44 protein-coding genes are annotated in these 44,783 nt (G+C 71.8%); 15 read left to right on the top strand and 29 right to left on the bottom strand.

Features of this window, described 5'->3' with window-relative positions:
• From dnaE to CUC05_RS23245, 3 genes are all read right to left on the bottom strand, one after another.
• Positions 1 to 2,973, bottom strand: a 2,973-nt coding sequence (dnaE, locus tag CUC05_RS23255; protein WP_108668536.1) for a DNA polymerase III subunit alpha, incomplete at its 3' end; no start/stop codon positions are given.
• A gap of 149 nt (positions 2,974 to 3,122) precedes the next feature.
• Positions 3,123 to 5,174: a putative bifunctional diguanylate cyclase/phosphodiesterase gene (locus CUC05_RS23250; RefSeq protein ID WP_157965930.1), complete on the bottom strand. Its 2,052-nt coding sequence runs from the start codon at positions 5,172 to 5,174 to the stop codon at positions 3,123 to 3,125.
• An 81-nt stretch (positions 5,175 to 5,255) separates the two neighbouring features.
• Complete coding sequence (locus tag CUC05_RS23245; RefSeq protein WP_108668534.1) at positions 5,256 to 5,531, bottom strand: hypothetical protein; 276 nt, start codon at positions 5,529 to 5,531, stop codon at positions 5,256 to 5,258.
• A gap of 130 nt (positions 5,532 to 5,661) precedes the next feature.
• On the opposite strand from CUC05_RS23245, the gene CUC05_RS23240 reads away from it, so the two are divergent.
• Genes CUC05_RS23240 through CUC05_RS23225 form a run of 4 tightly spaced genes read left to right on the top strand, consistent with a single transcriptional unit; the run spans position 5,662 to position 9,609 of the window.
• On the top strand, positions 5,662 to 6,213 hold the full coding sequence (locus CUC05_RS23240) for a mismatch-specific DNA-glycosylase (protein WP_205712510.1): 552 nt from the start codon (positions 5,662 to 5,664) through the stop codon (positions 6,211 to 6,213).
• 11 nt (positions 6,214 to 6,224) lie between these two features.
• Positions 6,225 to 7,130: a 5'-3' exonuclease gene (locus CUC05_RS23235; protein ID WP_108668533.1), complete on the top strand. Its 906-nt coding sequence runs from the start codon at positions 6,225 to 6,227 to the stop codon at positions 7,128 to 7,130.
• Positions 7,131 to 7,162: 32 nt separating this feature from the next.
• Entirely contained in the window at positions 7,163 to 8,197 is a 1,035-nt protein-coding gene (locus tag CUC05_RS23230; RefSeq protein WP_205712509.1) for a proline racemase family protein, read from the top strand.
• Positions 8,198 to 8,238: 41 nt separating this feature from the next.
• Positions 8,239 to 9,609: an NAD-dependent succinate-semialdehyde dehydrogenase gene (locus CUC05_RS23225; RefSeq protein WP_108668532.1), complete on the top strand. Its 1,371-nt coding sequence runs from the start codon at positions 8,239 to 8,241 to the stop codon at positions 9,607 to 9,609.
• A 2-nt stretch (positions 9,610 to 9,611) separates the two neighbouring features.
• Here CUC05_RS23225 and CUC05_RS23220 read toward each other — a convergent pair whose 3' ends face one another.
• Positions 9,612 to 10,112: a DUF6328 family protein gene (locus tag CUC05_RS23220; protein ID WP_157965929.1), complete on the bottom strand. Its 501-nt coding sequence runs from the start codon at positions 10,110 to 10,112 to the stop codon at positions 9,612 to 9,614.
• A gap of 114 nt (positions 10,113 to 10,226) precedes the next feature.
• Here CUC05_RS23220 and CUC05_RS23215 point away from each other — a divergent pair, with 114 nt between their 5' ends.
• Positions 10,227 to 11,003, top strand: a complete 777-nt coding sequence (locus CUC05_RS23215; protein ID WP_108668530.1) for a DoxX family protein — start codon at positions 10,227 to 10,229, stop codon at positions 11,001 to 11,003.
• Between the two features lie 248 nt (positions 11,004 to 11,251).
• On the opposite strand, the gene CUC05_RS23210 is transcribed toward CUC05_RS23215, so the two are convergent.
• From CUC05_RS23210 to CUC05_RS23200, 3 genes are all read right to left on the bottom strand, one after another.
• A complete protein-coding gene (locus tag CUC05_RS23210) occupies positions 11,252 to 12,256 on the bottom strand; it encodes a DNA topoisomerase IB (protein ID WP_108668529.1) in 1,005 nt (334 codons plus the stop codon).
• Positions 12,257 to 12,385: 129 nt separating this feature from the next.
• The gene (aceE, locus tag CUC05_RS23205) at positions 12,386 to 15,130 is read right to left on the bottom strand and encodes a pyruvate dehydrogenase (acetyl-transferring), homodimeric type (RefSeq protein WP_420810911.1); all 2,745 of its coding nucleotides are present in this window, start codon (positions 15,128 to 15,130) and stop codon (positions 12,386 to 12,388) included.
• Positions 15,131 to 15,241: 111 nt separating this feature from the next.
• Positions 15,242 to 16,072 carry an enoyl-CoA hydratase/isomerase family protein gene (locus CUC05_RS23200; RefSeq protein ID WP_108668527.1) on the bottom strand — a complete coding sequence of 277 codons (831 nt, stop codon included), beginning with the start codon at positions 16,070 to 16,072 and terminating at the stop codon, positions 15,242 to 15,244.
• Between the two features lie 218 nt (positions 16,073 to 16,290).
• On the opposite strand from CUC05_RS23200, the gene CUC05_RS23195 reads away from it, so the two are divergent.
• Positions 16,291 to 16,755 carry a septum formation family protein gene (locus CUC05_RS23195; protein ID WP_108668526.1) on the top strand — a complete coding sequence of 155 codons (465 nt, stop codon included), beginning with the start codon at positions 16,291 to 16,293 and terminating at the stop codon, positions 16,753 to 16,755.
• A gap of 17 nt (positions 16,756 to 16,772) precedes the next feature.
• On the opposite strand, the gene CUC05_RS23190 is transcribed toward CUC05_RS23195, so the two are convergent.
• The 8 genes from CUC05_RS23190 to CUC05_RS25015 all read right to left on the bottom strand — a co-directional run bounded on the left by CUC05_RS23190 (position 16,773) and on the right by CUC05_RS25015 (position 23,039).
• Positions 16,773 to 17,078, bottom strand: coding sequence for a DUF3039 domain-containing protein (locus CUC05_RS23190; RefSeq protein WP_240606317.1), 306 nt, complete (start codon positions 17,076 to 17,078; stop codon positions 16,773 to 16,775).
• Positions 17,079 to 17,153: 75 nt separating this feature from the next.
• A complete protein-coding gene (locus tag CUC05_RS23185) occupies positions 17,154 to 17,444 on the bottom strand; it encodes a DUF6504 family protein (RefSeq protein WP_157965928.1) in 291 nt (96 codons plus the stop codon).
• A 297-nt stretch (positions 17,445 to 17,741) separates the two neighbouring features.
• Positions 17,742 to 18,152, bottom strand: coding sequence for a hypothetical protein (locus CUC05_RS23180; protein WP_108668524.1), 411 nt, complete (start codon positions 18,150 to 18,152; stop codon positions 17,742 to 17,744).
• Positions 18,153 to 18,259: 107 nt separating this feature from the next.
• Entirely contained in the window at positions 18,260 to 19,018 is a 759-nt protein-coding gene (locus CUC05_RS23175) for a PIG-L deacetylase family protein (protein WP_157965927.1), read from the bottom strand.
• A 219-nt stretch (positions 19,019 to 19,237) separates the two neighbouring features.
• A complete protein-coding gene (gene rocD / locus CUC05_RS23170; protein ID WP_108668522.1) occupies positions 19,238 to 20,497 on the bottom strand; it encodes an ornithine--oxo-acid transaminase in 1,260 nt (419 codons plus the stop codon).
• Positions 20,494 to 21,363, bottom strand: a complete 870-nt coding sequence (locus CUC05_RS23165) for a dimethylarginine dimethylaminohydrolase family protein (protein WP_108668521.1) — start codon at positions 21,361 to 21,363, stop codon at positions 20,494 to 20,496. The genes rocD and CUC05_RS23165 overlap by 4 nt, the downstream gene beginning before the upstream one ends.
• Before the next feature lie 104 nt (positions 21,364 to 21,467).
• Positions 21,468 to 22,109 (bottom strand): GntR family transcriptional regulator, encoded by a 642-nt coding sequence (locus CUC05_RS23160; RefSeq protein ID WP_108668520.1) that lies wholly within the window; start codon positions 22,107 to 22,109, stop codon positions 21,468 to 21,470.
• A 42-nt stretch (positions 22,110 to 22,151) separates the two neighbouring features.
• Positions 22,152 to 23,039 carry a glycine betaine ABC transporter substrate-binding protein gene (locus CUC05_RS25015; protein ID WP_157965926.1) on the bottom strand — a complete coding sequence of 296 codons (888 nt, stop codon included), beginning with the start codon at positions 23,037 to 23,039 and terminating at the stop codon, positions 22,152 to 22,154.
• A 153-nt stretch (positions 23,040 to 23,192) separates the two neighbouring features.
• On the opposite strand from CUC05_RS25015, the gene CUC05_RS25010 reads away from it, so the two are divergent.
• A complete protein-coding gene (locus tag CUC05_RS25010; RefSeq protein ID WP_157965925.1) occupies positions 23,193 to 24,083 on the top strand; it encodes a hypothetical protein in 891 nt (296 codons plus the stop codon).
• Here the strand turns inward: CUC05_RS25010 and thiE are convergent.
• From thiE to thiO, 5 genes are read right to left on the bottom strand one after another with little or no spacing between them, the layout of a single operon-like run.
• Positions 24,080 to 24,739 (bottom strand): thiamine phosphate synthase, encoded by a 660-nt coding sequence (gene thiE / locus CUC05_RS23145; protein ID WP_108668517.1) that lies wholly within the window; start codon positions 24,737 to 24,739, stop codon positions 24,080 to 24,082. The two genes, CUC05_RS25010 and thiE, sit on opposite strands and share 4 nt — an antisense overlap.
• Positions 24,726 to 25,199, bottom strand: a complete 474-nt coding sequence (locus CUC05_RS23140) for a hypothetical protein (protein WP_108668516.1) — start codon at positions 25,197 to 25,199, stop codon at positions 24,726 to 24,728. Before CUC05_RS23140 ends, thiE begins: the two co-directional genes overlap by 14 nt.
• A gap of 22 nt (positions 25,200 to 25,221) precedes the next feature.
• Positions 25,222 to 25,998, bottom strand: a complete 777-nt coding sequence (locus CUC05_RS23135) for a thiazole synthase (protein WP_108668515.1) — start codon at positions 25,996 to 25,998, stop codon at positions 25,222 to 25,224.
• Complete coding sequence (gene thiS / locus CUC05_RS23130) at positions 25,998 to 26,207, bottom strand: sulfur carrier protein ThiS (RefSeq protein ID WP_108668540.1); 210 nt, start codon at positions 26,205 to 26,207, stop codon at positions 25,998 to 26,000. The genes CUC05_RS23135 and thiS overlap by 1 nt, the downstream gene beginning before the upstream one ends.
• A gap of 8 nt (positions 26,208 to 26,215) precedes the next feature.
• A complete protein-coding gene (thiO, locus tag CUC05_RS23125) occupies positions 26,216 to 27,334 on the bottom strand; it encodes a glycine oxidase ThiO (RefSeq protein WP_108668514.1) in 1,119 nt (372 codons plus the stop codon).
• An 85-nt stretch (positions 27,335 to 27,419) separates the two neighbouring features.
• Between thiO and CUC05_RS23120 the strand changes: the two genes are divergently transcribed.
• Together CUC05_RS23120 and CUC05_RS23115 are read left to right on the top strand one after the other, a co-directional pair.
• A complete protein-coding gene (locus CUC05_RS23120; RefSeq protein WP_108668513.1) occupies positions 27,420 to 28,157 on the top strand; it encodes a response regulator transcription factor in 738 nt (245 codons plus the stop codon).
• Positions 28,157 to 29,569 carry a sensor histidine kinase gene (locus tag CUC05_RS23115; protein ID WP_108668512.1) on the top strand — a complete coding sequence of 471 codons (1,413 nt, stop codon included), beginning with the start codon at positions 28,157 to 28,159 and terminating at the stop codon, positions 29,567 to 29,569. The genes CUC05_RS23120 and CUC05_RS23115 overlap by 1 nt, the downstream gene beginning before the upstream one ends.
• 5 nt (positions 29,570 to 29,574) lie before the next feature.
• Here CUC05_RS23115 and CUC05_RS25200 read toward each other — a convergent pair whose 3' ends face one another.
• Positions 29,575 to 29,958 carry a hypothetical protein gene (locus CUC05_RS25200; RefSeq protein WP_170128102.1) on the bottom strand — a complete coding sequence of 128 codons (384 nt, stop codon included), beginning with the start codon at positions 29,956 to 29,958 and terminating at the stop codon, positions 29,575 to 29,577.
• Between the two features lie 22 nt (positions 29,959 to 29,980).
• Here CUC05_RS25200 and CUC05_RS23110 point away from each other — a divergent pair, with 22 nt between their 5' ends.
• Positions 29,981 to 31,939: a Stk1 family PASTA domain-containing Ser/Thr kinase gene (locus CUC05_RS23110; protein WP_170128101.1), complete on the top strand. Its 1,959-nt coding sequence runs from the start codon at positions 29,981 to 29,983 to the stop codon at positions 31,937 to 31,939.
• A 13-nt stretch (positions 31,940 to 31,952) separates the two neighbouring features.
• Here CUC05_RS23110 and CUC05_RS23105 read toward each other — a convergent pair whose 3' ends face one another.
• Entirely contained in the window at positions 31,953 to 32,801 is an 849-nt protein-coding gene (locus tag CUC05_RS23105; RefSeq protein WP_108668510.1) for an NADase-type glycan-binding domain-containing protein, read from the bottom strand.
• An 83-nt stretch (positions 32,802 to 32,884) separates the two neighbouring features.
• Between CUC05_RS23105 and CUC05_RS23100 the strand changes: the two genes are divergently transcribed.
• A complete protein-coding gene (locus tag CUC05_RS23100) occupies positions 32,885 to 33,490 on the top strand; it encodes an isochorismatase family protein (RefSeq protein WP_108668509.1) in 606 nt (201 codons plus the stop codon).
• A complete protein-coding gene (locus tag CUC05_RS23095) occupies positions 33,487 to 35,055 on the top strand; it encodes a nicotinate phosphoribosyltransferase (protein ID WP_205712507.1) in 1,569 nt (522 codons plus the stop codon). Before CUC05_RS23100 ends, CUC05_RS23095 begins: the two co-directional genes overlap by 4 nt.
• Before the next feature lie 27 nt (positions 35,056 to 35,082).
• Here CUC05_RS23095 and CUC05_RS23090 read toward each other — a convergent pair whose 3' ends face one another.
• The 4 genes from CUC05_RS23090 to CUC05_RS23075 are packed head-to-tail and all read right to left on the bottom strand — an operon-like array spanning position 35,083 to position 38,135.
• Positions 35,083 to 35,448: a response regulator gene (locus tag CUC05_RS23090; RefSeq protein WP_108668508.1), complete on the bottom strand. Its 366-nt coding sequence runs from the start codon at positions 35,446 to 35,448 to the stop codon at positions 35,083 to 35,085.
• Between the two features lie 4 nt (positions 35,449 to 35,452).
• Positions 35,453 to 36,034, bottom strand: a complete 582-nt coding sequence (locus CUC05_RS23085; protein ID WP_108668507.1) for a molybdopterin-dependent oxidoreductase — start codon at positions 36,032 to 36,034, stop codon at positions 35,453 to 35,455.
• Positions 36,031 to 37,104, bottom strand: a complete 1,074-nt coding sequence (locus CUC05_RS23080; protein ID WP_108668506.1) for a threonine aldolase family protein — start codon at positions 37,102 to 37,104, stop codon at positions 36,031 to 36,033. The genes CUC05_RS23085 and CUC05_RS23080 overlap by 4 nt, the downstream gene beginning before the upstream one ends.
• Positions 37,101 to 38,135 carry a 6-phosphofructokinase gene (locus tag CUC05_RS23075; protein ID WP_240606316.1) on the bottom strand — a complete coding sequence of 345 codons (1,035 nt, stop codon included), beginning with the start codon at positions 38,133 to 38,135 and terminating at the stop codon, positions 37,101 to 37,103. The genes CUC05_RS23080 and CUC05_RS23075 overlap by 4 nt, the downstream gene beginning before the upstream one ends.
• A gap of 66 nt (positions 38,136 to 38,201) precedes the next feature.
• Between CUC05_RS23075 and glpK the strand changes: the two genes are divergently transcribed.
• A complete protein-coding gene (gene glpK, locus CUC05_RS23070; RefSeq protein ID WP_108668538.1) occupies positions 38,202 to 39,698 on the top strand; it encodes a glycerol kinase GlpK in 1,497 nt (498 codons plus the stop codon).
• Positions 39,695 to 40,252, top strand: a complete 558-nt coding sequence (locus tag CUC05_RS23065; protein WP_108668504.1) for a hypothetical protein — start codon at positions 39,695 to 39,697, stop codon at positions 40,250 to 40,252. The genes glpK and CUC05_RS23065 overlap by 4 nt, the downstream gene beginning before the upstream one ends.
• Before the next feature lie 72 nt (positions 40,253 to 40,324).
• On the opposite strand, the gene CUC05_RS23060 is transcribed toward CUC05_RS23065, so the two are convergent.
• On the bottom strand, positions 40,325 to 41,053 hold the full coding sequence (locus tag CUC05_RS23060) for a lysophospholipid acyltransferase family protein (protein ID WP_420810912.1): 729 nt from the start codon (positions 41,051 to 41,053) through the stop codon (positions 40,325 to 40,327).
• Between the two features lie 100 nt (positions 41,054 to 41,153).
• Here CUC05_RS23060 and CUC05_RS23055 point away from each other — a divergent pair, with 100 nt between their 5' ends.
• The gene (locus tag CUC05_RS23055) at positions 41,154 to 41,630 is read left to right on the top strand and encodes a hypothetical protein (RefSeq protein ID WP_108668503.1); all 477 of its coding nucleotides are present in this window, start codon (positions 41,154 to 41,156) and stop codon (positions 41,628 to 41,630) included.
• A 35-nt stretch (positions 41,631 to 41,665) separates the two neighbouring features.
• On the opposite strand, the gene CUC05_RS23050 is transcribed toward CUC05_RS23055, so the two are convergent.
• Entirely contained in the window at positions 41,666 to 42,034 is a 369-nt protein-coding gene (locus CUC05_RS23050) for a hypothetical protein (RefSeq protein WP_108668502.1), read from the bottom strand.
• A 355-nt stretch (positions 42,035 to 42,389) separates the two neighbouring features.
• The gene (locus tag CUC05_RS23045) at positions 42,390 to 44,255 is read right to left on the bottom strand and encodes an HNH endonuclease signature motif containing protein (protein WP_108668501.1); all 1,866 of its coding nucleotides are present in this window, start codon (positions 44,253 to 44,255) and stop codon (positions 42,390 to 42,392) included.
• Positions 44,256 to 44,783: the final 528 nt, after the last annotated feature.

The following is a 44,783-nucleotide window of genomic DNA, read 5'->3' as shown; positions in this document are numbered from 1 at the left end:
CCTCGCGTGGACGCTCGGGGTTCGATCCTCCTTCAGGCCCTTCACACTGGGGGCTTCGCCCCCAGACCCCCGGCCCTCCGTCCGGTCCTCACCCCTCGCGTGGACGCTCGGGGTTCGATCCTCCTTCAGGCCCACCCCACCGATCGCATCCAGCGCACCCGAGTGGGCCAGCGACTCCACCACCGGCTGGGACAGGCGGGCCCGCAGGCGCAGGTCCTCGATGGAGGTGAACGGCCGGCCGGCCAGGATCGAGTCGATCATGTGGTCGTCGATTCGCTCGACGTCCTGCAGGGCCAACCGGATGCCGTAGCGCCACCCCGGTGTCGCCGCGCCCTTGTCGAAGCCAGCGGAGGGCACGATCCGGTCGCCGTCCCAGCGCCAGCCACGGGGCAGCTCACCACGGCCGCCCAGCTCGGTCGGACGTCGCACCCCCAGCAGCGCCAGCGCCTCGTCCTCGGGAACGACCTCGACCCGGTAGTCCCTGGCCGAGGCGTTGACGTCCAGCGGCAGGATCGCGACGCCGAACTGGCGGGCGTCGTCGAGGATCAGCCGCCGCGGGTACATGCCGGGGTCGTGGGTCAGCACCCCGGCCATGAACTCCGGCAGCAGGTTGGCCTTCAGCCATGCCGAGCGGTAGGTCGGCACGCTGAACGCCGCTGCGTGTGCCTTGCAGAACCCGAAGGAGGCGAACTGGCTGAGCGCGTTCCACAGCCACTCGGCGACGTCCGGGGCGATGCCTCGGGCGGCCGCCCCCGACGTGATCCATCGTTCCAGCTCGGCCTTCTGGGTCGGGTCGCCCAGCCGGCGACGGACCAGGTCGGCCTCGGCCAGGTCGCAGCCGGTGACCGCGGCCACACAGCGCATCACCTGTTCGTGGTAGACGATCACGCCGTAGGTCTCGCCCAGCGCACGCTCCAGCAGCGGGTGGGGCACCCCGCTGCCCTCCTGCCCGTGGCGTCGCCGCAGGAACGGCTTGATCATGTCGCCCTTGACCGGGCCGGGCCGGAACAGGGAGATGTCGACGACCAGGTCGCCCTGGTGCTCGGGCTGGAACTTGCCGATCAGCTCGCGCTGGCCGGGAGACTCGATCTGGAACATGCCGAGGGTCCGGGTCGAGCGGATCAGCTCGTAGGTGCCCTCGTCGTTCCACGGGACGTCGTCGAAGTCCAGGTCGATGCCGCGGGTGCGCCGGGCCTCCTCCACGCAGTGGGACATGCTCGAGAGCATCCGGACCGCCAGCACGTCGAGCTTGCACAACCCCAGGGCCTCGACGTCGTCCTTGTCGTACTGCGCCATCGCGAACCCGGCGGCCGACCGTTCCATCGGCACGATGTCGCGCAGGGTCGCGTCGGCCAGCAGCACCCCCGAGGGATGCAGCGCCACGTGACGGGGGAACCCGTCCATCCGCTCGACCACGTCGAACAGCAGCGCGAGGTGGCCGGAGTCGATGTTGAGGCCCTGCAGCTCGGGCAGGTGGGCCAGCGCCGGGCGGACGTCGCCGGCCCGGACGTGCGGGAAGGACTTGGCGATGTAGTCGACCTCACCGGCAGGCAGGCCCATGGCCTTGCCGACCTCGCGGATGGCCATGCGGGCCTTGAACGTCTCGACCATGCAGACGCAGGCGACGCGGTGTTCGCCGTAGGTGTCCAGCAGGTCGCGGTAGATGTCCTCGCGGCGGGCCGACTCCACATCGATGTCGATGTCGGGCAGCTCGTCGCGGTAGGGGTTCATGAACCGCTCGAACGCCAGGTCGTGGGCGATCGGGTCGACGTCGGAGATCCGCAGCGCATAGGTGATCAGCGACCCGGCGGCCGACCCACGGCAGGCGGCCAGGATGCCCTTGGCGCGGATGCGTCCCATGACCTCGGCGACGGTCAGGAAGTAGGGGGCGAGCCCGAGCTGGCGGACCATGTCCATCTCGCGGTCCAGCAGGTCGGTGTGGATGTCCTCCACCGCCGGGAACCGTTCCTTGATGCCGGTCTCGCAGCGATGGCGCAGCTCGGCCAGCGCCCATCCGGGATCGGCGGCCTGCTCGGGAGAGGCAGAGGCGAAGTCGGGCACCCGCAGCCGTCCCAGGCCCATGTCGACGTGGCAACGATCCGCCACCCACATGGTGTTGGCGAGCGCATCGGGCCGTTCGGCGAAGACCCTGGCCATCTCCTCGGGGGTCTTGAGGTACCCCTCGGCGTTGCGACGGCTGGAGTGGTGCTGGGCCAGCGGCACCTGCTGGCGCACGGCGTCCATGACGTCGGCGACCCTGGCGTCCTCGCGACGCAGGTACCGGGCGGCCTGGTGGGCGACCGCCCGCAGCCCCAGCTCGTCGGCCAGCGCGAAGGTGCGGCGAGCCACGTCGTCGTCGCCGGGCGCCAGGTGGTGGGTGACCCCGACCAGCAGCCGGTCGGGCCCCACGACGTCCATCCAGCGACGTGCCTCGACCCGTGCGGCGTCGCCCCGCCCCTCCCCCAGCAGCCGACCCACGGGCGACCGGTCGGTCAGCATGACGAACAGCCCGTCGGTGGCACCGAGCCGCTGGCTGGCGGCATCCCAGCGCAGGTGCGGGTCGGACCGAACCGAGGACAGGTGGTGCTCGGTGACGGTCCGGTTGAGGGTCGCGAACCCGTCGATGTCGGCAGCGATCAGCGTGACGCGGGGGGCGTCGTCCTCCAGCCACGCCTGGCCCGACCCCGGCCCCATGGCCCGACCGATCCCGCTGGCCGACGCGCGGCTGATCCCCCAGCCGGGACGGTCGTCCTCGGGATGCAGCGCGAGGTCGGCCCCGAAGATGGGACGGACCCCCTCCGCCGCGCAGGCCTGGGCGACCCGCACCCCGCCGTACAGGCCCGCGCGGTCGGCGAACCCGGCGGCCCCGACCCCCATGGTGGCGGTGGCCCTGGCGAGCTCGCGGGGGCGGATCACCCCGTCACGCAGCGAGTAGCAGGTCCTGGATGCGAGGTGCACGAAGTCGGCGGTCATGGCGAGGCGTCCTGGTCGGTCGGCGCGACGGGGAAGGACGACCCGAAGGAGTCGGGGACGAACATCGCGTATCGAACATGTGTTCGTACACCATGAGTGTGGGGTGTGACATCCACGACGTCAACCGGACCCCGGGGACCGTTCCGACCTCAGCCCTCGCTGCGCTCCAGCCCGCCGACGGTGTCCTTCATCTCCGCGATGACCCCACCGAGGTCCTCCGACGCCACCGCCGGCGCCAGCAGGTGCCCCTGCGCCAGCGACACCCCGAGGGCGCGCAGCACGCGGACCTCGCCGGTGTGCTCGACCCCCTCGGCGATCACCCGCAGCCCCAGCGCGTCGGCGAGGGTGAGCACGCCGGCCAGGACACGCTGGGCGGCCGGGTCGCGATCGATCCCACGGACGATGCTGTCGTCGACCTTCAGGACGTCGTTGGGCATGTGGCGCAACCGCGAGAAGCTGGAGAACCCCGCGCCGAAGTCGTCGATGGCGATCCGCGCGCTCGCCCCCCGGAGCGCCGCCACCGCCTCGCGCACCCACATCCCATCGGTGTTCAGCACGTGCTCGCTGAGCTCGATCACCGTCCGGTTGCGATGGACACCGTTGCCCAGCCGGGCGATCAGGCCCTCGAGCCGGTCACGGTCGCGGAACTGGCTGAGCGCCACGTTGACGTACAGGTCGATGCCGAGGTCGATGGGCAGCGTCGACATGGCCCGGTCCAGGGCCCACCAGCCGAGGTCGGCGATGAGGCCCGACGACACGGCGGTCGGCACGAAGACCGACGCGGGCAGCACCCCAAGCTCCGGGTGACGCCAGCGCAGCAACGCCTCGACCGCCTCGACCCTGCCGTCGGCCAGGTCGACGATCGGCTGGAACCAGACCTCGAACTCCCCCTCCGACCAGGCCTGCTCGACCATCGTGGCCGACAGGTCGACCACGGGCCCCGCACCGGCCACGTCGCCGTCGGCGGTGCGGGTCAGGCCCTGGCCATCGGCCTTGGCCAGGTACATCGCGGCGTCGGCACGCCGCAGCAGCGTCGACGGGTCCTCCCCACCCCGCGCCGTGGCCACACCGATCGACACCGACAGCCCGGGAAGCCGAAGGGGCGCCACGAGGTCGCCGTCGAGGTCGAAGGGCCGTCCCAACGCCTCGCGCATGCGCTCCGCCACCTCGTGCACCGCCCGCATGTCGTCCACGTCGGTGAGCACCACGACGAACTCGTCGCCGCCGTGGCGCACGAGCAGGTCGGACGGACGCAGGCATCCACTCAGGCGCCCCCCGACCATCACGAGCAGCCGATCACCCACCACGTGCCCGTGGGTGTCGTTGACCGGCTTGAACCCGTCGAGGTCGAGGAACATCAGCGCGACCCGCCGGCCGTCCCGTTCGGCGCGGCCGAGCGCCAGCCGCAGGTGGTCCGACAGGACGGTACGGTCCGGCAGGCCGGTGAGGGCGTCCCGGCCGATCCGGTCGGTGCCGACGACCCCGGTGACGTGGCTGTCGCGCCGGCGAAGGACCACGAGCAGCCCCACCGGACCGTGCTCGTTGCCGTGCACGCTGACCTCGGCCCGGGCGCTGACCTCCCCCTCCGCACCCCAGAACCGGACGTCGGTCATCACCGGGACACCCGCGAACCCGTCCGCGGCGCCGACGTCGCGCAGCAACCCCACCAGGCCGGGCCGGTCGGCAGGATGGATCGCCTCCCACCAGCCGTCGCCGAGGTCGTCGCCGACCCCGACGCCACGGGTCCGACCCCAGAGGTCGTCCACCGACCGAGCCCGGAGGTCGGTGTCGAGCTCGACGATGCCCAGCGTCTGGCTCTGCGTGGCGATGCGGGCGCGGACCTCGGTGGTCACGGGCAAGTGGATGACCATGGCGCCACCACCGGGCACCGCCGTCACGTGGATCCGGTACCAGGCGAGGCCCTCCGGGGTGTGACAGGCGTAGTCGACCGGCGCGACGGCATGGCCACCGTCGAGCACCCGCCGGAGGACGATGCCGAGGCTGCCCGCCGTGGTGTCCCCGTGTGCCACCACGCGGTCGGCGAGCACGTCGAGGTACCGTTCGCCGATCTCGACGAACGTCGTGCCGTCTGGGTCCCCTGCCGCGATCCGGCGCCACTCGTCGGACGTGCGCACCACCACGCCGTCGTCATCGAGCAGCGCCGCCGCCCACGGGATCCCGTCCATGTGGTGTGTCTGCACCGTGGGGTCACGGTAATCGGAAACCACTGTTCAGCACAAACGATCCTCGTGGATGGCTGAACGGTGTTCGCTGACGCGGGCTCAGGCCGCCCGACGGGAGACGACCGCCGAGGACACGAAGACGCGTTCCCCGTCGGTGTAGCGCAGGCGCTGGTCACCGAGGTCGATGAGGGTGTAGGTCTCGGTGTAGCCGTCGTCGTGTTCGCGCAGCACCAGGTCGCCGGCCACGTGGTAGGTCGACCCCGACCGGGTGGTCACCACGATCTCCCCGGCGGCGCTGCGGCTGGCACCCCCGAGGGGAGCTGACGGGACGGCGGGGACGGGCGCGGGCACGGTCTGGACGGGACGCGGTGGCATCGGGGACCTCCGGATTGGGACGGTGTCCGATACTTCCCGTTGTGGCCCGCGGTGACGCTCCCCCATCCGGCCACCGTCCGGACGGCCCTTGCCCACCGACGCCCTCGTGTGGGCGGTACCGTCGGAGCCCGTGCCGACCCGAGTCCCCGAGCCCGACATGCAGCCCATCGACGACGTCCTGCCGGCCGACGACGCCGACCTTCGGCTGCTCGTCTGCGGCATCAACCCCGGCGTGGCCTCGGCCCGCACCAACCGCCACTACGCCGGCCCCGGCAACCGGTTCTGGCCGGCCCTGTCCGCCAGCGGACTCGTCCCCCACCCCGTGGGTCCCGAGGACCAGCACCTGCTGCCCGGGTGGGGCATCGGCATGACCAACCTGGTGGCCCGCCCGTCCGCGCGGGCAGCGGAGGTCACGAGGGAGGAGCTTCGCGCAGGCGGCCGACGTCTGCTCGCCTTCGTCGCCGAGCATCGCCCTGCCGTCACCGCGGTCCTGGGCGTGACGACCTTCCGGGTCGCCTTCGGGCAGCCACGGGCCCAGCGCGGCCCCCAGCCCGACCGGCCCGACCTCTGGCTGCTCGACAACCCCTCGGGGCTGAACGCCCACGCCACCGTGCCCGTACTGGCCGCTGCGCTTGCCGCCGCCGGCCACGCGGCCGGGTTGTCCGTCACGGGCAGCCACTAGGCTGCCGGTCCATGTACGTCCACCTGATCGACGGCACCTACGAGCTGTTCCGCCACCACTACTCCCCCCGCAACGACGACCCGGAGCGGGGGGCGGTGCGTGGCGTGCTGCGCAGCATGGTCTGGTTGCTGGAGCAGGGCGGACCCGACGGCATCCCGGTCACCCATGTCGGGGTGGCGACCGACCACGTCATCGAGTCGTTCCGCAACGCCCTGTGGCCGACGTACAAGTCCTCCGAGGGGATGCCGCCGGAGCTGACCGCGCAGTTCCACCCGCTGGAGGATGCGCTCCGCGCCCTCGGGTTGACGGTGTGGGCCATGACCGACCTCGAGGCCGACGACGCCCTGGCGACCGCCGCCGCGGAGGCCGCCGCGGACGAGCGGGTCGAGCAGGTGGTCATCGCCACCCCCGACAAGGACCTCGGGCAGTGCGTGGTCGGTGATCGGGTCGTGCAGTGGGACCGGATGCGTGGCACCGTCCGCGACGCCGATGGGGTGTTCGACAAGTTCGGCGTCCCGCCAGCGGCCATCCCCGACTGGCTGGCCCTCGTGGGCGACACCGCCGACGGCTTCCCCGGCATCCCGGGCTTCGGCGCCAAGACCGCAGCCACGCTGCTGACGCGGTTCGGCCGCATCGCCGACATCCCCGCCGACCCGGCCGACTGGGGCAAGGGGGTCCGGGGCGCCGCCCGGCTGGCGGAGACCCTGGCCGGCGCGCGGGCCGAGGCCGAGCTGTTCACCACGCTGGCCACCCTCGTCACCGACGGCGACATCGGCACGACCGTCGACGACCTCGAGTGGACCGGCCCCACCGATGACTTCGCCCAGCTCTGCACGAGCCTCGACGCCGACGACCTGCCCGACCGGGTGGCCGCGGTGCTCGATGCCCCCGCCACCACCGGAGACGTTGCCCTGTGACCGATTCCCGCCCTGTGACCGATTCCCGCCCCGTGACCCACCTCCCCCACGCCCGCCCTCGCGCGCTGACCGTCCAGAGCCACGACTACCACACCGGCGGGGAACCCTTCCGCATCGTCACGGGCGGCATTCCCCCGATCGGCGGCAGAACGGTGCTCGAGCGTCGGGCATGGATCGCCCAGCACATGGACCACGTGCGCCAGCTGCTGGTCAACGAACCCCGAGGCCACGCCGACATGTACGGCGGGTTCGTCGTGCCGCCCGACGACGACGGTGCCGACCTCGGGGTGGTGTTCTTCCACAACGAGGGATACTCCACCGCGTGCGGCCACGGCACCATCGCGCTGGCCACCTGGGCGGTGGAGACCGGCATCGTGCCCGTCACCGGCGACGTGGCCGACGTCGTCATCGACGTGCCCTCGGGCCGCCTGCCCACCCGTGTGCACGTCCGCCCCGACGGGACCGTCGAGCAGGTCGTCTTCACCAACGTCCCCTCCTTCGTCAAGGCCCACGTCGGCATGGAGGTCGACGGGGCCGCGGTCGACGTCGACATCGCCTTCGGCGGCGCGTTCTACGCGATCCTGCCCGCCGCGGCGGTGGACCTGCAGGTCGTGCCCGAGCTGCTCGACGACATCATCGCGACCTGCCGGGACATCAAGGACGCCCTCAACGACAGCGAGGAGTTCGTCCACCCCGAGATCCCCGAGCTGCGCGACATCTACGGCGTCATCCTCGTCGACGAGATGGAGGACGCCGCCGACGGGTCGCTGCGGCAGCGCAACGTGACGGTCTTCGCCGACGGCGAGGTCGACCGCTCGGCCACCGGCTCGGGGACGTCTGCCCGCCTGGCGCTGCTCCACCGGCAGGGGGTCCTCCAGCCGGGTCGGATGCTGCACAACCACTCCATCATCGGCACCGTCATGACCGGGGCCGTCTCCGCCGAGGCGGCCGTCGGCGACTACCCGGCCGTCATCACCCACGTCGGTGGCCAGGCCTTCCCCAGCGGCATGCACACCTTCGTGCTGCGGCCCGACGACCCCCTCGGGACGGGCTTCCTCCTCCGCTGAACGGTGGTTCGAGGGTGCGGCCGTCGGGTACACGAGGGCACATGATCACCACCACCAACCCCGCCGACGGCACGACGATCGCCGAGTACAGCCAGCACGACGATGGGGAGATCGAGGCCCGCCTCGCACGGTCGTGGACCCGGTTCACCGGCGACTGGCGGTCGCGCCCGCTGGAGGATCGCACCCAGCTGCTCGAGCGGCTGGCCGACGTGCTGGAGGACCGCACCGACGAGCTCGCACGGCTGATGACCAGCGAGATGGGCAAGCCGATCCGCGCGGCCCGCAGCGAGGTGGAGAAGTGCGCGTGGTTGTGCCGCCACTACGCCGAGAGCGCCGAGTCCTATCTGGCAGGCCGCAGCATCGAGACCGACGCGGCGAAGTCCTACGTCCGCTACGACCCGATGGGGCCGATCCTGGCCGTCATGCCGTGGAACTTCCCGCTGTGGCAGGTCTTCCGGTTCCTGGTCCCCAACGTCGTCGGCGGCAACACCTGCCTGCTGCGCCACGCCTCCAACGTGACCGGCACGGCGCTGGAGATCGAGCGGATGGTCGGCGAGGCCGGCGGCCCCGACGGGTTGTTCACCACCCTGCTGTGCGACCACGACACCGTGGAGTCCATCATCGGTGATGCCCGTGTCCGGGGTGTCACCCTGACCGGGTCCGACGTCGCCGGTCGTGCCGTGGCGGCGACCGCCGGACGCCATCTCAAGCCGTCGGTCATGGAGCTCGGGGGCTCCGACCCGTTCGTCGTGCTCGACGACGCCGACCTCGACCTGGCCGCCCAGCTGGCCGTGGACAGCCGCTACCTCAACTCGGGGCAGAGCTGCATCAACGCCAAGCGACTGATCGTGGCCGAGTCCCGCTACGAGGACTTCATCGATGCGCTCGTCCACCGGGTCAAGGGGCTGGTCGTGGGGGACCCGGCGAAGGAGTCCACCGACATCGGTCCCCTGGCGTCGGAGGGACATCGCGACACCGTGGCCGACCAGGTCCACCGCACGCTGGTCCATCGCAACGGTGGCGAGGCCGTCGTCGGCGCCACCTCCATCGAGGGACCGGGTGCCTTCTACGCCCCGACGGTGATCCGCGACGTCGACCCCGAGGCCCCGGCCGCGTCGGAGGAGGTCTTCGGCCCGGTCGCGGCGGTCATGCCCGCGGCCGACGACGAGGTGGCCATCGCCCTGGCCAACGCCACCCGCTTCGGGCTGGGCGCGGCGATCATCACGGGCGACGACGAGCGGGGCGAGGCCGTCGCCGCCCGCATCGACGCCGGCATGGTGTTCGTCAACCAGCTCGTCAAGTCCGACCCCCGCCTGCCGTTCGGCGGCGTGAAGGACTCCGGCTACGGCCGCGAGCTGTCCCAGGAGGGAGCCGTGGCGTTCCTCAACACCAAGCTGGTCTGGGTCGACTGACGTCAGTCGGAGTCGGAGTCGAAGGTGAACACGGGGATGCCGAACCACGTCCACGAGGCCAGCAGCCCCAGCACCACGGCCAGGGTGATGGCGACGCCACGGCTGACTACCATCGACGTGGCCAGGTACATGGCGGCCACGATCGCCACCGACGCCAGCACCGTCCCGGCCAGCGCCACGTGCACGGCGGTGCGCAGGTGTTGCTCGTGCTTGCGCGCCACCCGGCCGCCGCGTTCCACCGACCGGACGCGCTGGTGGGCGCTGGGGGCGATCAGGAGGACCGCAGAGGACGCCGCCGCCACCAGGGACACCAGGTAGGCGCCCCGCTGGTACTGGTCGAGGTCGGTGAAGCCTGACTGGAAGGGCAACGTCAGCAGGAAGGCGACCAGCACCTCCACCCCCGGCAGCGTCGTGCGGAGCCCCTCCATCAACGACCGGAACTGCTCCTCCACGGAGCCGTCCGTGCCCACCTCGTCGGCCGTCCTCGGAGTACCGTCGCTCATGCGACCAACTCTTGCCGATCGGCCCGGACCACAAACACCGATGTTTCGATCCCACGCGCGCGTGGGCAGGTCAATGGCCAACACCAGCGAGTCCCTACCACCCTGGAGCCACACATGATCCGTCATCTCGCCCGAGCCATGATGGCCGGCATCTTCATCTACGGGGGCGTCGACGCCCTCCGCAACCCCGGGTCGAAGGTCCAGGCGGCCGAGGCCGCCGTCGACACCATCCCCGACGACGTGCCGTTCCCGCCCACCGACGACGCCGAGCGGATGGTCCTGGCCAACGGCGCCGTCCAGGTGGTCGGTGGTGGCCTGCTGCTGTTCAACATCCTCCCGCGCCCGGCGTCGCTGGCCCTCGCCGGCAGCCTCGTGCCGACCACCATCGGCGCGCACCGCTTCTGGGAGGCCGAGGGCGACGAACGCCAGGCCCAGCTCCTGCACTTCCTCAAGAACGCCGCGATGTTCGGCGGCCTCGTCATCACCGCCATGGACACCCAGGGCAAGCCCGGCGTGGGCTGGCGCGCCGGCCACCTGGTCGACCGTGCCGGCCACGAGGCGGAGTGGCGTGTCCGCGAGGCCGAGCTGCTCAGCCAGCTTGCCCGCGCCCGCGCGCAGGGCAAGGCCGACGTGGCCCGGGCCAAGGCCCACACCAAGGCCGCCGAGACCCGTGCGGCCGTCTCCGACATCAACGCCCGCACGGTCGCGCCGGCCCGTCAGGCCGTCAAGGACACCAAGCGGAGCGTCCGGGCCCTGAAGGCCACCGGCCGGACCACCGGCAAGGTCGTCGGGAAGACCCTCACCGGCGTGGCCGGGGCCGCGGGCAGCGGCGTCTCCATGGCCGCCCGCGGCGTGAAGTCAGCGGTCAACTCCGTCCGAAGCGACGGCTGAGCGCAGCCAGCAGGCCCATCGGGGCCACCACGAGCAACAACGACGCACCGCCGGTGGAGTCGTCGGGCACCGCCCGGCCTCCCCGGCGGTGTTGCCGTTCCTCGCCACGTCCCTGATCCACGCCAGGGCGTTCTCCACCACGTACCAGCCGCCGTGACGGCGGAGGAGGGCGGCCCGCACGATGGTCCCCTGGCTCGACGGAGATCGGTCGAGCGGGTCTTCGACGCCGGTGGTTCCGAGTCCTGCCGTCAGTCCGCCGGCGTGGCGATCCAGCGGTCGAGGAGGGGCGGGACGGCGTCCAGCAGCTTGACCAGGGCCCGTTCGCGTCGGTCGAACCGGGTCGAGGAGCGCGACACCTTCCACGTGTCGACCAGCAGCTCCGGGTCGGCCTCGAGGACGCTGGGGTGCACGTAGCTGGACCGCGCGACCGCACGGGTGTTGCCCAGCTTGGCCGCGGCGGCGTCGACGGCCGCGACGGGGTCCGGCTCGTCCCCCGCGAGGATCGGCAGGACCATCGCCTCCAGGGCCACGGCGCTGCCGCCCCAGGTCCGGAAGTCCTTGCAGGTCATCCAGCCAGCGGTCAGCTCGGCCAGCAGGGCGTTGGCGTCAGCGGCGCTCAGTCGGTGCAGCTCTCCCTCGGCGTGGACATGGAAGAGGGTGTCGGAGGCCAGCTCGAGCTGGTCGAGCACCTCCGCCAGCAGCTCGTCGGTGACGTGGACCTCGCGCTGCACGCCGGACTTGCCGGGGTAGGACAGCGTGACCTGCCGGTCGCGGACGTCGACGTGGTCACGCTGCAGGGTCGACACCCCGAAGTGGCCGTGCTCCTGCACCGACCGGGGTCCGCCGATGCGTGCCATGCCGCTGTCGACCAAGCGGACCATCGCCGCGGTCGCCTGCCGGACGGGGTCCGTCCCGTCCAGCAGCAGGGCGTCCAGCTCGCGACGCAGGTCCGTCAGCCGGCTCCCCATGCCACGCAGGCGGTCGAAGTTGGCCATGCGCCGACCCTCGGTCCAGCGGTCGTGGTAGCGGTACTGGCGCCGTTCGGCCTCGTCGAGGCCGCGGGCCTGGACGTGCCCGTCGGGGGTCGGGCAGATCCAGACCTCCCGCCAGGCCGGCGGCACGGCCAGCGACAGCACCCGTTCGCGTTCGGGCCCCTCGAGCAGCCTGCCGTCGGGCCCGTGGAAGCTGAAGCCCTTGCCCCGGCGGACGCGGGTGATGCCGGGCAGGTCCTCGGCCACGTAGGTGAGGCCCACACGGTCGGCGAAGACAACGGGGTCGAGGGCGGTGATCGGAGAACTCCCTGTGCGGCGGGCTGGTGCGTCGCCGAATGGTGTTCCCCGATCACGGGGCCCTGACTCCTCCCCTGTGGTTCGGGCTGGTCCCTACCGGTGGGTGTGCAGCTCGTCCCAGACGCGCAGCTCCGGGTCGATGCCGTAGCGCTCGATGGCCTCCGCCGCCAGCTCGGCCTTGACCTCGCCGGCGAGGCTCAGCTCGTGAAGGGCCGCGACGACGATGGACTCGGCGTCGATGCGGAAGATCCGACGCAGCGCCTCACGGGTGTCGGACCGGCCGAACCCGTCGGTGCCGAGGATGGCGAAGCGGCCGGGGACGAACGGCTCGACCAGGCCGGGAAGGGCCTTCTGGTAGTCGGTGACCGCGATGAAGGGACCACCGCGGGACGCCTCGAGCTTGCGGGTCATCAGCGGCACCCGCGGCTCGGCCGTGGGGTGGTCGCGGTTGGTCGTCATGCAGTCCACGCCGTCGCGGTGCAGCTGCACCCAGCCGGGGACCGACCAGATGTCGGCGGCGACGTCCCACTCCTCCCCCAGCATCTGCTGGGCGCGGAGGGTCTCCTTCATCGCCGAGCCGCTGGACAGCAGCTGGACGCGGTGGTTGCGCTCGTCGTCGTAGGTGGCGTAGCGGTAGATGCCGTCGAGGATCTCCTCCTCGTCCAGGCCCTCCGGCATGGCCGGCTGCACCGTCGGCTCGTTGTAGACCGTCACGTAGAAGATGACGTCCTCGGGGTCGTCACCGAACATCCGGTTGATCCCGGCCTCGGTGATCGTCGCCACCTCGTAGGCGAAGGAGGGGTCGAACGCCTCGACGGCGGGGTTGGTCAGCGCGTACAGCGGCGAGTGGCCGTCCTGGTGCTGCAGCCCCTCACCGTTGAGCGTGGTCCGTCCGGCGGTCGCCCCGATCAGGAAGCCACGGGCCCGCTGGTCGGCGGCCTGCCAGATCGAGTCGGCCGTCCGCTGGAACCCGAACATCGAGTAGAAGATGTAGATCGGCAGCATCGGCTGGCCGTGGGTGGCGTAGGACGAGCCCACCGCGGCGAAGCTGGCCATCGAACCGGCCTCGGTGATGCCCTCGTGCAGGATCTGGCCGTCGGTGGCCTCCTGGTAGGACAGCAGCATCGCCTTGTCGACCGACTCGTAGTTCTGGCCGTGCGGCGAGTAGATCTTCTCCGTGGAGAACATCGTGTCCATGCCGAACGTGCGGGCCTCGTCGGGGATGATCGGCACGATGCGGGGGCCGAGCTCGGGGTGCTTGAACAGGTCCTTGAGCAGCCGGACGAACGCCATCGTCGTGGCGACCTCGCTCTTGCCGCTGCCCTTCTTCAGCTCGCCGTAGGCGTCGTGCTCGGGCAGGTCGATGCCCTGGTACTGCACCTTCCGGGTGGGGATGGGGCCGCCGAGCTCGGCTCGACGCTCCATCATGTAGGCCATCTCCTCGGAGTCCTCGCCGGGGTGGTAGTACGGCGGCAGGTCACCCTCGAGGTCGCTGTCGGGGATGTCGAGGTCGATGCGGTCCCGGAAGGTCTTCAGCGCCTTGCGGGTCAGCTTCTTCATCTGGTGGGTGGCGTTGCGGGCCTCGAAGTCGGGGCCGAGGGTCCAGCCCTTGATGGTCTTGGCGAGGATCACGGTCGGCTGGCCGGTGTGCTCGGTCGCGGCCTTGTAGGCGGCGTAGACCTTGCGGTAGTCGTGGCCACCACGGTCGAGGACGGGCAGGTCGGCCTCGGTCAGGCCGGACTCGTCGAGGATCCGCTTCAGCTCCGGGGAGTTGAAGAAGTGCTCGCGGATGTAGTCGCCGTCCTTGGTGGTGTAGGTCTGGAACTGCCCGTCGGGGGTGTTGTTCATCCGCTCGACCAGCGCACCGTTGACGTCGAGGGACAGCAGCTGGTCCCACTTGCGGCCCCAGACGACCTTGATGACGTTCCAGCCGGCCCCGCGGAACAGGCTCTCGAGCTCCTGGATGATCTTGCCGTTGCCGCGGACCGGGCCGTCGAGGCGCTGCAGGTTGCAGTTGACGACCCAGACGAGGTTGTCGAGCTCCTCGCGAGCGGCGACGGTCAGCGCCCCCTGTGCCTCGGGTTCGTCCATCTCGCCGTCACCGACGAACGCCCACACGCGCTGCTGGGAGGTGTCGGAGAAGCCGCGGTTGTGCAGGTAGCGGTTGAAGCGCGCCTGGTAGATCGACCCGAGGGACCCAAGGCCCATCGAGACCGTGGGGAACTCCCAGAAGTCGGGCATGAGCCGAGGGTGGGGATAGCTGGACAACCCGCCGGGCTGGGACTCCTGCCGGAACAGGTCCAGCTGCTCGGTGGTCAGGCGGCCCTCGAGGAAGGCGCGGGAGTAGATGCCGGGCGAGCCGTGGCCCTGGATGAACAGCTGGTCGCCGCCGCCCTCGTGCTCCTTGCCGCGGAAGAAGTGGTTGAAGCCGACCTCGTAGAGGCTGGCGGCCGAGGCGTAGGTGGCGATGTGTCCGCCGACGCCCACGCCGGGTCGCTGGGCGCGGGTCACCATGACCGCGGCGTTCCAGCGGACGTAGGCGCGGATCCGGCGCTCGATGTGCTCGTCACCCGGGAAGTCGGGCTCGCGCGACGGCGGGATGGTGTTGATGTAGTCGGTCGATCGCAGCGCGGGGACGCCGACGCCGGCCTCCCGGGAGCGCTCGAGCAAGCGCAGCATCAGGTACCTGGCGCGTTCGCGTCCGTGGTGTTCGACCACAGCGTCGAGTGAGTCGACCCATTCCTGGGTCTCGGCGGGATCCATGTCGGGCAGCTGGGTGGGCATGCCGTCGGTGATGATGCGCTGGGGGTCGCCCTGCGGGTTCGCGGTCTCGCTCATGTCGTCCTCCATGTGACCGGTCTGGGGGCACAGACTAGTCGAGTTGACACCGACGTCGACTCGATCAGCCGGTTTGTGGCCTGACAGGCCAAATGGGTCGTCGGGGTGGGGTCACTCCGAGGCGGGGCCTGTGAAGCGGGGCGGCCGCTTCTCCTTGATGGCGGCGACGCCCTCGTGGACGTCGGGGCCGGCGAAGCCCATGAACTCCAGGGCGAGGGAGGTGTCGAACGTCGGGCCGGCCTGGCGCAGCCACTGGTTGAGGGAGTACTTGGTCCAGCGGATGGCGCTCTGGCTGCCGTCGCGGAGGGTGCGGGCGACGTCGTGGGCCTCGGCATGCAGCGCCTCCTCGTCATCGACGACCAGGCTGATCAGGCCCATGCGCTCGGCGTCCTCGCCGCTCATCGGGCGGCAGGTCAGCAGGTAGTACTTGGCCTTGGCCATCCCGATCAGCAGCGGCCAGATGATCGCGGCGTGGTCGCCCGCGGCGACGCCGAGCTTGGTGTGGCCGTCGATGATCCGGCAGTCCCTGGTGGCGATGGACACGTCGGCCAGGACACCGGCGACGAGACCGGCCCCGACGGCGACGCCGTGCATGGCGGAGATGATCGGCTTGCTGCAGTTGATGACCTCGTAGACCAGGTCGCGGGCCTCCTTGAGCACCCGGACGCGGGTCTCGAAGTCGTTGGCCATGTCGGTGACGAGGTCGAGGTCCCCGCCGGAGGAGAACGCCTTGCCCTCGCCGCGGATGATCGCGACCTTCGTGGCCGGGTCGCGGTCGATGGCCCGCCAGACGTTGGCGAGGTCGCGGTGCATGTCGTGGCCGGCCGCGTTCAGGCGGCCGGGGGTCGACATGACGATCTCGAGGAGGCCCTCCTCGGGACGGGAGAACCGGAGGCTCTCGAACTCGGCGTAGGGCTGCAGGTCGCTGGTCGTCTCGTCCATGCGGCAGACCGTATCCGAGACGTGGCGAGCCACGTACGCATCTCACCGGCCCACGGGGGTCGCGTCGGGTGGTTCGGGCCCGAAGGTCACCTGCGCCGCCGTCGGTCTGGCGTACGGTCGTGGGAGTTCACGATCGGTGCCACCGGGCGATAGCGTCCGGAGCAGCGCCGGTCACCCAGACACCAGGCCAGACACCCCAGCCAGAGAAAGGCCCGCACATGCCTACCCCGATCCGGCGGTCACCCATGGTGATCGTCGCGTTCCTCGCCCTCGCCGCGTTCGGGTCGGCGTGCAGCCAGAACGCGCTGGAGTTCACCATCGGCGAGTGCGTGAACCTGCCCGACGGCACCCAGATCAGCGACTACGAGACCGTCGACTGCGGCGAAGCGCACGACGCCGAGGTCTACGCGCTGCCCCAGCACCCCGACGGCCCGGACGCGGCCTTCCCCGGGCAGAGCGTCCTCGAGGAGTTCGCCGACGAGCGCTGCAAGCAGGACTTCGAGGCCTACGTGGGCATCGAGTACAACCAGTCGACCATCTACTCCACGGCGCTGACGCCGTCACAGGAGTCGTGGGACGGCGCGGAGGACCGCGAGATCGTCTGCCTGCTGGTCGGCGAGCCGCTGGAGGACTCCAGCGGCTTCGCGCAGCTCACCGGGTCCAAGGAGGGCTCCGGCGAGTAGCCACCCCCCGGGGCGGGCTACTGGTCGCCGTCCCCGCCACCGTCGCCGCCCCGGCCCTGCAGCTGGTTCTTGACCCGCTGGCAGTCGGGACAGACGGGGTACTTCGAGCCGTCGCGGCTGGGGACCCACTTCTTGCCGCAGAGGGCACGGATCGGCACGCCGGTCACCATCGACTCGGTCACCATGGCCTTGGGGTTCTTGCCCCACACGTAGTGGGCGAAGCGATCGTGGTCACCCTCGTCGGTGGTGACCTGACGCTCCTCGACGCGGGTCTGCTCGTCGATGTCGGGCATGACGATGGGGCCCTTGGTGGACGTGGACATGACGACACCTCTGGATCGGTCGTGTGCGCGGGGCGACCAGCGTACCGATCGTCCCGACCGGTTCAGGCCCGACTGTCAGTCCCAGACACGGTCCAGGCGCCACTGCCCGTCCTCGGCCACCAGCTCGTAGATCCCGCGTGACGGCGAGCCGTTCTGCGCCTCGACACGCCACAGGTCCCGCTGGGGCACCTCGACGCCCCCACCCGACCAGTAGGCCGCGTCCTCGCGCCAGTGGCCCAGCACGGTCAGGATCCGGTAACGCCCACCCCGCCAGGTGAAGCCGGTCGGGGGCGGCTGGGCGCCGTCGACCTCAACCGAGACCGCCGCGGTTTCCACGGTCACCGCCTCGCGGTACCGCTTCGTCATCGTGGCCACTCCGTCATCCCTGTCACCTCCAGCTCGTCCGGCGGTGCCGCCGGGGGCGTTCGATGACCGTGCGGGAAGGACGGTGACGGCGGGTGGCCCACGCCTTCCCCGCGTGTGCCACCCGCCCTCACGGACGGTCTCCCGAGGGGCGATCACTCGTCCCTGCAGGAACCGCGATCGTACACCTGTTCGAGTGGGGCGACAAGGTCGGATCAGGGACGCGACGGGCGCACCGGTGACCGTCGGGCCACCGGAACGCACGGGCGAGGGGCCGGAAGCGCCCGCCGTCGGGCCGGATCAGCTCAGGATGGCCGGGGCCAGGCGACGGGTGAGGCCGTCCAGCGTGGCACGCACCGCGGCGACCTCGATGTCGTGGTGAACCAGCGCGGCGCCGAGCAGGGTCTCGGGGTGGGCACGACCCAGGGTTCGCAGCTCGACGGCGACGTTGATCACCGCATGCCCCTCCCCGCGGTCGTCGGACCGCTTGAACAGCTCCACCCACGCCAGCGACAACTCGTAGCCGTCGGGCAGCAGCCGGTCGACGGCCTCGCAGGTCGCCACGCCCGCCGCCTGCATCGTGTCGTCACCGATCACGTTGCCGAACCCCGACGCCACCAGGCCCTCCATGTCGAGGTTGACCTCGACGCAGGACCGGTCGGGGGTCACGCGGATCACGCTGATGATGGGACGGAACGTTGGCTGCAGCATCGAGACAACTCCACTGGGATCGGGCACACGAAGACGCCGTACACCCCCATCGTCACTCGTGCGTGACTCCTGAGCACTCCCAGTGAGGAAAAGGTGAACCGACGCCGTCAGGACGGCAACGCATCGATGGGTCCCGGCGGCCCGTGCCGGACGAACCACTCCCACCCGTAGACGTCGGCGAACTGCTCGGGCGGCAACATCGGGTCGGCGTCGGGGATCTGGCTGGCGTGGGCGGCCATCGCCCGCCACTTCGTCTCCAGCACGGCACGGCAGTCCACGGTCGTGGAGATCATCGCCGTCGGCAGGCCGATGGCCTTGCGGGACTCCAGCGACCGGTTGGCGCCCTCGACGAGGTGCACGTCCACGAAGTGCAGGTACTCGTGGTCGACCGTCGCCTCGTAGGTCGTGGCGATGCCCGCACGAGCAGCGGCCAGGCCACCGACGCGGTGGACCTGCAGGTGGTCGGCATGGGCGTAGATGCCACCCGGGTCGTAGTGCACCAGGACGTCGGCGCCCTCCTGCGCACAGATCGTCGCCAGCCGGTCGGCGGCCTCCTCGACGTCACAGGCGCCGAAGGCCAGCGGATGGTCCTGCGCGTCGCTGCCCGCCACCCCGGAATCGCGGAACCCGAGGAAGCGCACCGCGTCGACGGCCAGCAGCTCGGCGGCGGCGTGGGTCTCGGCCTCACGACGGTCGGCGATCGACTCCCCGGCCGGCAGCGGGAAGCGCGGCGTCCCCTCCTCCCCCTTGGTGGCGGTGACCAGCACCACCCGATGGCCTGCCGCGGCGAGGAGGGCCATCGTGCCCCCGGTGAAGATGGCCTCGTCGTCGGGATGGGCGTGCAGGAAGACGATGGTCGTGGTCACCCCACGATCCTCGCAGCCCCGCTCGGCCCGGTGCACACTCGACCGGACAGGGCCGCCCACACCGCCGCGCTGACGGCTGCGCCGAACGCGGATGGCCACCCCGCCCGACGTCCTGGACGCCTGCGGGGTGGCCGCTGGATGAACTCCTCGCCCACGCGCGGCGAGAGGTTGAGCTACACCACCGCGATCAGCTGCGCTACAACACCGCGATCAGTTGCGCTACAACACCGCGATCAGCTGATCGACGATCCAGTCGGCTTCCTCCGGCGTGATCACCAGCGGCGGGGCCAGGCGGATGGTCGTCTCGTGGGTGTCCTTGGCCAGCAGGCCGCGCTCGAGCAGCTGCTCGCACAGCTGGCGGGCGGACAGTTCGGCGTCGACCATCTCCACGCCGAGCCACAGGCCGTGGGCGCGGATCTCCTTGACCCGGGGCAGGTCCGCCGCGGCCAGGCGGTCGGCCATGCGCTGGCCGAGCTCGGCCGCACGCTGCTGGAACTCGCCGGTCCGCAGCAGGGCGATGACCTCGCGCCCGACGGCGCAGGCCAGCGGGTTGCCGCCGAAGGTCGAGCCGTGCTGACCCGGGCCGAACACGCCGAGCACCTCGTCGCTGCCGACGACGGCCGACAGCGGCACGATGCCGCCGCCGAGCGCCTTGCCCAGCAGGTACAGGTCGGGGACGACACCCTCGTGCTCGCAGGCGAACGTCTTCCCCGTGCGCCCGAGGCCGGCCTGGATCTCGTCGGCGATCATCAGCACGCGCTGCTCGTCGCAGACGTCGCGGACGGCCTGCAGGTAGCCGGCAGGCGGCACGACGACGCCGGCCTCGCCCTGGACCGGCTCGAGCAGCACGGCCACGGTGTTCGGGGTGATCGCGTCGCGGATGGCCTGCGCCGAGCCGTAGGGCACCCGGACGAACCCGGGGGTGTACGGCCCGAAGTGATCGTGGGCGACCGGATCGTCGGAGAACGACACGATCGTGGTGGTGCGCCCGTGGAAGTTGCCCTCCATCACGATGATCTCGGCCTGCCCGTCGGGCACGCCCTTGACCTCGTAGCCCCACTTGCGGGCGGTCTTGATGCCCGTCTCGACGGCCTCGGCGCCGGTGTTCATCGGCAGGACCCGGTCCATGCCGCACAGCTCGGCGAGCTCGGCGCAGAACGGGCCGAGCTGGTCGTTGTGGAACGCCCGGCTGGTGAGGGTGACCCGGTCCAGCTGGGCCTTTGCGGCCGCGATCAGGCCGGGGTGGCCGTGGCCGAAGTTGACCGCCGAGTAGGCAGCCAGGGCATCGAGGTACCGACGGCCGTCGGCGTCGTGCACCCACGCGCCCTCGGCGGTGGCGATGACGACGGGCAACGGGTGGTAGTTGTGCGCCCCGTGACGGTCCTCGAGGTCCAGCAGGCGCTCGGCGGCCGAGCCGGTCGGCGCGGCCTCCACGGTCCCGGTGTCGACGGTGGGTGGTGCGGTCAGGTCAGCGGTCATGCGGCCTCCAGCGGGGTGGGCTCGATGGTGCTCGGGGCGACCGTCAGCTCGGTGTCCAGCGGCAGGGTCAGGCAGCGGACGGCGCCACCGGCCTTGGCGAACTCGCCGACCTCGACCACGACGACGTCGAAGCCCCAGGCCTCGAGCTGGCGGCCGACGCGCAGCGGGGCGGCCGGCATGATGACGGTGGACCCGACGACGATGGAGTTGGCGGCGAAGGTGGACGCCTCCTCCTCGGTCAGCACCAGGGCCTCGGGGATGCGGTCCAGCACCCGCGCCGCACCGGCGGCGTCGTAGGCATCCGGGAAGACCAACGCGCGCCGGTCATCCAGCGGGCACAGCGTCAGGTCGACGTGGTACCAGCGCAGGTCCGCGAGGTGGACGGGGATGATCTCGCGGCCGGTCAGGCGGTGAAGGTCGGCGTGGGCGATCTCGTTGGAGCGAGCGCCGTAGCCGACGACCATCGCGTCGGCCAGCGGCATGGCGTCACCGAGGCCCTCGAGCAGGGCCCCGTCGGACAGCGCCTGGACCTCGAACCCGTGCCGCAGGGCCCAGCTGGAGACGTGGCCGATCTCCTCGACCCGTTCGGCGTGGCGCATGCGACCGGCGATGAACGTCGTGCCGTCGACCACGCCGGCGTTGGCGGTGAAGACCATGTCGGGCAGTCCGGGCTGGGCGGGGTTGACCTCGACCTCTCCCCCGGCGCTGCGGATCGTGTCCACGAGGTCCTGCCACTCCGCCATCGCGCGGTCGGGGTCGACGGTGCCGCCCATCCAGGGGTTGATCGCATACGCGACCTGGAAGTGATCCGGGGGACACATCATGTAGCGACGTCCCCACCCCAGCGCGCGAGTCTCCTGGACCATTCCTGACCTCCTCGATCGTCTGACTGTCTGATTGTCCGACAATCCTAATCGAGACGCGAGGGCATGTCGACCCCCGCGTGCCACCGACCCCTCGGGGAGTCCGGTCAGGAGGGGGTGTCGGCCGGCTGCTTGGCGACGGCGAGGAGCGTGGGGCGCGACCGCTGCAGGTGCCGGCGGGCCGCGGCGAGGTACCCGTCGCGGTCGCCCGCACGAGCGAGCTCGAGCAGGTTGGCGTGCTCGGCCACCTTGTCGGTCTCGGGGACCTGCCCCTCGGCGGTGACCAGCAGCAGCCGCATCTCCGCCTGCATCTGGCTGTGGAACGCGGTGATCCGCGGGGACCCGAGCGCCTGGACGAGGCCGTGGTGGAACTCCTCGTCGGCTCGTGCGGCGGCACGCCAGTCCCGGGCCTGCACCGCCTCCTGCATGGCCTCGAGCGCCGCGGTGGCGGCGTCGTGGGTGTGCGGGCCAGCCGCCGCGACGGCGCGCTCGATCATCATGCGGGCGCCGAGGAGGTCCTCGACGTCGGCGACGGTGTGCTCGGTGACCACGACGCCGCGGTGGTGCTCGTGGGACAGCAGCCCCTCGGCGACCAGGCCCTTGATGGCCTCGCGGATGGTCGAGCGGGCGACGTCGAACCGTTCGCTCAGCGCAACCTCGCGGAGGGAGGTTCCCGGACGCAGGGCGCCACCGAGGATGTCCTCCCTGAGCTCAGCGACGACCTGGTCGGTCAGGCTCACACGTTCCACGGCCGTTCACCCTACCCGTGCCGGAACCGAACCCCGCAGCGCTCACCCCTCCGCCAGCAGGTCCGTCGCGGCCTCGGCCGGATCCTCCCCCGCGGTGATGCGGGCGTTCAGCTCGGCCAGGTCCAGGGTGTCGATGCGGGCCGAGACCTCGTCGAGCGCCCGGGTGACCGTCTCGGTGTCGGCCCGGCCGCCCTCGCGCACCACCGGTGCCACGACGAACGCGGGGAACACGCCCTGGTCGTCGACCACGGGCAGCAGTCCCGCGCTGACGGCCGTGCCCGACGTCGCCGTGGCCAGCGCCGCGTAGCACTCCCCGCTGGCCACGGAGGTGATGGCCTTGGCCTCGCTCGCCGCGGTGGTCGACACCGACGTCGTCGCGATCGCGTAGGCGTCGGCCAGCGCGGCGTAGCCCGCGGGACGGGACAGGAAGTCCTCGTCGGCGCACAGCCCGCCCGGAACGGTGGCCAGCTGTCCGGCCAACCACGACATGGAGCCGGCATCACCGGGCGGACGTTCGGCGGCCCGGACGAACAGCGCGAGGGTGGCGTTGGCGTCCGTCGGCCCGTACCAGCGAAGCCCGTTGGCGACGTCGGCCGCTCGCACCGCCTCGAACGACTCACGGGGATCGGCCGAGGGCTGCGCCCGCCCCAGGCCCAGCGACCATGCAGCGCCGGTGTAGTCCCAGTACAGGTCGAGGTCGCCGTCGAGCATCATCGCCCGGACGTCGACGGTGTCGCCGATGTCGGGCACGACCCGGACCTCCAGCCCCAGCTCCTCCAGCGTGACGCGGGTCAGGCCGGCGAGGGCCCGCTGCTCGATCGTGGACCCGACGCCGAGCCGGACCTCGGGACGACCGGAGTCGTCGGTGCACCCGGTCACGAACAGCACCCCGACGAGCAGGGCCGCGAGGAGGGTGGGGAGTGCGCGCACGTGGCGAGTGTGCCGTGCCGTGTGCAACCACCGCACCCGGAGGCCGCTGTCGGGCCCTCCGGGCGCTACCCTCGCACGAACGCAGCCACCGATGACAGGGGGTCGTCGGGCTGTGGACACGCTCCGCTCTCTCCGCCATCGAGGTCGTTCGCCATGCACCGTCGCCAGCTGCTCACCGGAATCGGCGCCGCCGCCGGACTCACCGTGCTCGGAACGGCCTGCGGCTCGGGTGACGGTGTCCCCGCGGTCGACGCCGAGCAGTCGCTGTTCGTCCAGGCCGCCTCGCTGGAGTTCCTGTCCGGCCCCGACCGCTGGCTGGCCTTCGGCGTCCGGGACCTGCAGAACACCCCGATCGACGATGCCGACGTGCAGGTCTACCTGCGGACGATCGCGACCGCGCCCGACCAGACCGCAGAGGTCGTTGCCGGCCCGCTGGCCGCGTCCTTCGCCCCCGCGACCGAGACGGGGCAGGGCATCTACTACCTGCAGACCACCATCGAGGAGCCGGGGCTGTACGACGTCGTCGCCACCGTCGGCGACGACCACGGCGTGGCCTCAATCCAGGTCGTCGACCCGTCCAACAGCCGCGTTGCCGTGCCGGGCGAGGCCGCGATCAGCGCACGCACCGCGACCACCGAGGACGACCTCGGCGTGTTCGCCGTCTGCACCCAGGACCCGCCCTGCGGGATGCACGAGATGAGCCTGGACGAGGCGCTGGACACCGGCCGCCCGGTGGCGCTGATGTTCGCCACCCCGGAGTTCTGCCAGACGGCCGTCTGCGGCCCGTCGGTGTCGACGCTGGACGCCGTCCGCGGTGACGGGGACTGGGGCGACACGATCTTCGTGCACTCCGAGATCTTCGCCGAGGCCCCCGTGGGTGCCGAGGCGCCCACCACTCCCCTGGTCCCCGCCGTCGAGGCGTGGGGACTGCCCAGCGAGCCGTGGTTCTTCACCATCGGCGGCGACGGCGTGATCGCCGGTCGCCTCGACGGCCCGATGCCCGAGCCGATCCTGCGGTCGATGCTGGAGGGCCTGACCGCCTAACCGCCCGCGGCGTCCCGGGAACGCCGATCGGCGATCAGCCTCGCCATCGCGCGGGCGACGCCAGCCGGGTCGCTGGCCTCGGTCAGACCGCGGACGACCACCAGCCCTCGCGCGCCGGCGTCCAGGATCGGCCCGGCCGTGTCGGGGGTCATGCCGCCGGTGACGTACCACGGCTTGGTGCCCACCCGGGCGGCGTGGCGGATCGGGTCCAGGCCGATGCCGTCGCGTCCGGGCTTGGTCGGGGTGGCCGACACCGGCCCGACGGCGAAGTAGTCGCAGTCCTCGTGCTGCGCACGGTCGACCTCGTCGACGGCGTGGGTGGACCGGCCGATGATCACGTCGGGACCGACGACGGCCCGTGCGGCCTCGGGTGAGGTGTCGTCCTGCCCGACGTGCACGCCGTCGGCGCCGAGCTCGACCGCCAGCGCCGGGTCGTCGTTGACCACGAAGAGGACATCGTGTCGGTCGGCTGCCCGGCGCATGACCGCGCCGGCACGCCGACGCAGGTCGTCGTCGCCGTCCTTCTCGCGCAGCTGCACGATGGTGACCCCGGCGGGCAGGACCGCGTCGAGCAGGGACTCGAGGTCGGGGCGGGCGCCGACGCACAGGTACAGCCCGGCGTCGGCCAGCCGAGTCCGTCGGTCAGCGGGGTCCATGGTCTCCGGTGGTGTCGTCGGTCGCGTCCGGATCGGCGCGGCCCGGATCGGCGCGGCCCGCATCGGCACGGTCCGCATCGGGTTCGGCCGGTGGGGTCGACGCGTGCTCGAACGCCGAGACCAGGGTGCGGCCCTCGATCTTCCGCGGTGCCAGCCCCACGTCGGGGGAGGACAGCCGCTCGCCGCGCTGCTCCGCTCGGCTCGCGCCGGACAGGGCGTGGAGGGCGGTCGCCACGGCGGACACGAGGACCGCCAGCAGGACGAACATGCCGAACCACCGGCCCAGCAGCTCGAACGTCAGGCCGCGGATCGCCCCGTCGACGACGGCGCCCAGCAGGCACAGCCCGGCCAGGGGCATCATGGCCGCCCCGACCCGGCGGCGGAGCGCGACGAAGTCGACCAGCGGCCCGTGCGCGTCGGTCTCGGTGTCGGTCATCGGCGTCGTGTCCTCACCCTGCATGTGCCCGCAGGGTACCCGCCGGTCAGGTCAGGTCCGGACGGCCGTAGTCCGGCGAGGACGCGTCGGCGTACAGCCGTTCCGGGATGGGGCCCGCCAGCCGCGCGAGTCGCCCGGCCTCGACCGCCCCGGCGATCGCCCGGGCCATGCGGGCCGGCGACTGCGCCCGGGTGATCGCGCTGGCGCACAGCACCCCGTCGCAGCCGAGCTCCATCGCGAGCGCCGCGTGGGAGGCGGTGCCGATGCCCGCGTCGAGGATGATCGGCACCAAGGCCTGCTCGACGATGATCCGCAGGTTGTAGGGGTTGCGGATGCCCGCCCCCGAGCCGATGGGCGAGCCGAGCGGCATCACGGCGGCGCAGCCGATCTGCTCGAGTCGGCGGGCGATGATCGGGTCGTCCCCGCAGTAGGGCAGCACGACGAACCCGTCGTCGACCAGGGTCTCGGCGGCGTCGAGCAGCTCGACGGGATCGGGGAACAGGGTGCGGTCGTCGCCGATGACCTCCAGCTTGATCCAGTCGGTCTCCAGCGCCTCGCGAGCCATGCGGGCCAGCGCCACGGCCTCGGTGGCGGTGTAGCAGCCGGCGGTGTTGGGCAGCACCCGGATGCCGGCATCCCTGATGACGTCGAGGACCGACCCGCCGGCGGTCGGGTCGAGGCGCCGCAGCGCCACGGTGGTCAGCTGCGTGCCCGAGGCGACGAGGGCCTCGTGCAGCGCCTCGTGCGAGGGGGCACCACCGGTGCCCATGATGAGGCGGGAGGTCAGCTCGACCCCCGCGATGCGAAACGGATCGTCGGCCATCAGCAGCCTCCCTGCACGGCGGTGAGGACCTCGACGACGGCACCGTCGGCGAGGGGGGTCCGCGGCCAGTCGACCCGACGGACGACGACACCGTCGATGGCGACGGCGACGCCTGGCAACGACGGGTCGTGGCCGAGGGACGTCACGACGTCGGCGACCGTGGCGTCCGGGGCCAGGTCGGCGGGTTCGCCGTTGAGCACGATGGTCATGGGCGCGGTCATGCGGCGGGGCTCGCGATCCGGTCGGGGACGAAGGGGACGACGGCGTCGGGCACGGCCGTGCCGGTGACCCAGGCGACGACGGCGTCGGCGGTCAGGGCGCTCTGCAGCACCCCGTTGCGGGCGTGCCCGGTGGCGACCACGAGCCCGTCGTGACCGGGCAGCGGCCCCATCAGCGGGGCGTTGTCGGGGCTGCCGGGCCTGAAGCCCACGGCCACCTCCACGAAGGTCGCCTCGGCCAGGCCCGGGACCAGCTCCCAGGCGGCCTGCAGCAGGTCCCGGACGGCGCCGGCGGTCGGCCGGTCGTCGAAGCCCTGCTCCTCCATCGTGGCGCCGACGACGACGCGGCCGTCGGGGCGCGAGACGATGTAGCAGTCCTCACCCCGGATGTTGCGGGTCAGCAGCGGCCCGTCGGGGTTGCGGAGGTGCAGCAGCTGCCCCTTCACCGGACGGACGGGGGCGGGCAGGTCCAGCCCGTCGACCTGTCCGGACCGGGCACCGGCGGCCAGCACCACCCGGTCGGCCGAGACGGTGCGTCCGTCGTCGGTGACCACACCCGTCACCCGCTGGCCGTCGCGTCCGACGGCCGTGACGGCGTGGGTGTCCACGACCACGCGGTCGTGGGCGCGACACAGGGCCAGCAACCCCTCCACCAGCGCGCGGTTGTCGACCTGGTGGTCGCCGTCGACGCGGATGCCGCTGCGCACCGACGGGGACAGCCCTGGTTCGAGCCGGCGCAGGTCGCGGCTGCGGACCCACTCCACGGCCATGCCGAGCTGCTGCTGCACCGCCAGCAGCCGGCGGTGCTCGGCGGCGTCGTCGGCGTCACGGGCCACCAGCAGGCTGCCGCACTCGACGTAGCCGACGTCCACCCCGGCCTCGGCGAGCGCCGCTGCGTGGGCCGGCCATCGTCCCACGGCCGCCAGGTTGAGCTGCAGGAGGGCGTCCTCGCCGTAGTGCAGCTCGGTGACCGGCGCCAGCATGCCGGCGGCAGCCCACGTGGCACCTCGAGCAGGCATCGGGTCGAGCACCCGCACCGACGCGCCGGCCTCGGCCAGCCGCCATGCGCAGGTCAGGCCGATCACACCGGCGCCGACGATCACCACATCCGAGCTCATTGGGCCGCACAGCGTAGTCGCTCCCCTGCCCACGACGGGTTCACAGGGAATTCTCAGGCGGCCGTGGCACGCTGCCATCGTGGTCATGCACGCCTCCTCCCACCGAACCGGCGCGTCCAGCGACGGACCCGACGTCCTCGTCGTCGACGACGACGCCGGCATCCTGCGGTCGCTGCAGCGGGCCCTGACGCTGGAGGGGTTCAGCCCACGGACCGCCGACGGCGGGCTGGCCGCGCTGAACGCGGTTCGCCGTCAGCCCCCCGACGTGATGATCCTCGACATCGGCATGCCCGACGTGGACGGCGCCGCGGTCGCCCGGCGCCTCCGGGCTGACGGGCACGACTTCCCGATCTGCGTCCTGTCGGCACGCGACGAGGTCACCGACCGGGTCGCGGGGCTCGAGGCCGGGGCCGACGACTACGTGGTCAAGCCGTTCGCGCTGGAGGAGCTCGTCGCCCGGCTGCACGCCCTCCTCCGCCGGGCAGGGGCCACCTCGGCGCCCGGACAGCAGGCGATGGTCGTGGGTGACCTGGTCGTGGACCCGGCACGCCGGCTGGTGACCAGGGCCGGACGGGAGATCGAGCTGACCCGCCGCGAGTTCGACCTGCTCGAGGTGCTGGCCGCCCACCCGTCCATCGTGCTGTCGCGCGCCCAGCTGCTGGAGATGGTCTGGGGCTACGACTTCGCTGCGGACGGCAACGTCGTCGACGTCTTCGTCGGCTACCTGCGCCGCAAGACCGAAGCCGAGGGCGAACCCCGCATGATCCACACCAAGCGGGGCATCGGCTTCGTCCTGCGGCCCGCCGAGGCCATCGACAGCTGATGCGCACCCTCCGCGGTCGCGTCGCGCTGATGTCCACCCTCGTGGTGGCCATCGCGTTCCTGCTCACCGGCACCGTGATCGTCGGCGCCACCGGTCGGGCGCAGGAGCAACGCCTCCGCGACGACCTGCGAGACCGGCTGACGCAGCTGGAGACGGCCGGCCGCGGGGCCCGACCCGGCAGCTTCGGCCCACGACCTGGCGGACAGGCGGGCCCGTTCGGGGGCGGCGAGCTCGTCGAGCTGCGCAACACCGCCGAACGGACGCTCGGGCGGGGCTACTTCCTGGTGGTCCGCCAGGACGACGAGGTGCTGACCACACTCGGCGACGCCCCGGACAACCTGCCGGAGGGGGTCCCCGAGGTCGGCGTCTCCCGGTTCACCGACGACGGCACGACCTACCTGCTGCGCACCGAGCCGGAGGGGCCAGCTGGCTTGACCCTGCAGATCGCGGCGGATGCGAGCCTGCTGGTCGACGAGGCACAGGAGTCGTTGCGAACCCGGTTCCTGGTGATCGGCACCGTCGCCACGCTGCTCACGGGCCTGGCCACGTTCGTCGTCACGGGGCTGGCGGCCCGCCCGCTTCGGCAGCTGCGCGAGGGCACCGAACGGGTCGCCGCCACCGAGGACCTGACCACCAGGATCACCCTCGATGACGCCCCGACGGAGGTCGCGGCGGTCGCGGAGGGCCTCAACACCATGCTCGCCCGGCTGGAGCGCAGCCGTGACGGTCGCGAGGCCGCCCTGCATGCCGCCCGTCGGTTCGCCGCCGACGCCGGACACGAGCTCCGCACGCCCCTCACGGCCATGCAGGCGGCGCTCGACACGCTGGTCCGCAACGCCGACATGCCACCGACGATGCGCGAGGAGATCGTCCTGGAGGTCGCGGAGGAGACCCGCCGGCTCTCGACCCTGCTCGGGTCGCTGCAGACGCTGGCACGCGCCGACGCCGGTCTGCTGGGCGACGTCGCCCCGCTCGACCTCCGCGATGTCGTGGCCGAGGCGGTGGACGCGGCCCGGCAGCGACACCCCGGCGTCACCCTCGACGCGGTGCTCGGCGAACGACCGGCGGTGGTCCGGGGTGCCGAGCCATGGCTGCGGAGCATCGTGGACAACCTGCTGCGCAACGCCGCCGTCCACGGCCGCCCGGACGGTCGCATCACGGCACGCGTCAGCGTCGCCGAGGACGCGGTGACGCTGGTGGTCGACGACGACGGGACCGGTTTCCCCGTCGAGGAACGCGAGCGCGCGTTCGAACGGTTCACTCGGGGTGCCGACGCCACCGACCGGCCCGGCAGCGGCCTGGGGCTGCCCCTGGTCGCGCAGCTGACCTCGCTGCACGGCGGCACGGTCACGATCGGCAACGCACCCTCAGGCGGCGCCCGGGTGACGGTCGTGGTGCCACCCGCCGGATAGCGGCGTCACAGCGAGGGGTCGGACAGGTCCAGGGTGCGCATCTGCTCCTCCAGCCGTGACACCTCGATGGCCACGGCCTCCAGGTCGCGGGCGATGCGCACGTCGAACTGCGGGAAGAGGATCTGGAACGAGGTCTCGGCCGCGCCGATCTGCCAGTCCACGGCCTTGCAGAACTCGCCGAGGTCGAACTCCCACGTGAACAGCAGCTCGTCACCGTCGTCGTGGACCCACTCGGTCAGGAACCGGTTGGGACGCCGCGCGTACTGCACGACGCCCTTGCGGTCGGCCTGCACCGCGTGGAAGTCCAGCGACAGCAACCCGTCGTGCAGTTCGTCGGATCCTGTCCCGTTGGCGGCGGACTCGGGCGGGAGGTCAGCAGGTTCTGGCATCCAGCCAACCTACACTCAGTGGGTGTCCACTCCGGCCCCCGGCACGTCCGTCCCCGCCGACACGGCGGGTGACCGGACGCGCATCCTCGCCGGCCGATACCGCCTCGGTTCGCGGATCGGCGCTGGTGGCATGGCCACGATCCTCCGCGGCACCGACACCCAGATGGACCGCCCGGTCGCCGTCAAGGTCCTGCATCCGCACCTGGCCGACGACCCCGAGATCCGCACCCGGTTCGCTGCGGAGGCCCGCCACGCCGCATCACTGAGCCACCCCCACGTCGTCGGGGTCTACGACCAGGGCGAGACCGACCTGCCCTGGATCGTGCTGGAGCTGATCGACGGCCCCAGCCTCCGCGAAGTGCTGGCCACGCACGGTCCGCTCGACCCCGCCCAGGTGCTCGCGGTCATCGAACCGCTCTGCGACGCCCTGCACGCCGCCCACGGGATCGGCCTGATCCACCGGGACGTCAAGCCCGAGAACGTCCTGATCACCGCCGTGGGCAGCCCGAAGCTGGCCGACTTCGGCATCGCGCGGGTCATGGCGGCCACCAGCCACACGGCCACCGGCACCCTCGTCGGCAGCGTCCACTACCTCGCCCCCGAGCTCGTCGACGGCATCGAGGCCACCCCGGCCAGCGACCAGTACGCCCTCGCCGTCGTCGCCTACGAGCTGCTGACCGGCCGCAAGCCACTTCCGGCCGACACGCCGATGGCGGTGGCGCTTCGCCACGCAAACGAGGACGTGCCACCGCCCAGCCGTTACGCGCCCGAGGTCACCCCAGCCATGGACGCCGTGATCGCACGGGCCACCTCGCGTGACCCCGCCGGCCGGTTCCCCGACGTCGCGGAGATGGGTCGGGCGCTGCGGGAGGCCGTCGACAGCCCGCCGGCCGCCGTCACCCACCTCGCCGACGACGGGCAGATGCACACCCTCGTCCTGCCCAGCGAGCTGGCCGAGACCTCGGCCCTGCCGACCCGACCGGCCCGTCGGACCGCCGAGGAGGACCTCGCCGCCCGCCGCCGTCCCGCCCCGGAACGGCCCCCTCGCCGCTGGCCTCGTCGGGTCGGCATGGCGCTGATCTCCCTCGTCGTGCTCGGACTGCTCGGCGCCGGCGGATGGTTGCTCTACGACACCGTCCTGGTACCCACCACGATCCTTGGCGACCTGACCGGTCGCCCGCAGGCGGAGGTCGTCGCCGAGCTGCAGGCCGTCGACCTGCGCGTCGACATCGCCGAGGAGGAGCACCGGCTGGACGTGCCTGCCGGAATCGTCACCGGGCAGTCCCCCACCGAGGGCACCGAGCTGCGCGCCGGCGAGGTCGTCCAGCTGATCCTGTCCCTCGGCCCGCGGGTGGTCGAGATGCCCGACGTCCAGCTGCAGCCGTTCGCCGACGTCGAGGCGTTGCTGCGCGAGACCCACGCCTTCGACGTCCAGGTCGCCGAGGAGCACCACGACACGGTGCCCGAGGGCGACGTCCTCGCCCAGTCGCCCCCGGCCGGCAGCCCGGTCGAGGAGGGTTCGGTCGTCGCGGTGACGCTGTCGCTCGGGATCGAGCAGGTCGACGTGCCCGACATGGTCGGCGGCACCGTCGAGGACGCCACCGCGGCACTCGAGGCCGTCCGGCTGTCCCCGACGGTCACCGAGGAGTGGTCCGACGAGTACCCCGAGCGCGGGACCGTGATCTCCCAGGGCGTGGCCGCCGGGGACACCGTCGACGCGCTGACCCAGGTGCCGCTCGTCGTCTCCCGGGGCCCGCTCAGCATCCAGGTGCCCGACCTTCGTGGCATGTCGGTCCAGCAGGCACGTGACGCCGTCGCCGCTGTCGCCGAGGTCGAGCTGCGCGAGGAGCCCAGCCCGCAGCCGACGCTCGGCCCGTTCACCTACGGATCGGTCAACGAGGTCGAGCGGCAGATCCCCGACGCCGGCACGACCATCCAGCGCGGCGACTCCATCCAGATCTTCTACTTCGTCGCCAGCTGAGCGCGGGATCAGCTCAGTCGGCGGCGGTCTCCACGACCACCTCGCTGATCGCCAGCGCCGGCTGGTCGCCGACGACCGCCTCCACGACCAGCCGTACCCGGTCGTCGGCGACGCCGGCGGGCAGGTCGACCGCCTGGGGCCCGTCGATGTCCAGGAAGTCGACGCGGAACTGTCGGCCACCCACCTCGATTCGGATGCCGGCCACCCGTCCGTGCTCGGCGAAGGTGGCATCGTCGGCCTGGTCGCCGTTCCACACCAGGACCCGGCGGACCTCGGTGCGACCGGGCAGCTGGACCTCCAGCCACTCCCCCACCCCGGGGCCGTCCGCGCCCTCGTGCCACGACGTCGTCGGATCGCCGTCGATGGCCTCCAGCGCACGGTGGCCCTCGACCACGCTGGATGCGGTCGCCCCCGTCGGGGCCACGCCGGCCGCGACCGGCGGCCCGTCGGGTCGCCGGACCTGCGAGGTGACAAGGGCCAGCAGCACCCCCGCGGTGACCAGGCCCGCCAGCAGGACGAGGCTCAGCAGCACCGGCGAGGTGTCCAGGCCGCGGCCTCGGGGCGCCGGCGGGGGGCCGGGATCGGTCTGGTCCGCCGTCCAGCCCTCCGGGAGCGCGTCGCCACCCGGGATCTCCTCGCGCAGCGGCGTGCCGCAGTGGGCGCACAGGGGCCTGCTGGCCGCGTTGGGCGCGCCGCACTCCTCGCACTCGACCAGGCGCGCGGCCTCGACGTCGTCGTCGACCTCGGCGGCGGGCGGCGGCGCCCCCACCGGGTCGCCGTTGACCGGGGTCCCGCACTGGGTGCAGAACCGCGCCGCGTCGCCGAGGTCGGCGCCGCAACGGTCACAGGTCTCGGGCGTCATCGTGTCCCGAGAGCCTACCCAGCACGACGCGAGTGCAGGGCCAGGTGAGGTGACCGGCCGGTCGCGCCGTAGGCTCTGCGGCGATGGACACCGACCTCATCTTCGACCCGTCGACCGCCCTGCTCGTCGTCGACGTCCAGCACGACTTCGCCGACCCACACGGCGGCCTGTACGTCACCGGCGGCGAATCGATCGTGCCCGGCATCAACGCGCTCGTGGCCGACGCCCGGTCCGCCGGCAGCACCGTCGTCGCCACCCAGGACTGGCACCCGCCGTCGACGCCGCACTTCGCCACCGACGGTGGTGTCTGGCCCGTCCACTGCGTTCGGGACACCTGGGGTGCCGCCCTGCACCGGGACCTCTCCCGTGACGCCGACCTGATCCTGCGCAAGGGCACCGGCGGCGAGGACGGCTACTCCGCCTTCGGCGTGGCCGACCCGACGACCGGCGAAACCACCCCCACGGGCCTGGCGGCTTACCTGTCCGCCCGAGGGGTCACCCGAGTGGTCGTGGTCGGGCTGGCGCTCGACGTCTGCGTGAAGGCCACCGCCCTGGATGCCGTCGAGGCCGGTCTGGACACCATCGTTCGGGTCGACCTGTGCCGGGCCGTCGAGCTGTCGCCCGGCGACGGGGACGCCGCCACGAGCGCGATGCGCGAGGCCGGCGTCGTCGTGCGGGGCACGGGGTGAGCCTCCGCGAGGGCCGCGGGCCCCTGTTCACCGATCACTACCAGCTGGCGATGGCGCAGGTGCACGTCCGCGAGGGCCTTGCCGACCGGCTGGCGCAGTTCGACTACTTCTACCGCTCCAACCCCGACTACGGCAGCCATCAGGCCGGGTTCTGCGTGACGACCGGGCTGGGTCCCCTGCTGGAGTGGATGCAGGAGGTCCACGTCACCGACGAGGAGGTCGAGGCCCTGTCGCGGTTCACGACCTCGGCGGGTGCGCCGGTGTTCGAGCCGGCGTTCCTCGACTGGCTGGCCGTGCACGGCCACTTCCGCAACCTCGTCCTCGAGGCCGTGCCCGAGGCTCGCGTCGTCCACCCGCACCTGCCGATCGTGGTCGTGACCGGCCCGCTGCCGCAGGCCCAGCTGCTGGAGACGGCGCTGCTGAACATGCTGAACTACCCGACGCTGATCGCCACGAAGGCGGCCAGGATCGTCAAGAGCGCCAGGGGCGCCCCCACCCTGGAGTTCGGCATGCGTCGCGGGCCGGGGGTCGCCGTGGACGAGGCCGCCCGTGCGGCCCTCGTGGGCGGGTTCGTGGCCACCTCCAACGTCCAGGCCTCCGTCGCGCTCGGGGTGCAGTCGGCCGGCACCCACGCCCACGCACTGATCCAGGCCTGGATGGCCGACGGGCGCGGCGAGCTGGAGGCCTTCCGTGCGTTCGCCAGGTCCGCCCCCGACGACTGCGTCCTGCTGGTCGACACCATCGACACCCTGCGGTCGGGCATGCCCAACGCCATCACGGTCTTCGAGGAGCTCCGCGAGGCCGGGCACGCCCCCGGTGGTGTCAGGCTGGACTCCGGCGACCTGGCGTACCTGAGCGTGCAGGCCGCGAGGATGCTGGACGAGGCCGGGTTCACCGACGCCCGGATCGTGCTGTCCAGCGAGCTGGACGAGCTGACGATCTGGCAGATCCTGACCCAGATGGCCGACGAGGCCGACCGAGAGGGTGTCGACTGGCCGCGGCTGCGGGGACGCATGACCTACGGCGTCGGCACGCGGTTGATCACCTCCGAGGGCGACGGGGCCCTCGACGGCGTCTACAAGCTCGTCGGGCTGCAGGACGACCACGGTGAGTGGCAGCCGGCGGTGAAGGTCTCTGAGAACCCCGTGAAGGTCCCCATCCCCGGTCGCAAGCGGGCATGGCGCCTCTACGACACCCGTGGCCACGCCACCGCCGACGTGATCACCGAGCCGGACACGACGCCGTTCGCCGACGGCGAGGGCATGCAGCTGCACCACCCCCATCGCGACGGTGCGTTCCGCACCATCACGCCAGCGGAGGTGTCCCGGGTGGAGCCGCTGCACGAGGTGGTCTTCGACGGCCGGACGTCCCCACCCACGGTGTCACCGACGGCGTCGGGTGACCTCGCGACGTTGCGGCAGCGGTGCAGCGACGACATCGCCACCCTCGACGCGGGCGTGCGACGGCTGGTCAACCCGCACACCTACCACGTGTCACTCGACGACCGGACCAAGGCGGTGCAGCGCGACCTGGTCGCCCGGGCCCGTGCCACGGTGACGGGCTGACCGTTCCGCGGGAATGGCTGCGGGTGGTCAGCCCGTGACGCGGCTGGCCAGGTCGGCGACCAGCTCCTCGAGGTCCTCCAGCCCGAACGGCTTGGGCAGGTGCACGACGCCGTGGTCGGCGGCCACGCCGGCGAGCTGTCCGGGAAAGGCTGCGGACAACAACGCGACGGGACCGGGGACCAGGTCGTCGGCCCGCAACCGGTCGAGCAGCTCGATGCCGGTCTCACCGGGCATGGAGACGTCCAGCAGCATGATGTCGGGCGGCGCATCACGACAGATCGCGTAGGCCTCCTCCGCGTTGCTGGCCTCGTCGGTCTCGTACCCCCAGCGCTGGAGGCTGGTTCCGATGATGAACCGGATGTCGGGTTCGTCATCGACGACGAGGACGCGCACGGCCCTATGCCTCCTGGTAGGAGTAGCGCTGCTCGGTGAAGGGGTCGGCGTCGTTGTGGTAGCCGCGTTCCTCCCAGAAGCCGCGACGGTCCCCCGCCATGACCTCGATCCCGTTCACCCACTTGGCGGACTTCCATGCATACCGCTTGGGCAGGATCAGCCGCAGCGGCCAGCCGTGCTCGACGCTCAGGTCCTCGCCGTTGCGCCGCCACGCGAACAGCACGTCGTCGTCGAGCAGGGCGTCCAGCGGCACGTTGGTGGTGTACCCCTCGGCGCCGTGGAGCATCACATGGGACGCCTCCGCGGTCGGGCGCAGCTCGGCAAGGACGGTGCGGGCGGCGACCCCGTGCCATTCGTTGTCGAAGACGCTGAACTTGGTCACGCAGTGGAAGTCGGCGGTGAGCGTGGTCCGCGGCAGGGCCCTGAACTGGTCCAGCGTCCACGTGGTCGGGTTCTCCACGGCACCGGAACCGGAGACCGTCCAGGTGTCGGCGTTGACCGCCGGCGGGGCCCCGAAGTGCAGGACGGGCCAGCCGCGGGCCTCGTACTGGCCGGGCGGAAGCCGGTGGGCGTTCGGGCTGCTCATGTCGGGATGCCTCCTGCGGGCTGGCTGGCCAGGACGGTCTTGAGCGCGTCGGCCGCACGGGTGATGCCGACGGTGTCCACGTCCCGGTGGGTGACCATCCGCAGCGTGGTGGGGTCCATGCTCCCTGCGAGGATGCCGCGTTCGCGCAGGGCCGCCACGACCGCGGGGGCGTCGACGCCGTCGATGTAGACGATGTTGCTGGCGGGCTCGGCGATCGGATGGTCCTCGGGGAGCACCGCCCGGGCGGCGTCGTGGAGCATGCGGGCGTGCTCGTGGTCCCGCGCGAGGCGACCGGGGCCCTGCTGGAGGGCGACCAGGCCTGCGGCGGCGATCACGCCGGACTGGCGCATCGCCCCGCCGAGCCGTCGCCGCCAGCTGCGTGCGGCGTCCACGACGTCGGCCGGGCCGACGAACACCGAGCCGACGGGGGCGCCCAGCGCCTTGGACAGGCAGAACGACAGGGCGGTGACGTGCTGGCCCTGCTCCTGGGTGGTCGAGCCGGTGGCCTCCACGGCGTTGAAGACCCGGGCGCCGTCCATGTACAGGGGCAGGCCCGCGTCGCGCACCGTCGTGCCGATGGCCGCCAGCGCCTCGGGGGTGTAGGCGGTACCGCCACGACGGTTGTGGGTCTGCTCGATGGCGACCAACGACGTGGCGGTCAGCGGGAAGTGGTCGGGCCGGATGTGGGCAGCGACGAGGTCGGCGTCGAACAGGCCGTTGGGGGCCTGCACGGTGCGGAACTGCACGCCGGCGAACATCGCCCCGGCGCCGGCCTCGTAGTTGACGAGGTGGGCGTCGGCCTCGACCAGCACCTCCGTGCCACGGGTGGCCAGGCTGAGCAGCCCGACGAGGTTGCACTGCACTCCGGAGGGACACAGCAGGCCGGCGTCCTTGCCGAACAACCCGGCGGCGGTCTCCTCCAGCCGTCGGACGGTCGGGTCCTCCCCGTAGACGTCGTCGCCGACCTCGGCCCGGGCCATCGCACGTCGCATCGCCTCGTCCGGACGGGTGACGGTGTCGGAGCGGAGGTCGACCAGCCCGTCGGCATGGCGGGGAGCGTTGGCGCTCATCCGAAGAACACCCGCGCCGTCTCGAACATCTCCGAGGGGACGGTCTTCAGCTCGCGAGTGGCCTCGCCCAGGGACGCCGTGGTGACGTGGGCGCCGTCCTGCCCGACCATGATCCCCCAGTTCCCCGCGGCGGCGTGGTCCATCGCCGCCTTTCCGAGCGAGCTGCCGAGCACCCGGTCGGTGGCGTTGGGCCGTCCGCCCCGCTGGACGTGGCCGAGGACGGTGACACGCGTCTCGAACCCCGTCTGGCGTTCGATCTCCGGCCCGATGATGTTGGCGATGCCACCCAGGACCGGGCGGCCGAAGTCGTCGGTGTCGTAGTCGGGCAGCGCCATGGTGCCCTCGGCGGGGACGGCACCCTCGGCGACGACCACGATCGAGAACGAGCGGCCCATGCCATGGCGACGCTTGAGGTGCCGGCAGACCTTGTTGATGTCGAACGCCCGCTCGGGCACGAGGATGGCGTCGGCACCGCCGGCGAGTCCGGCGTAGGTGGCGATCCACCCGACGTGACGGCCCATCAGCTCCAGCACCATGATGCGGTTGTGGCTCTCCGCCGTGGAGTGCAGCCGGTCCACGGCGTCGGTGGCGACGTCGACGGCGGTGGAGAACCCGATGGTGAAGTCGGTGCCCCCGAGGTCATTGTCGATCGTCTTGGGCACGCCGATGATCGGCACGCCGTGCTCCTCGTTCAGCACGCGCGAGGCCGACAGGGTGCCCTCGCCCCCGACGACCACCAGGCCGTCCAGCTCGTGGACCTCCAGCGTCTCGGTGATCCGCGCCACCCCGTCGGGTTCGCTGATCGGGTTGGTGCGGCTGGTGCCCAGCACCGTCCCGCCCCGCAGGAGGATGCCCTGGGTGGACCGACGGTCGAGGCGTTCGACGGTCGAGTCGAGCACCCCCCGCCAGCCGTTGCGGAAACCGAAGACGGAGACATCGAAGTGCTCCGCCCGTCGTACGACGGCGCGGATGACCGCGTTCAGTCCGGGGCAGTCGCCCCCGCCGGTGAGTATGCCGATGCGTCTGGTCACCGCGCGCATGCTAGACAACCCCCACTGACATCTCCGCGACAGGGAGCCGAACACGTGGCCACGATCATGACCATCGACGCCGGCACGACCGGTGTCACTGCCCTGCTCGTCGACGAACGAGGGGCGTTGACCGGGCGAGGCTACGCGGAGTTCCCGCAGCACTTCCCGCGGCCCGGCTGGGTCGAGCACGACGGCGACGAGATCATGGTGGCGCTGCGCACCGCCTGCGGCGAGGCGCTGGCCGCTGGCGGCGTCGACGCAGCCGACCTGGCCGCCATCGGCATCACCAACCAGCGCGAGACGACGCTGCTGTGGGACCGCGAGACCGGCCGGCCGATCCACAACGGCATCGTGTGGCAGGACCGCCGCACGGCGGGCGTGTGCGACCGGCTCCGCGAGGCCGGGCACGACGCGGCGATCCGGGACACGACCGGGCTCGTCGTCGACGCCTACTTCTCGGGGACCAAGATCGCGTGGCTGCTGGACCGGGTGGAGGGCGCCCGGGCGATGGCCGAGGAGGGACGGCTGGCGTTCGGCACGGTCGACACATGGGTGATCAACCAGCTGACCGGCGGGGCGTCACACGTCACCGAACCCTCCAACGCCTGTCGCACGATGCTCTACGACATCGACCGGGCGGAGTGGAGCCCGCGGATGGCCGAGCTGCTGCGCGTCCCCATGTCGGTGCTGCCCGAGCTGAAGCCGAGCGTCGGCCACTTCGGGACCACCGATCCGGAGGCGTTCTTCGGGGCCGAGGTGCCCATCACCGGGGTGCTGGGCGACCAGCAGTCGGCGCTGTTCGGCCAGGGGTGCTGGACCCCCGGCATGTCGAAGAACACCTACGGCACCGGATCCTTCGTGCTGCTCAACACGGGCACGCAGCGGCCGACATCGGGGCGCCTGCTGTCCTCGGTGGCGTGGGACCTCGGCGACGGGCCCTGCTACGTGCTGGAGGGATCGATCTTCGTGACGGGTGCGGCGGTGCAGTGGCTCCGCGACGGGCTCGGCATCATCGAGACGGCCGCGGAGACCGAACCGCTCGCACGGACGGTGCCCGACACCGACGACGTGTACCTGGTGCCGGCCTTCACGGGCCTCGGGGCCCCGCACTGGGATCCCTACGCCCGCGGCACGATCGTCGGCCTGACCCGCGGCACGACGGCCGCCCACCTGGCTCGGGCGACCGTGGAGGCGATGGCGTTCCAGACCAAGGACGTCATCGACGCCATGGAGGCCGACTCGGGCCTCGAGCTCGGTGAGCTGCGGGTCGACGGCGGGGCGTCGGCGATGGACCTGCTGTGCAGCTTCCAGGCCGACATGCTCGGCGTGGACGTCCTGCGGCCCAGGGTGCGGGAGACCACCGCGCTCGGCGCGGCCTTCGCGGCAGGGCTCGGAGCCGGGGTCTGGGGGTCCACCGAGGAGCTGGCCGACGTGTGGCAGCTGGACGCCCGCTTCACGCCCGGGATGGACCCCGTCGAGCGGGACCAGCGGTACGGTCGCTGGCGTCAGGCTGTGGCACGATCCTGCGCCTGGGCGACGGACGACGAGGACAACGACACGTGACACAACGACATGCCTGGGACTTCGAGCTGACCGGCGCGCTGGCCGCTCATCGTCCTACGCTGGACTGGCTGCCCGACCACCTGGCCGAGCTGCTGCCCGACGAGCCGGTGGCGTTGCACCTGCTGAGCATGGCCAGCGACCTGTGCGATGCGGGGCACATCCACCTCGACATCGTCATGTGGCTGCTGGGGGCCGATCACCTGCACTCGGTGATCGTGTCGGAGGAACACTTCGACCGGGGCCCCGAGTCGGTCGACACGACGTTCGAGACGACGGTGTCGGCCCATCCGCTGGACACGATCGTCGGCACGCAGCTGTCGTCGGCCAGCCACCCGGACGGCACCCAGCTCGACGTGTCGCTTGCGGTCATGCTGAACACGCCGGGGCACACCGGACATGCCGATCCCGTCAGCATCGAGGACCCAGACGTGTTCTCCTACGCCGTCGCCATCCAGCCGACCAGCCTGAGCTTCACGGTCGGTCCCGAACGCACCGGTGAGCTGTCGTCGTTCGCCAGCGCCCTGCTGGCCGCCCGCAACGGCTTCGCCGGCTGATCCGCCGCGGGCATCCGGTCATGCCCGGACCCCTCGAGCGCGTGGACGTCGGGGTCCGAACCCAGCCCGTGCTCAGGCGGCCCGGTCCCGCTTCTCCTCGTCCATCTGCCGGCCGAGCTCGGCCAGGTCCCCCGAGCCGATGTCGACCTCGCCCTTCTTGACCGCCGCCGCGTACTCGTCGACGTACTCCTGGCCGCTGAGCAACATCAGCTCGTACATCAGCTCGTCGGTGGCCGACCGGAGCGCGAAGCGGTCGTCGTCCTTGCCGGCGTAGCGGGAGAAGTCCAGCGGCGCACCGACCTTGATGCCGACCCGACCGCCGAAGCGGGGGAACTTCGCGCCCGGCGGCAGGATCTCGAAGACACCGATCATGGCCACGGGGATGATCGGAACGCCGCTGCGGAGGCTGAGGCGGACGGGGCCGGTCTTGCCGCGGTACAGGCGTCCATCGGGGGTGCGGGTGCCCTCGGGGTAGATGCCGAGCAGCTTGCCCGCCTCGAGGATCTCCATGCCCTTGCGGAGCGAGGCCTCGCCGGCGTCGCCGCCCTCGCGGTTGACCGGCATGACGCCGACGTTCTCGAAGAAGTACCGCTGCCAGCCGGAGAAGTAGTCGGACTTGCCGAGGAAGAAGATCGGTCGGTCGACGTAGGCAGGCAGGAAGAAGTGGTCGAGGAAGGACAGGTGGTTGGAGGCCAGGATCGCCGGCCCCTCCGTCGGGATGTGCTCTGCCCCCTCGATCCACGGCCGGTAGATCGCCGTCAGGATCGGCGGCAGGACCGTATGGATCATCTTGTACAGCAGCGGTGTCCGCTCACGCCCTGTCAACTCGTGCCTCCAGCGCCAGGCCGCGCCCGGCTCGATGGGTGGCTAGCATACGTGGCTGGCCATCCAGGGGCGAGACGTGGAATCACCGCAACGCGAAGGCATCGCGCTGACATCGTTCGACCGGGCCACGGCTGACGCGGTCGTGGCTGTGCTGTCCCGTGCCGGCATACCTGCGTGGCAGGACGCCGAACCCGACGAGTACGGCGACACTGTCGTGCGCGTGCCCGACGGGCAGCGCAACGCCGCCATGCGCGAGATGGGCTCCCGGATGGAGGAGATCGCCGACGAGATCGCGGCAGCCCCCGCCCCGCGCGTGGCCATCGGCCGAGCCGACGGCCCGGTGCATCGGGATCCCGACGACGTGCACGACGGACCACCGCTGGTCATGCAGCGCTTCCGTGACCTGCGGGTGCTGATCATCGTCGTCCTGGCCCCCCTGCTGGCCGTGACCATCGCCGGCCCGTTCCTGCCTCGGAGCCTGCGCGTCGTGGCGTTCGTCGTGATGATCGGCGCGGTGGGCGCAGTCATCTGGCACCGCCGCCGCCAGCGCTAGGCGCGTCCCGGTCGGACGGCACGGGCCGGGCGCCTTCACAGGCACGGCTCGGTGGAGAAGTCCTGGTGGCCCCTTCCGGGCTGGCAGGCGTGATCGCTGCGGTCATCGACGACCCTGCCGTCCGCGTCCACGACGATGATGCGACGCAGCGTGCGGACGGAGTCGTCCTGGTCAGCGATGTCACGGACGATCTGGACATCAACCACACCGTCCTGGCCCGCGGACGAGCCGATCAACACCCCCGTGCCGTCGATCCCTGCGTGTGCCAGTGCAACATCGACCGCCCGGTCCGTCGCGGACTGCCCAGAGCAGGCACCGAGCAGGGCCACGACCACCAAGAGGCCCACGATCCGGACGAGTCGGGGGGTCGCTGGCACCACGGGTGCGCTGGGCCGCGTTCGCATGTCGCCTCCTCGGACGGGTCTCGGCTGGGTCGATGGGTGTGGGGTTGGTCGCACCTCGTGGCGACAACCGTGGGGGTCGGGTTCTACCGGGTTCGTGCGCTCCGCGCGTGGATCCCGCCTGAACTCGAGATGCCCCGGTCGCACCTCGTGGCGACAACGGCGGGGTGTGGTTGGGCGCATCCGAGTCAGGCGATGTCGGCGGGGGAACCTCGACCGGTGCCCTTGGTCGCACCTCGCAGCGACAACAGGGTGGTTCGGGCCCGCCCTGATCCGGGTCCCCATCGCTGGACCGCGATCTGTGGTCGCGTTGTGATGGACGGGGGGAGTCGCTGGCGAAGGTGGCCCGCGTGCGGGGTCAGGCGGCGAGGGGTGGGTCGCGGCTGATCTCCACGCCTGTGTCGGTGGTCCAGATGCGTTGGCCGGGTGGGCCGTGGAGCTGGTGGTTGCGTCTGGTCTTGTCCCGATGATGGGCCGTGCAGAGCCAGGCGAGGTCTGACAGCTTCGTGGTTCGGGTGATGGCCCATCCGGTGATGTGGTCGATCTCCAGGAGATGGTCGGCGGTGCAGCCGGGTACTTCGCACTGGTAGCCGCGGGCTTCCAGTGCGGTGCGTTGCCGTGCGGTGACCTGTCGTCCGAGGTGGGCGACGGTGACGTCGGTGGCGTTGGTGATGACGTAGGCGATGTGGGCGTCCAGCATCTGTTCGCGGACTGCGGAGAGTGCGACGGGGCCGATGCCGGCGATCTCGCAGACCTCGCCGTCGGCGAGTTCGCCGCGGACGAGCGCTGAGCCGTCGACGCGGATGATCACCTTGGTCTGCCTGCCGGAGGGCCGATGTCGCTGCGGCGCCGGATGGCCGCCCCGTCCGCCACCGTGATCAGAAGGGATCGGCTCCGAGCTGTCCGCCGCGGTATCGGTCCGGTCGGTTCGGCCGGATCCGTTGTCGTTCGGGTTCGGGTTGTCAGCATTCCGGTCGTTTGGCTCCGGCCCGTCGGTCTTGAGGCCGGGCGGCGGCCTGCCCGTGGTGGTGCCGCTCGGCTCCGTGCCGCCGGGAGGGTGCGTGCTATCGGCGCCGCCGGCAACGTTGACGCTTGCGCCGGTGCTGCCGGCCCGTTCGCCGTTGGCCGGGTCGGTGTTGCGGGCGTGGTCCCCGGTGCTCGGGTCGGTGCTGCCGACACGGTCGCCGTTGGGGTTGGTGCTGCCTGCGTGGTCGCCGTTGGGCGGGTCGGTGCTGCCGGTGTGGTCGCCGTTGGCCGGGTCGGTGCTGCCGGCACGGTCGCCGTTGGGGGTGGTGCTGCGGTCGCGGTCGCCGTTGAAGTCGGTACTGCCGGGGGCGTTGGAGTCGGTGTCGCTGGTGCCAGGGGCGTCGAGGAGCGTTGACTGGATCGGCGCGTTCGTGGCGGCCGTTTGGCTGTCGCCAGTCCTGCCGCCCTCTGACTGCTCAGACGGCGGCCCGATGGCGGTCGAGCCGGCCGGAGACCCCACGATGCCGGTCAGGTCACGGGTGGGGTGGTCGAGCAGGTTGAGGAGGGCGTCGAAGCGGTAGCAGGCATCGTCCTCCCGACGGCCGGCGGCGTGGGCGGCACGAAACACCGCATCGTGCTCGCCCCGTAGTGCCGCCTCGATCCGGGCACCCAGGTCACCGGGGGCCTGCAGGAACGCCTTCCACTCGCCATCGGTCTCCGTCCACGACCGAAACGCCCGCCGCGCCAGATGCCGACGGCGGGTCGCTTCCCGATCCGGATCAGCAGCGGTACGGATGTCACGGGCCCTCTTCCGCAGCTCCGGCAACGACTGCGAGGCCGCATCCACGATCAGCTCACCAGCACGATCGGGCGCATCAGCGACGGTTTCGGACACCACGACCGCCTGGTCGGTGGAGAGGGTCCCGTCGGTCACGGCCCGGTCCACCTCCGGCTGGTCGACCAGCTGCGCGGACGTCTTCAGCATCTTCCTTGCCGCGGCAGGGGTGGTGCCAGTGGCGGTGGCGATCAACGTCACCGCGTCCTTGGCCCCTGCTGTGTGGTGGGCGTCGGCCTCGGTGGTCCGGCGGGCCGCCCTGGTGAGCATCCCATCAACGATCCGGCCGGCACGACCCAGGTCGGCAACCAGTCCGGCGATGTCGGGGTCGGGGATGGCATCGGGGTCGAACCGGGAGGCAAGGGCATGGAGGTGGGTGACCAGCTCGGTCACCTCACCCGCTTCCACCACCCCTGACCCCATACCCCAGAACCCACCTCTCACCTGTCTCGATCGTGTGTTCGAGTATACCGGATCGACGGTCTTGGATCGGGTGTTTCCCCAGCTCAAACGGCATTTCTGACGGTTCGTCAGTGGTGATCGTCTCCGCTTCGTGGCTGGTGTTGGACACTGTCATCCAAGGCGGTCTGAAGTGGGCAACAACCCGACACGCGCGACGATGTGACCCGAACGGACCCATCTGTGCACAACCGACGCCCGTTGTCGATCCGAGGGGAACCCAGGCGTGCGGTCGGCCGCAGCCGGGTCTGACCACCCCTGGAGCCATGCCCGCTCTCGTCTCGGGGGGAGCAGCCGCTTGCCTCGCGTGACGACGCGCGGCGACCGCAGCTGTCCGAGGCGTCACACGCCGAACCTGGCTTCCGGCGACGATTGTGGTCAGCGGTGCACCGGTGCACCCGCCGCGACAATCGTAGGGGGACGCCAATCGTGGGCGCCCACGCCGAGCGCCGGGGGACGCCAATCGTGGGCGCCCACGCCGAGCGCCGGGGG

The sequence above is a fragment of the Euzebya rosea genome, from assembly GCF_003073135.1.
GTDB classification, from domain to species: Bacteria; Actinomycetota; Nitriliruptoria; order Euzebyales; family Euzebyaceae; genus Euzebya; species Euzebya rosea.
Note: the sequence above shows the minus strand (reverse complement) of the source record. Positions and strands in the feature narration are given on the sequence as shown.

Coding starts and splice junctions, on each gene's coding strand:
- CUC05_RS23245 (WP_108668534.1), bottom strand. CDS start 5,531: ATGCCACCGCGTCCCGTCCAGACCGTGCCCGCGCCCGTCCCCGCCGTC.
- CUC05_RS23235 (WP_108668533.1), top strand. CDS start 6,225: ATGTACGTCCACCTGATCGACGGCACCTACGAGCTGTTCCGCCACCAC.
- CUC05_RS23225 (WP_108668532.1), top strand. CDS start 8,239: ATGATCACCACCACCAACCCCGCCGACGGCACGACGATCGCCGAGTAC.
- CUC05_RS23220 (WP_157965929.1), bottom strand. CDS start 10,112: ATGAGCGACGGTACTCCGAGGACGGCCGACGAGGTGGGCACGGACGGC.
- CUC05_RS23215 (WP_108668530.1), top strand. CDS start 10,227: ATGATCCGTCATCTCGCCCGAGCCATGATGGCCGGCATCTTCATCTAC.
- aceE (WP_420810911.1), bottom strand. CDS start 15,130: ATGAGCGAGACCGCGAACCCGCAGGGCGACCCCCAGCGCATCATCACC.
- CUC05_RS23200 (WP_108668527.1), bottom strand. CDS start 16,072: ATGGACGAGACGACCAGCGACCTGCAGCCCTACGCCGAGTTCGAGAGC.
- CUC05_RS23195 (WP_108668526.1), top strand. CDS start 16,291: ATGCCTACCCCGATCCGGCGGTCACCCATGGTGATCGTCGCGTTCCTC.
- CUC05_RS23190 (WP_240606317.1), bottom strand. CDS start 17,078: ATGTCCACGTCCACCAAGGGCCCCATCGTCATGCCCGACATCGACGAG.
- CUC05_RS23185 (WP_157965928.1), bottom strand. CDS start 17,444: ATGACGAAGCGGTACCGCGAGGCGGTGACCGTGGAAACCGCGGCGGTC.
- CUC05_RS23180 (WP_108668524.1), bottom strand. CDS start 18,152: ATGCTGCAGCCAACGTTCCGTCCCATCATCAGCGTGATCCGCGTGACC.
- rocD (WP_108668522.1), bottom strand. CDS start 20,497: ATGACCGCTGACCTGACCGCACCACCCACCGTCGACACCGGGACCGTG.
- CUC05_RS23165 (WP_108668521.1), bottom strand. CDS start 21,363: ATGGTCCAGGAGACTCGCGCGCTGGGGTGGGGACGTCGCTACATGATG.
- CUC05_RS25010 (WP_157965925.1), top strand. CDS start 23,193: ATGCACCGTCGCCAGCTGCTCACCGGAATCGGCGCCGCCGCCGGACTC.
- thiE (WP_108668517.1), bottom strand. CDS start 24,739: ATGGACCCCGCTGACCGACGGACTCGGCTGGCCGACGCCGGGCTGTAC.
- CUC05_RS23140 (WP_108668516.1), bottom strand. CDS start 25,199: ATGCAGGGTGAGGACACGACGCCGATGACCGACACCGAGACCGACGCG.
- CUC05_RS23135 (WP_108668515.1), bottom strand. CDS start 25,998: ATGGCCGACGATCCGTTTCGCATCGCGGGGGTCGAGCTGACCTCCCGC.
- thiS (WP_108668540.1), bottom strand. CDS start 26,207: ATGACCATCGTGCTCAACGGCGAACCCGCCGACCTGGCCCCGGACGCC.
- thiO (WP_108668514.1), bottom strand. CDS start 27,334: ATGAGCTCGGATGTGGTGATCGTCGGCGCCGGTGTGATCGGCCTGACC.
- CUC05_RS23120 (WP_108668513.1), top strand. CDS start 27,420: ATGCACGCCTCCTCCCACCGAACCGGCGCGTCCAGCGACGGACCCGAC.
- CUC05_RS23115 (WP_108668512.1), top strand. CDS start 28,157: ATGCGCACCCTCCGCGGTCGCGTCGCGCTGATGTCCACCCTCGTGGTG.
- CUC05_RS25200 (WP_170128102.1), bottom strand. CDS start 29,958: ATGCCAGAACCTGCTGACCTCCCGCCCGAGTCCGCCGCCAACGGGACA.
- CUC05_RS23105 (WP_108668510.1), bottom strand. CDS start 32,801: ATGACGCCCGAGACCTGTGACCGTTGCGGCGCCGACCTCGGCGACGCG.
- CUC05_RS23100 (WP_108668509.1), top strand. CDS start 32,885: ATGGACACCGACCTCATCTTCGACCCGTCGACCGCCCTGCTCGTCGTC.
- CUC05_RS23085 (WP_108668507.1), bottom strand. CDS start 36,034: ATGAGCAGCCCGAACGCCCACCGGCTTCCGCCCGGCCAGTACGAGGCC.
- CUC05_RS23080 (WP_108668506.1), bottom strand. CDS start 37,104: ATGAGCGCCAACGCTCCCCGCCATGCCGACGGGCTGGTCGACCTCCGC.
- glpK (WP_108668538.1), top strand. CDS start 38,202: ATGACCATCGACGCCGGCACGACCGGTGTCACTGCCCTGCTCGTCGAC.
- CUC05_RS23050 (WP_108668502.1), bottom strand. CDS start 42,034: ATGCGAACGCGGCCCAGCGCACCCGTGGTGCCAGCGACCCCCCGACTC.
- CUC05_RS23045 (WP_108668501.1), bottom strand. CDS start 44,255: ATGGGGTCAGGGGTGGTGGAAGCGGGTGAGGTGACCGAGCTGGTCACC.